Consider the following 57,287-nt stretch of genomic DNA (forward strand, 5'->3'; position numbering starts at 1 on the left):
GCCCACCACCGTTCGGTGGTGGGCGGCGCTGCGTTCTCTGTAACAATTTTCCCATCAGTCACAGCGCGGCACCCCCGCGACCGGCTCTCCTACGTGTACAAACAAGGTTCGGGACGGGGGACATCCGGCACAGCAGCGCCCGTGTGTGGGCGCCCGGTAACGCAGGAAGCGAGCGATGCAGATGCGAACCCAGCTTGGCGGTCACCGGAGCAGATCGGGCGGCAGCGCACGATCCGAGAGCAGCGGCACACGTTCGGTGGGACGCGGGAAGCGGCGTGCACTCGGGCTGCTCGCAGCCGCGCTCGTGGCACCGCTCGCAGCCGGGATGACCACGGTGCCGGTCGCTTCCGCGCAACCTCTCGCGACCCAAGCCGACCCTGTCGGCCAGAACCAGTCGGGTGCGACGGTGCGTGCGGTCGACTGGCTCACGGACCGCCGCGTGGCGCTGTGGATCGACTCCCCGTCGATGGGAACGCCCATCCAGGTGCAGATGCTCCTCGCCCGCGACTGGAACATCGCGCCGGAGAAGCGCTTTCCGTCCGTGTTCATGCTCGACGGGATGCGCGCCCGCGACGACCAGAGCGGCTGGACGCTCGAAACGGACGCCGAGGCGTTCTTCGCCGACAAGAACGTCAACGTCGTCCTTCCGGTCGGTGGCCAGTCCAGCTTCTACTCGGACTGGGTGGACCAGAACAACGGCCAGAACTACAAGTGGGAGACGTTCCTGACGAAGGAACTCCCACCGATCCTCGAGAAGGACTGGCGCAGCACGGACAAGCGCGGTGTCGTCGGCCTCTCGATGGGCGGCACGGCCGCGATGTTCCTCCCGGCGCGCAACCCCGGTTTCGCGCAGTTCGCCGCATCGCTGTCGGGCATCCTCACCACCACGACCCTCGGCATGCCCGAGGCCATCCACTACGCGATGCAGGATGCGGGTGGGTTCGACTCGGAGGCGATGTGGGGTGAACCCGGCGGCGAGGGCTGGGAGGCGCACGACCCGTATCTCCTCGCCGACAAGCTGCGAGGCGTGAGCCTGTACGTGTCGAGCGGAAGCGGCAGTGCCGGTCCGTACGACGACCCGTCGAGCGTTCCCGGCGTCAGTACCAACTACGCGGGCATGGGCCTCGAAATCTTGTCGCGCCTGACGTCCCAGGCGTTCGCGACGAAGCTGAAGAAGACCGGTATCCCGGCGCAGATCGTGTACCGGCCCTCCGGCACCCACACGTGGAAGTACTGGGAATTCGAGCTGCACCAGTTGTGGCCGCAGCTCGCGAACACACTCGGTGTCGAGGTGGAGAAGCCGGCGTGCGCGCCTGCCGGAGCCATCGCAGACGTTGCCGGTGCCGGCCCGTGGCTGGGCGACTGCCTCACCGCCGAATACCCGGTTGCCGGTGGCACCGTGCAGGACTTCCGCTTCGGGCGGGTCTTCTCGTCCGACGGAGTGACCGTCCCGGTCGCCGGCGCGATCGGCGGGCTCTACCAGGGCAGCGGCGGACCCGCGGGAGCGCTCGGCTACCCGGTCACCGAGGAACGCGGCACCGCGGACGGGCGCGGCCGGTACAACCACTTCCGCAACGGCGCGATCTACTGGACTCCCGAACACGGCGCGCGCCCGGTGCGGGGCGCGATCTTCGAAGAGTGGAAGCGCCAGGGCTGGGAAGGTGGCCCTCTCGGTTACCCGGTCCTCGACGAGGCGCGAACCCCGGACGGTCGCGGCGTCGTGCAGGGCTTCGAGATCGGGGCGATGTACTGGTCGGAGCAGACCGGCGCGCACGCGGTCCAGGGCATGATCATGGACAAGTACGGTCAGCTCGGCTACGAGGGCGGAGTGCTCGGGTTCCCGATCTCGAGCGAGCAGGTCGTCAAGGACAACGGCCGCGTCGCCGACTTCGAGAACGGCCGCATCTACTGGAGCCAGCCCACCGGCGCGTGGCCCGTGCGCGGCAAGGTCCTCGACGCGTGGTCCGCGGAGGGTGCCGAGAACGGCCGCCTGGGCTATCCCGTCGGCGACGAGTTCCCGGCCGAGGGTGGACGCGGTGTCCAGCAGAACTTCCAGAACGGCTTCGTCACCGTCGACGGCGACGCGGTTACGCTGCACCCGTAACCCGCCCGGGGACTGTTACTCCCGCACGCGCGGCCGTACGGAGCGAGGCGCTCCGTGCGGCCGCGCGTGCGCTATGTAGCCTGGGGCACACCCTGTTCCAGTTCTGCTCGATACCGGATGTGAGGACACCACCACATGCCTGCACGGACCCGCTCGCGCTCCACCCGCGTCTTCGGCGCACTCGCCGCGGCAATCGCCGCCACCGCAGTTCTGTCCGCCTGCGGAAGCGACGACTCCACCGCTACGAGCACACCGACGACGACCGGTGTGACGACGTCGACCAGTACGGTGTCTCCCACCGACGAGGCGGACGAGACCGGCGCGGGCGAGACCTCGAGCACCACCGCGAGTGGTGACGAGTCCGCACCGCCCGCCGCGACGCCGGCCCCCGGTGGCGGGGCACCCGGTGGGGCGCCCGCTCCCACCGCGGAAGGCGACGAGTTCCTCGCCGCGCTGCGTGCCGAGGGTGTCGAGCCGTCCGACGAGGCCGGCGCGATCAGCATCGCGGACTACATCTGCAGCGCTCAGGCGCAGGGTGGCTCCCCGTCCGAGGTGAAGACGTTCGTCACCGCCTTGGTCGGCAGCGAGTCGGTCACCTCCGGAGGCGAGATCACCGAGGAACAGGCCGCTGCTACCGCGGACACTTACATCGCCGTCGCGGGCGACACGTACTGCAGCTAGGAAGGTCGGCACGATGGTCAGGACGAAGCAGCGCCGTAGTGGGCGCACAATCGTGGTTCTGGGGGCGCTGCTCCTCCTGGCCGTCGTGCTGGTGCTCTGGTACCTGCTTGCGGGACGGCTCGATGTGCCGGGCCCGACCCCACCGCAGGGTCCCGACGACACGCAGTCGCAGCCGGCGTCGTGCCCGGATGTGCAGGTCGTCAGCGTGCCGGGGACGTGGGAGTCGGCGATCGGGGACGATCCCTACAACCCGACCGCAAATCCCATGTCGTTGATGCTCAACGTGACGCGCCCGCTCCAGGAGCGGTTCGATCCGCAGCGGGCGGACGTGTACACCGTCCCGTACGTCGCTCAGTTCTCGAACCCGATCGCCATTCCCCCGGACGGTCAGCAGTCGTACAACAACAGCCGCGGCGCGGGTACGGCGGCGACCACAGATTTCCTGTCGCAGCGCTTCGCCGAGTGCCCGCTCACGAGCTATGTGCTCACCGGCTTTTCGCAGGGTGCGGTGATCGTGGGTGACGTAGCGGCGCAGATCGGTGCCGGCAACGGTCCGGTTCCGGCGGATCGTGTCCTCGGGGTCGCGCTGATCGCGGACGGCCGGCGCGACGGCGTGTCGGGAACCGACATCGGAGCCCCGGTCGCGGGAGTGGGCGCGGAACTGTCGCTCGCCGGACTGCGACTGCCGGGCATCACCATGACGGGCGAACGTCCGGGCGGTTTCGGAGCGCTCGACGACCGCACCGTGCAGATCTGCGCGCCGACCGACAGCATCTGCGACGCCCCTGCGAACGCGTTCAATCCGTCGAACTGGGCGACTGCTGCGCCGCGCATCCTCGAGTACGTGAACAACCCGATCCATGCGCAGTACAACTGGTATGTCGTCGACGAGAACGGGACCACCGCACCGCAGTGGATCACGTCGTGGGCGACCGATTTGATCGAATCCGCCCCGCATCCTGCCGAGGAGTGAGGTTCCTCGAGGGTTACTCGCCAGTAGTGTCGGTCGTCACCACCGGGTGCAACGGTCCTGCCGTCGGCCTCTAGACTCATCCCTCGGCCGACACGCCCGGCCGATCCGGGGCGCGCGGTTCGCGATGACTGCCACAGGAGAAGAGGTCCGATGGGTGCCAGCGACGGAGCGGCGAATACCCGCCCGGCGATGGGGCGTACCCGCACCGGCGACCTCGGCCTCCGCTGCGTTCCGATGATCCACGTCACTACCACGTCGTCCGCGCGTCTGCGCGTCGATATCGGTCCGGTGCGCCGCGCGCACGTTTCGGGCGGGCCGAGGCGGGTACTGCGCAGGTCGGGGGATGACACCGGCACGCATACCGGGCCCGGGACCCCTGCGGAAAGGGCGCCGAATGTGCACAGCGGGTCGGCGATGTCGTATGTTGGTGGCTTCCCGAAGGGGACGGAAGTGCCTGTCCCGTCGATTCCGGTATTCGTGGGGTGGGTAAGCGATGCCGATCTGTAACATATCCGTGACCTCGGACCGATGAACACCTTCAGTGAGTCGTACACAGACGCTGTTCGCGGTGTTCGAGGAGATGATCTGGCAGCGCAAGAAAGAGTTAGGGGCGCAACCATGTCGAGTGGTTGTGGGATCGCTTCGACAGGGAGAAGGAATTGAGCGTCGGGTTCGAAGAGTTCATCGATGAAAACGGCCGGATCAACTTGCCGGAGGGGAACACGCTGCTCGATCACCTCGAGCAGAACGTGGCCTCCAACGGTGACGAGACGGCTTACCGCTACATCGACTACTCGCGGGAACGGGACGGTGAGGTCCACGAACTGACGTGGAACCAATTCGGCGTCCGGCTCAAGGCCATCGCCGCGCGATTGCAGCAGGTCACCGATCCCGGCGACCGGGTAGCGATCCTCGCCCCTCAGGGCCTCGACTACGTGGTCTCCTTCTTCGCCGCGATCTACGCGGGCGTCATCGCCGTACCGCTGTTCGATCCCGACGAGCCCGGCCACACGGACCGGTTGCACGCCGTTCTGGGCGACTGCACTCCGAGCGCGATCCTCACCGCCACCTCGTCTGCCGCAGGTGTCCGGCAGTTCTTCCGCCCCCTCCCCGCCGCGCAGCGTCCCCGGGTAATCGCCGTCGACGCGATCCCCGACACGCTCGCGGACTCGTGGACCAGCCCCGCGGTCTCCACCGACGACATCGCGTACCTGCAGTACACGTCGGGCTCGACCCGCGTCCCGGCCGGCGTGGAGATCACCCACCGCTCGGTGCTCACCAACGTCATCCAGATGGCCGATTCGATCGAGCTCAACGAGACCTCGCGTGGCGTGACCTGGTTGCCGCTGTTCCACGACATGGGCCTGCTGACGGTGATCCTGCCCGCGATCGGCGGAAAGTACATCACCATCATGAGCCCGCGTGCGTTCGTCGCACGTCCCGGTCGCTGGATCCGCGAACTCGCCGCCGTCTCCGACGGTGCCGGCACGTTCGCCGCCGCGCCCAACTTCGCCTTCGAGCACGCCGCCGCGCGCGGCCTGCCCAAGGACGGCGAAACCCTCGACCTGAGCAACGTCATCGGCCTGATCAACGGCAGCGAGCCGGTGACCACGTCGTCGATGCGCAAGTTCAACGAGGCGTTCGCGCCGTACGGCCTGCCCAAGACCGCGATCAAGCCGTCGTACGGGATGGCCGAGGCGACGCTGTTCGTCTCGTCCACCAAGCACAGCGACGAAGCGAAGGTCCTCTACGTCGACCGCGACGAACTCAACCGTGGCCGGGTCGTGCGCGTCGACCGCGACGCCGAGAACGCGATCCCGCAGGTGTCCTGTGGTTTCGTGTCGATCAGCCAGTGGGCCGCGATCGTCGACGCCGAGACCGGCGCCGAGGTTCCGGACGAGCACGTCGGCGAGATCTGGCTGCGCGGCGACAACGTCGGCATCGGCTATTGGGGTCGTAAGAAGGAAACCGACGAGACCTTCCACAACAAGATCACGCAGCGGCTTCCCGAGGGCAGCCACGCCGAGGGCACCCCCGACGACGCCAAGTGGCTCCGCACGGGCGACTACGGCGTGTACATCGACGGTGAGCTGTACATCACCGGACGCGTCAAGGACCTCGTCATCGTCGACGGCCGCAATCACTACCCGCAGGACCTCGAGTACTCGGCTCAGGAGGCCAGCCCCGCGCTGCGCCCCGGGTTCGTGGCCGCGTTCGCGGTTCCTGCCAACCAGCTCCCGCAGGTGGTGTTCGAGAACGCCGCCTCGGGCCTCGAGTTCGACGCGGACGATTCGTCCGAGCAACTCGTCGTGGTCGCCGAGCGCGCACCGGGTGCGGGCAAGGTCGACCCGCAGCCGGTCGCGGATGCCGTGCGCGCCGCGATCTCGGCACGCCACGGCGTGACGGCGCGCGACGTGCTGCTCGTTCCCGCGGGTTCCATCCCGCGTACTTCCAGCGGAAAGATCGCACGGCGCGCCTGCAAGGCCGCCTACATCGAGGGAACGCTGCGCGGTGGTCACCAGCAGCAGGCGTTCCCCGACAGCGTGTGAAGAAATGTTCTTGTTCCCGGGTAGCGTGGTGGGTTGATGGCTGACATGGAAATGACCGTTGCGGAACTGCGTGACTGGCTGCGGAACTGGATCGCAAACACGACCGGCCAGCCGGTCTCGCAGATCACGGATGATCGTCCGCTCGAGGAGTTCGGACTGTCGTCCCGCGACGCGGTGGCCTTGAGCGGTGAGATCGAGGATCTTCTCGACGTCACCCTGAACGCGACGATCGCGTACCAGCATCCGACCATCGCGTCGCTGGCAACGCGCATCATCGAGGGCGAACCGGAACGTCCCGAAGACGACGACGACGCGTCCCTCTACGCGGCGCGACCGTCGGGGGCGTCGAAGGACATCGCGATCGTCGGTGTGTCGACGCGCTTCCCGGGTCATATCGAGACGCCGGAGCAGATGTGGGATCTGCTCTCGTCCGGGCGGGACGCCATCGGCGATCTTCCCGAGGGCCGCTGGTCGGAGTTCGAAGGCGACCCGGCCGTCCGCGAGTCGATCCGCAAGGCCAACACCCGTGGTGGCTACCTCGACGACGTCAAGGGCTTCGACGCCGAGTTCTTCGCGATGTCGCCGCGCGAGGTCGAGATGGTCGACCCGCAGCAGCGTCTCGCGCTCGAACTGACGTGGGAGGCGCTCGAGCACGCGCACATTCCTCCGAGCGACCTCAAGGGTGGTTCGGTCGGTGTCTTCATCGGCAGTTCGGCGAGCGACTACATGCTGCTGGCCTCGGTCGACCCGTCCGTTGCGCACCCGTACGCGCTGACGGGTACGTCGTCCGCGGTCATCGCCAACCGCGTCTCGTACTTCTACGACTTCCACGGCCCCTCGGTCACCCTCGACACGGCGTGCTCGTCGTCGCTCGTCGCGGTGCATCAGGCGGTGCGTGCGCTGCGCGGCGGTGAAGCCGATGTCGCGCTGGCCGGTGGCGTCAACATGCTGCTCGCGCCGGCCGGAACCCTCGGTTTCGACGAACTCGGTGTCATGGCTCCCGACGGCCGCATCAAGGCTTTCTCCGCCGACGCCGACGGCATGATCCGTGCCGAGGGCGGCGGTCTCGTCGTGCTCAAGCGTCTCGAGGACGCCGAGCGCGACGGCGACAACATTCTCGCCGTCATCGCCGGCACGGCCGTCAACCAGGACGGCCGTTCGAACGGTCTGGCCGCTCCCAACCCGGAAGCACAGGTCGACGTGCTGCGCCGGGCCTACCGGGACGCGCAGATCCTGCCGTCGGGTGTCGACTACATCGAGGCACACGGCACCGGCACGGTGCTCGGTGACCCGATCGAAGCCGATGCCCTCGGGCGGGTCGTCGGACGCGGCCGCGATGCCGACAAGCCGGTGCTCCTCGGTTCGGCGAAGACCAACTTCGGCCACCTCGAGTCGGCTGCCGGTGCTGCGGGCCTGATCAAGGTCGTGCTCGCGATGCAGGAGGACGCGCTTCCTCCGACGCTGAACTACACCGCGCCCAACCCGTACATTCCGTTCGACAAGGCGCATCTCCAGGTCATTCCCGACGGTGCGAAGTGGCCCCGGTACACGGGACGCGCGGTCGCGGGCATTTCCGGTTTCGGATTCGGCGGCACCAACGCGCATGTCGTGGTGCACGAATACACCGGCCCCGACGGGCAGGAAGCAGCCGAGGCCGAGGCCGAGGTCGAGATCGTGTCCGACGCCGTCTCCGAGATCGCCGAGACCCCCGCGGAACCGGCTCGTGAGATGCCGGTCGTGCTCGCGGTGTCCGCTCCGATGCCGTCCCGCCGTCGCCGCGCCGCTGCCGACCTCGCCGACTGGCTCGAGACCGAGCAGGGCAGCACGACTCCGCTCGCCGACGTCGCCCGCACGCTCGCGCGTCGCAATCACGGTCGCTCCCGCGCGGTCGTGGTCGCCGCCGACCGTGCCGAGGCCATCGCCGGTCTGCGCGCCGTCGCCGCCGGCAAGCCGGCCCAGGGTGTCTTCACCGCCGACTCTCCCGCGTCCGCGGGACCGGTGTGGGTGCTGTCCGGTTTCGGTGCCCAGCACCGGAAGATGGCAAAGCAGCTGTATCTCGAGAACCCGGTGTTCGCGCGGGCCGTGGACGAGGTCGACGAGCTGATCGTCGATGAGTCCGGTTACTCCATGACGGAGAAGTTCCTCGACGACAGCCAGGACTACGACGTCGAGACCGCGCAGGTCGGGATCTTCACGATCCAGATCGGCCTCGCGGCGGTACTGCGCCACCACGGTGCCGAGCCCGCCGCGATCGTCGGGCACTCGATGGGTGAGGCTGCCGGCGCGTACATCTCCGGTGGACTCGCGCTCGAGGACGCCGTGCGCGTCATCTGCGCCCGCTCGCGGCTGATGGGTGAGGCGGAAGGCCAGCTCGAGGGCGACGACATCCGTCTCATGGCGCTCGTCGAATACAGCGCCGACGAGATCACCTCGGTGCTCCCGGACTTCCCGCACCTCGAGGTGTGCGTCTACGCCGCGCCCACCCACACGGTCATCGGTGGCCCGCAGGGCGAGGTCAACGAGATCGTCGCCCGCGCCGAGGCCGAGGAGAAATTCGCTCGTGTCCTGCAGACGAAGGGCGCGAGCCACACCTCGCAGGTCGACCCGATTCTCGGTGAGCTCGCTGCCGAACTCGCCGGAATCGAGCCGCACCCGCTGAAGGTCGCCGTGTACTCGTCGGTGGACCAGGAAACCCTGTACCGGCCGGGACACGAAGGCATTCACGGGGTCGAGTACTGGACCAAGGGCATGCGCCACAGCGTGTACTTCACGCAGGCCGTGCGCCAGGCGCTGTCCGACGGCCACACCACCTTCGTGGAGCTCAACGCCAATCCCGCGACGCTCATGTCGGTCGCGTCGACCGCTTTCGACGCGGGCGTGCAGGACGGACAGTTCATCCAGACGCTCAAGCGCAAGGAAGACGAGTCGCTCGGCGTGCTCCTCGCCCTCGCGCAGCTGTATGTGCACGGGCATCCCGTGGACTTGGGCAGCCTGCTCCCCGAGGGGGACTACGCCGAGATCCCGCGGACCGCGTTCCTGCGGAAGCCGTACTGGGTCGAGGCCCGCATCGGCTCCGCGGGCAACAGCCGGGTTCCCGGTGCGCACGTCGCACTCCCCGACGGCCGGCACGTGTGGGAGGTGCAGGCTTCGGCCGTCGCCGATCCCGCCGCGCTGCTCGTGGCCGCGGCCTCGCAGGTGCTCGCGGACGTGACGCTCACCGCGTCGATGCCGCATGCACCGGTGCCCGCAGCCGGGACGCTCACCACCACGCTCACCCGCCATCCCGGTGGTGCGTCGCTGCAGGTACACGCTCTCGACGACGGCGGGTTCACGCTCGTCCACGAGGGTGTCGTCACCTCCGGTGAGGTGCTGTCCGCACCTGTTGCCGCCACCGCGGCGTCGACCCGTACGGACGAGGACACCGCCGAGGTGGCCGAGAGCGCCGGCGACCGATGGGATCCGGCCGGCTCGCAGACCCTCGAGGATCGGCTCGCGCTGATCGTCGCGGAGTCGATGGGATACGCGCCCGAGGACCTGCCGGTCGAGATTCCGCTGATCGAACTGGGCCTCGATTCGCTCATGGCGGTCCGGATCAAGAACCGGGTGGAGTACGAGTTCGACATTCCGCAACTCCAGATCTCCGCGGTGAAGGATGCGAGCCTGCGCGACGTCGCGAAGTACCTGCGGTACGCCGTCGAGAACCGCGAGGAAGTCGCGGCACTCGCCGAGCAGCAGGCCGCGGACAAGGCTGCCGAGCGCGCGGCGGACGCCGCAGAAGACGCAGCGGCCGACGAGCAGGCACCGACCTCGGTGGAGGACACCACGGTCGTCGCCGAAGCCGAGCAGATCCTGGAGGACGCGGCGCCTGCCGCTCCGGCCGAGACCGCGTCGCTGGACACCACCGATGACGGTGGCGTCGACGTGCCTCCGCGCGACGCCGCCGAACGCCTGACGTTCGCGTCGTGGGCGGTGGTCACCGGGCGGTCGGCGAAGAGCATCTTCAACACGCTTCCCACGCTGGACGACGAGAAAGCCGGCAAGCTCGCGGCCCGTCTGACGGAGCGTTCCGGAGGCAGCATCACCGTCGAGGATGTGCGGGGTGCTGCGACGATCGAGAAACTCGCGGATGTCGTCCGCGGATACCTCGAATCCTCCGACCGGATCGACGGATTGGTGCGCGCCCTGCGACCGCGGCCCGAGGGCTCGGATGCGGTGCCGGTGTTCGTCTTCCACCCGGCAGGTGGCTCCACCGTGGCGTACGAACCGCTGCTCAGGCGTCTTCCCGCCGATACGCCGATGTACGGCTTCGAACGCACCGAGGGACCGATCGAAGAGCGCGCCGCGGTCTATCTGCCGCTCATCGAGGAGATCCAGGGCGACGGCCCGTACGTGCTCTACGGCTGGTCGCTCGGAGGTGTGCTCGCCTACGCGGTGGCGCGCCTGTTGCGCGAACGCGGCAAGGACGTGCGTGTCGTCGGACTGATCGACACCGTCATGGCGGGCGAGAAGGTCGAGAACACGCCCGAGGAGATCAGGAAGCGCTGGCAGCGCTACGCGCGGTTCGCGAAGAAGACCTACGGCATCGAAGCACCGCTGCCGTACGACCTTCTGGCCGAGGCCGAGTCCGACGAGGACCAGATCGGAATCCTCATGGGCCTGCTCGAGATGAGCGGTGTCGAGATCCCCGGCGGCATCATCGAGCACCAGCGCACGTCGTGGCTCGACAACCGGGCGATCCAGACCGCGGAACTCGAAACCTACGACGGCGATGTCGTTCTCTACATGGCGGATCGCTACCACGACGACGCGATCGACCTGGAGCCGGCGTTCGGCACCCGGCAGCCCGACGGTGGCTGGGGAGACGTCGTCGCGAATCTGGAAGTCGTGTCGGTGGGTGGCGATCACCTGCAGATCGTCGACGAGCCGTACATCGCCAAGGTGGGGGCAGACCTGACCCGTAAGCTGGCCGCCATCGAGGCCTCGAGGAGCTGAACGAGTAGTGACCACCACCACGGCAGAAAAGCTGGCCGAGCTGCGCCAGAAACTGGAGATCGCGCAGGAACCTGCGGGCGAGATCGCAGTCGCCAAGCGCGCGAAGAAGGGCATTCCGAGTGCGCGTGAGCGCATCGACATGCTCCTCGACAAGGGGAGCTTCGTCGAGATCGGCGCGTTGATGAAGACGCCCGGCCGCGAGGACGCCTTCTACGGCGACGCCGTCGTCGTCGGGCACGGCACGGTCGAGGGCAGGCCGGTCGCGGTCTTCTCCCACGACCAGACGGTTCTCGGCGGCAGCGTCGGAGAGATGTTCGGCCGCAAGGTTTCCGCGGTCCTGGACTACGCCCTCAAAATCGGCTGCCCCGTCGTGGGCATCAACGATTCCGGTGGCGCGCGCGTGCAGGACGCCGTCACGTCGCTCGCCTGGTACGGCGAGATCGGGAAGCGCACCGAGCCGCTGTCGGGCCTGTGCCCGCAGATCTCGGTCATCGTCGGCAAGTGTGCCGGCGGTGCCGTGTACGCCCCGATCAACACCGATGTCGTGGTCGCGACCGAAGACGCCCACATGTTCGTCACCGGACCGGACGTCATCAAGGCCGTCACCGGTGAGGACGTCAGCCTTCATGAACTGGGAAGCGCGCGTAAGCAAGCCGAATACGGCAACGTGCACCACGTCGCGCCCGACGAGAAGGCCGCGTTCGAGTGGGTGCGCCAGTACCTGAGCTACATGCCGTCGAACGCGCAGGAGAAGCCGCCGGTCGTCAATCCCGGTCTGGAACCGGAAATCACGCCCGACGACCTCGAACTCGATTCGTTCATGCCGGACGCCGACAACTCCGGCTACGACATGCACGACATCCTGCTGAAGATTTTCGACGACGGCGACTTCTTCGAGGTCCGTTCGCAGACCGCGCACAACATCATCACCGGATACGCCCGCGTCGACGGCCGCCCGGTGGGTGTCGTCGCGAACCAGCCGCTCCATCTGTCCGGTGCGCTCGACGCGGCCGCAGCCGACAAGGCCGCGCACTTCGTCCGGGTCTGCGACGCCTACAGCATCCCGCTGGTCTTCGTCGTCGACACTCCGGGCTTCCTGCCCGGTGTGGAGCAGGAGAAGATCGGCGTCATCAAGCGTGGCGGCAGGTTCCTGTTCTCGTACGTCGAGGCGTCCGTGCCGAAGGTGACCGTGGTGGTGCGCAAGTCGTACGGCGGCGGTTACGCGGTGATGGGTTCCAAGCAACTCGGCGCCGACATCAACTTCGCGTGGCCGACGGCCCGCATCGCCGTGATGGGTGCCGAGTCCGCGGTTGCGGTCATCGGCCGCAAGCAGATTGCCGACGCGGGCGACAACGCTCCCGCCGTGCGTCAGCAGCTCATCAACTTCTACAACGAGCATGTGGCGACGCCGTACATCGCTGCCGAGCGCGGCTACATCGACGCCGTCATCGACCCGGCTTCGACGCGGCTCGAGATCCGGCGCGCGCTGAATCTGTTGCGCGACAAGACCGTGTTCAAGAACCCGCGCAAGCACCACCTGTTGCCGCTCTGACGGCCACCGTGTGACAACGATGCCGTAGCGGGCTGCACGCGCACTGTGCAGCCCACTACGGCATTCGTCTGTGCCGGTTAGACGGACAGGGCGCGGCGCACGTAGCCGACGATGTGCTCGACCTCTGCGTCGGCATCGAAGCTGGTGGTGTCTCGCCAGAGCAGGTGTTCCATCGAGGCGAGCAACAGGATCGACGTTGCGCGCGAATCCCGTTCGGGGTCGGTCGAGCCCAGCTCGCGGATCGGTCCGGCGAGCACCTCCGCGAGCGCGAACTCGAGATCCTCGCGCACCTTCGGCGCATGAGGACGACCGCCTCCCGCCGCGACGACATTGCGGGTCGCGGCTCCGATGCTCGGGTCGACCGCCTGACTGAGGACCGCGGCGACGCCCGCCCGGAGAGCGCCCTCGGGGCTTCCTGCCGCGTCCATCTTCCGGCGCAGGTAGTTCAAAAGCCGCTGGCTGCCCTCCTCGACCACGGCGTCGACGAAATCGCTCTTGCTCCGGAAGTACCGGTAGAAGGCGTCGTTCGACAGTCCGGCAGCGGTGACGATGTCCGCGACGCGTGCGGGAGCACCCTGCGTCAGCAGTTCTCGGCCGGCGCGGATGAGCCGGTCCACATCGCGACTCGCAGCCTCCTGCCGCGGGGTCAGACTCCGCCTGACCGCTTGGGTGGCTCGCGGGGAGAGCGACGAGGCGTCCGCGCTGTTCTCGATGGTCACTCCCGCATTCTAGGGATACGCGACATGGTTACCCGTGCGGCAGCCTCGGACGCTACTCGTACACGCGCATCGACGCAGGCTTCCAGAGTCCCGAGCGGTTCACCTCGCTGGTCGCGATCTCCGCGGGAACCGCGTCCGGGTAGTTCGGGACGTACCGCTCCAGCGAGCCCCAGTCGCGGGCCCAGTCGTTCTTCAGATACGTCGGAATCTGTTCGGCACGGGCGAGGACCTCGGTGAATCCGAGCGGACCACCGTTGTCCGCCGACTGCCACGTGTCGGTCGACGACACCGCGAGCGGACGGTCGGGGAGGATGCGGTAGTTCGGCATCTCGGCGACACCGGCCCAGTGATCGAACGGCCGCTGGCACGGGAACTGCAGACCCACGGCCCAGTCCAGCAGGACGGGCTGCTCCGAGCCGATCACGCTGTCGAGGGTGTCGAGGACGGGCACCCGCGGCGGCGTGAACGCGAGCCACTGGTCTCCGGTGAGGTTGGGATCGTTCGCGACGATCCGCACCGCGTCGGTGTCCTCCGGCAGATCTGCGATCGGCACACGCAGGTTCCGCCACGACGGTGCCGGACCGATGTCCCGCGGCAGGTAGGTGCCCTTCGCCTCGACGGTTCCGTCGGGCAGCCGTGTGCCGTACTCGACGAGCAGCGACTGTCCGTAGTTCAGGGCACCGGTGTCGTCGTAGGACCAGACGCGGCCGGCGGCCGAGAGCACGATCAGCGGCGACTCGTCGGCACGCTCGGGCAGCTGGTACCAGCTCGAGGTGAGGCTTGCCGGTTCCTGCACGCCCTGCTGGTAGCTACCGAGGACCGGGGTGACGGCCGGGTCGAGTCCGAACGGCAGGCGCGCGGTACTGCCGTTGACGGTCTGTGCACCTCGTCCACCGGTGGTGCCGCCGCCGGAGCCGGTCTCGAACGTGGGGCCGACACTCTGGTTGTCGGTGTTGCCCTGTCCGGGTTTGACCTCGACGTAGTCGGCGGTGAGGTCGGACGGAACGCCGTCCGGGCTGAATCCACGGGGAGAGGATCCGGCGAGCGGATCTCCGCCGGCCGGAGGATTCGCGGGGTCGGTGATCGGTTCGAGACGGCCCTGGTTGGGGTCGATCTCGACGAGCACGTCGTTCGCGAGGCCGCAGGTGTCACCTGCGAGGGCACCGATGTTGGACCGGGCGAGCGAGTAGGCGGGGTATTGCGCCACAGCGCCCTTGAGGAGTGAGAGCACCTCGAACAGAACCATGACCGCGGCGACGACGGTGAGCGGCGCGGCCGCAAAGGTCCGGATACGGCGGCCCTTGCGCGTCGTCGGTTTCTCCGGTGGCGCCGCATAGCCTTCGCGCAGGTACTGCCAGGCGACGAGGAGCAGCGCCGCACCGAAGAGGATGAGGAACACCGAGCTCGACTGGGTGCCCTGGAACGAGACGGTCTTGTCGAACCACGGAACGCCGTAGCTCGAGACGTACCACCAACCGTTGATGCCGGCGAACGACACCGCGAGGACGAAGAGCAGACCTGCCAGGAAGATCGTGCGGTTTCGCCGCGATCGCAGAGCACTGGCGGAGACGAGCACGGCGGTCAGTGCGGCGAGCGATCCGGCGATGCCCGCGTACGCCCCGAAGTGGTGGGTCCACTTCGTGGGGTTGAACATCATGAAGAACATCGTTCCGAAGACGATGCCGAGCAGGCGCCACGACGGGCTCATGGCGATGCCGGGGATCTTCCGGCGACGCAGCAGCACGAGCATCGTCGTGAACAGGCACAGCAGCATGACCAGGAACGCGAAACGGCGTGCCAGCGACCCGTCGACGGTCTGCACCATCAGGTAGTAGTAGCGGAGGAAGTCGTTCCACCACTCCTCGTTGGGGCCGATGATCGTGCGCACACGGGTGGCCTCGAGGACCGCCGCGAGGGTCTGGTCCGAGAAGACCACCACGAGGACGAGCACACCGGCTGCGCCGATCGGAGCGAGCAACGGCAGCGTGCCGACCTCACGGTGACGGCGGACCACGATGCGCGTCATGGGCCGCAGGCCCGCGATCAGCGCGGCGATACACATCAGGCCGGTCGGGGCGGCCGCCAGCGTGAAGGCGCCGATGATGACGGCTGTCGCGGCCGGCAACAGACGGCCGGTGGCGATCGCGCGCTCGATCGAGCACCACGTCAGCAACGCGCCGAGGGCGACGATCGGTTCGGGACGCAGGCCGTTGTTGTAGGGGAGCCAGAAGGCGAGGAACACCAGTCCGCCGGTCCACAGCGCGATCCGGTTCTCCCGGACGGCGCGCCCGAGCCGGGGCACGACCTCCCGGCTGATGACCATCCAGCAGACGATGGCGGCGAGCAGTGCCGGCAGTCGCATCCACGGGCTCGCCGTGGAGATCTTCGCGAACGCCGCCAGCACGTCGTAGTACCAGCCGAACGGCGCTTCGGGTACACCGAACCACCGGAAGTAGTTCGCCATGTAGCCGGAGTGCTCCGACGCCCGGGCCATCGACAGGAGGTAACCGTCGTCGGAGGTGTTCGCGCCGAAGAAGTGCCAGCCGATGAGCGTGCCGATCACGACGATGTCGACGCCGCTGAACTTCCACCAGCGTGCGGGCAGGAAACGGCGGTGCCCGCGTCCGTCGGTGCCGTCCAGCTTCGCGAGCGCGGCGAGCGCGAGTGCGGTCGACAGGACCGCGAGGATCATGGCCAGCGACTTGACGAGGGTCGGCGACGACGTGAAGCGCGAATCCACGTCCACGGTCACCTCGAGTCCGGGCACCGCGGTGGTCAGGTCACTGAAGACGCCCACGACCAGCGGCCGCAGGTCTCCACCGAGTTCCCCGGCGCGCGGGAGACCGTTCTCGTCGAAGAGCCCGACGAATTCGGCGGTCGTCCGGTCGGCGTCCGAGAACAAACGGATCTCGGTGCACGAACTCGACTCCACCTCGCTGCGCGGTGCCGTCGCCACCACGACGTTGCGGTCGAGCACATCGACGTTCTCCTCGCCGACACGCACGAACATCGCGTTGAGCGCGGCGTCCTGACCGTTCGCGGGTGCGGTCGCGAGCAGCATCCCGCCCGAGTCGGGAAGCTCACCGACCGCGACGCACGGGATAGTCGCCTCGAAACTGAGCGGTACCTGCGACATCAACGGCAGTTCGATGTCGGTGACCGAGCCGTTCTGGGGCCACGTCACGGTCGCTTCCGTGACGCGCACCGGCAGGAACGGCGTCGCTACGGCAAGGACGATGCCGAGCAGTCCCGCGACAGCGGCGACGAGTCGTGCGGTCCGGTACTGCGTACGAAGATCCTCGCCGACGGACCTGAGCGGGGTCTCGCTGGGAGCGGGGGCGGTCGTCACGTCGTCGGGCACGGGTTCCGATGGTATCGGCAGCCCACGTGTGACGGCACACGCCCTCATTCCAGCAGGACAGGCACCCCGTCACGGACACGTCCCGGATTCCACACACCGGACCGCGTGACCTCCTCGGTGTCGATCACCGCACCCGTCGCGTCGGGGTCGATCGGGCGGTACCGCTCGAGCGAACCCCAGTCGCGATCCCAGTCGTGGTTCAGGTAGGTGGGGATGGTCTCGGCGGCCAGGAGCTGCGGTATCCAGCCGAGCGGGCCGCCGCCGATGTCGTCCTGCCAGCCGTTCGTCGCATCGGCACCCACCCGGTCGGGAAGGATGCGGAACTCCGGGACCTCGGCGATGCCGTTGCGGTGACCGAAGGGCCGCTGGCACGGGAAGGCCAAGCCCACCGACCAGTCGATGAGAACCGGAGCCTGCGAACCGACGACCTCGTTCAGCGTGTCGAGGCGCGGCATGCGCGGCGGTGTGACCGCGACCCACTGGTCCGGAGCCAGGTTGCCGTCGTCGACGACGATCCGGACGACGTCCGCGTCGGCAGGGATGGCGTCGGTGGGCACACGCAGGTTGCGCCACGACGGTGACGGGCCGATGTCGATGGGGGAGACCCGGCCGACCGGCGACACTTCGCCACCCGAGGTGGCACCGAACTCGAGTTGCACGTCCTGTCCGGGGGTGATCACACCGTCAGGGTCGACGTAGTGGACCCGGCCGGCCGCCGTGACGACGAGCAGCGGGGTGTCCTCGGTGCGTTCGGGAAGGACGTACCAGCCGGACTCGAGCGCGGCGGCCTGCTGCACCCCGGTCCGGTAACTGCCCAGGATCGGCGTGGTCGCGGGGTCGAGCCCGAACGGCAGGCGGACGGTGCTGCCGTTGACGCCCTGGTTGCCGGTTCGTCCACCGCCGGTGCCCGCACCCGTCGAGGTGGTGGTGCCACCGACTTCGGAGTCGACGGTGTTCGCGCCACCTGTCGTGGAGGTCTCGGCGTCGGCGGTGAGGTCGAAAGCGACACCGTCGGGTGTGAATCCGGTCGACGTCCCGGCACCGAGTGCGTCGGCGACCGATCCGTCGAGCGGCGAGAGCATCGTCGCGTTCGGGTCGGACTCGACGAGAACGTCGTTGGCCAGGGCGCAACTGTCGCCGCGCAGGGCGGACAGATTGGACTGCGCGATCGAGTACGCCGGATACTGCGCCACCGCGCCCTTGATCAACGACAGGACCTCGAACAGCACCACTCCTGCGGCCACGAGAGTGAGCGGCGCGGAGGCGAGTGCCTTCATTCGTCCGTTGCGTTCGGGTCGTGGCGCGACGAACGGTTCACGCAGGTGGAACCATGCGGCCACGATCAGCGCGACCACGGTGAGGCCGAGCAGTGCGGTGGAGAACGCGTACCCGGAGATCGACGGCGGCTTGTCCCACCAGGGAACACCGAAGCTCGAGACGTACCACCAGCCGTTGGATCCGGTGAACGCCATCGCCAGGACGAACAGCACGCCCGCGGTGAAGAGGGCCCGGTTGCGGGCGGACCGGATGCCCACCGCCCCGACGCCGACTGCGGCGAGCGCGGCGATCGATCCCGCGAGCCCGGCGTAGACACCGAAGTGATGCGTCCACTTGGTCGGGGTGAGCATCATGAGGAGCAGGGACGCGAAGACGATGCCGAGGATGCGCCGGGAGGGTCCGATCGCGGTCCCGGGGATGCGGCCCTTGCGGAGAATCAGCATGACGCACACGACCAGGCACAGCAGCATCACGAACACGCCGAATCGGCGGGCGACCGAGCCGTCCGGCGACACCGTCAGCAGCGCGTCCCAGCGCAGCCGTTCGTCGAACCAGGGCACGTTCGGCCCGACCGCGGAGCGCACGCGGGTGGCTTCGAGCACCGACGCGAGAGTCTGATCGGCGAACACCACGACGAGTACGACGGTGCCCGACGCGAGGAGCGGGGCGAGCGGCGCCCATCCCACGAGGGGGCGGCGCGCCACGAGGGCTTTCACGAGGGGGCGGGCGCCCGCGATGAGTGCCGCGACGCAGATGACGCCGGTGGGTCCGGCCGCGAGCGAGAATGCGGCGATGAGGACCGCGATCGCGGCAGGGAGCATGCGGCCGGTCGCGATCGCGCGTTCGATGGAGCACCACGTCAGCAGGGCGCCGACCGCGATGATCGGTTCGGGACGCAGGCCGTTGTTGTACGGGAGCCAGAACGCGAGGAAGACCAGTCCGGCGGTCCACAGCGCCACCTGGCTGTGCCGGACCGCGGTGCCGAGCCGGGGGATGACTTCCCGGCTGATGACCATCCAGCACAGGATCGCCGCGACGAGCGCGGGCAGCCGCATCCACATACTGGCCGTCGACACCTGCGACATCAGCACCAGGACGTCGTAGAACCACCCGAAGGGCGCTTCGGGGACACCGAACCACCGGAAATAGTTCGACATGTAGCCGGCGTCGCCCGATACCCGGGCCATGTTGAGGATGTAACCGTCGTCCGAGGTGTTGGCACCGATGACGTGCCACAGGAGCAGTGTCCCGACGACCACGCCGTCGGCGATCGTGAATCGCCACCAGTGGGAGGGGAAGAAGCGGCGGGCCCGCCGCCGATCCACGCTGTCGAGGCGATGCAGCGCGACGAGAGAAATCACCGTCGAGAGGACGCACAGGATCATCGCGGCCAACTTGATCAGCGTGGGTGTCGACGTGAACCGGGTGTCGAGGTCGGCGCGCACCGACAGCCTCTCGGTGTCCGCACCGGAGGTCAGTGCCGTGGCAGATCCGTTCAGGTCGCTGAACACGCCGACCATCTGGGGCCGGGAATCGCCCTCCACCTCGACGGCGAGCCGCGGGTCCGCGCCCACGACCTCGGCGGCGGTCAGTTCCGCATTCGATGCGACCGTGACGGCGGTGCACGGTGTGTCGAGCGGAGTGGACACCAGCACCGAGTTGCGCAGCACCGCTTCGATCGCACCGGGGTTGCCGTCCGTGCCCGGGACGGCCCTGATGACGAGCGCGGTGTCGGTCGCGTCGGGCGCGCCGGGGGGAACGGTCGACACGAGCGTCCCGCCGTCTTCCCCGAGCGACTCTGCTGCCGAACACGGAACACTCACGCGCAGCGACAGCGGGGTGTACGAGACCAGCGGCGCCTCGAGGTTGTCGAGCGAGTTGTTCTGGGGCCAGGCGAGGCTGGTCGCTTCCTGCCGGACCGGGAGGAACGGGACACTCAGCGCCAGGACGAAAGCGAGCAGACCCGTCACGATCGCGACTACGCGCGCGGTGCGGAACTGCGTCGTCGGATCGGGTGAAGGGGCGTTTTCGGGCGCTCGGGTTTCGGCAGGCACAAGGCCCGATGCTATGCGAGGGTGCCGCTGTGTTCGCCGCGACACCGGAAGGTGCGGTCGGCGTGGCGGGTTCTTCCGACCCCGTCCGGTGCGCCACCGACCCCCACTAGCATCGGACACCATGGACACAGCGACGCCGATCGGACGCGCGCTGCGGGCGGCCGGGATCGCCGAGGTCTGTGACGACACCGCAGCCCGCGCCATGTATTCGTCCGATGCCTCGCTGTATCGCGTGCCGCCTCAGGCCGTGGTCCGTCCACGATCGGTCGACGAGGTTGCGGCCGTTCTCGACGTGTGCCGCCGGGAGGGCGTGCCCCTCACGTCGCGCGGCGCCGGCACATCGCTTGCGGGCAACGCCGTCGGGCCGGGTGTGGTGCTCGATTTCTCCCGCCATCTCGGGCGGGTGCTCGAGATCGATCCGGACGCGCGTACGGCCCGCGTGCAACCGGGTGTCGTGCAGACCGACGTGCAACGGGCCGCCGCGCCGTACGGACTCCGGTTCGGCCCCGATCCGTCCACCCACAACCGCTGCACCGTCGGCGGGATGATCGGCAACAACGCGTGTGGTGCCCGCGCACTCGGGTACGGCCGAACCTCCGACAATGTGGTGGCGCTCGAGGTCCTCACCGGAAGCGGGCACCCGCTGTCGCTGCCCGGCACCGACGGAATCCTCGAACCTCTGCGCGAGATCGTGGCCCGTGACCTCGCCACGGTCCGCACCGAGTTCGGCCGATTCGGCCGCCAGGTGTCGGGCTATGCGCTCGAATGTCTGCTGCCCGAGAACCGGTTCGACGTGCGCGGCCTGCTGATCGGCAGCGAGGGCACGCTCGGCATCACCACCGAGGCGACGCTCCGCCTGGTCGAGGATCCGCGCGTACGCACGATGGTGGTGCTCGGGTATCCGGACATCGTTGCTGCCGGTAATGCGGCCCACACGTTGCTGTGTTTCCGGCCTACGGCGTGCGAAGGACTCGACTCGCGGATCGTCGACGTCGTCCGTTCCCGTCGTGGACCGCAGGCGGTGCCGCCGTTGCCGCGCGGCGCCGCATGGTTGTTCGTCGAGTTGGCCGGCGACGATCCCGACGAGGTCCGTGAGCGCGCGCGGGGACTGGCGACGGCATCGGGGGCGGTGGACACGCTGCAGGTGGACGATCAGGTGCGGGCGGACGCGCTGTGGCGGATCCGGGAGGACGGATCGGGGTTGTCCGCGCGGAGCCCGCAGGGTCTGCCCGCGCACGCGGGGTGGGAGGACGCCGCCGTACCGCCGGAGCGCATCGGGAGCTATCTGCGCGACTTCCAGGAACTGACGGACAGTTACGGCATCACCGGCTATCCCTACGGGCATTTCGCCGACGGATGCATTCACATCCGCCTCGATGTGCCGCTCGAGGTCCCCGGCCTGTTCCGTGAGTTCCTCTTCGCGGCGGGCCGCCTCGTCGCCGACTACGGCGGGTCGATGTCGGGCGAGCACGGTGACGGCCGGGCCCGCAGCGAACTGCTCCCACTGATGTACTCCCCGGCTGCGATCCGACTGTTCGGCGCCGTGAAGTCGGTGTTCGACCCCGACAACGTCCTCAATCCCGGGGTGCTCGTCGACCCGCGCCCCGTCGACCTCGATCTGCGAGTGCCCGCCGCGCGAAAAGTGGACGTCGACTTGGGTTTCCGGTATTCGGACGACGGCGGGAACTTCACGCAGGCGGTCCACCGCTGTACCGGTGTCGGCAAGTGCCGCGCCGACACCACCGCTGTCGGCGGCGTGATGTGCCCGTCCTACCAGGCAACCCGCGAGGAGAAGGATTCCACCCGCGGACGGGCCAGGGCGCTGCAGGAGATGCTCAACGGCACGCTCGTCACCGACTCGTGGCGGTCGAAGGAAGTGCACGACGCTCTCGATCTGTGCTTGTCGTGCAAGGGCTGTCTGTCGGACTGCCCCACCGGCGTGGACATGGCCACGTGGAAATCCGAAGTGCTGCATCAGACCTACCGGGGCAGGCTCCGTCCTGTCGCGCACTACAGTCTCGGCCGGCTACCGCGCTGGGCGGCCCTCGCATCCCGCGCACCCCGGCTGGTCAACAACCTCACGCGGATACCGGGAGTCGCCGCAACGGGACTCACGCTCGCGGGCATGGACCGGCGCCGCACCGTCCCCGCCTTCGCGCCCCGCACGTTTCGTCGCTGGTTCGCCGACACCGCTGCGCAGCGGTCCCGGAGCGGGCGCCCGGTGGTGCTGTTCGTCGACACCTTCACCGAGTACTTCACCCCCGAAGTCGGCGTGGCCGCGGTGCGGGTACTCGAAGCTGCCGGGCACCGCGTGCTGATCACCGAGGAGCAGCAGTGCTGCGCCTTGACGTGGATCACCACCGGTCAGCTCGGAACTGCTCGAAAAATATTGGGACGCACCATTTCCGAGTTGTTTCGTATCGGAACGCCGATCGTCGGGATCGAACCGTCGTGCACCGCGGTGTTGCGCTCGGATGCAGTCGAGATGCTCGGCTCCGAACCGGCCCGGATCGTCGCCGACAGTACCTCCACGCTCGCCGAATTCCTCGGGGACTGGACGCCGCCGTCACTCGACGGCACCACGGTCGTCGCCCAGCCGCACTGTCACCATCACGCTGTCATGGGGTGGGGCGTCGACGCCGCGCTGCTGCGGACCGCAGGCGCGCAGGTGCAGCGGCTCGGTGGGTGCTGCGGCCTCGCGGGGAACTTCGGCGTCGAACGCGGGCACTACGACGTCTCCGTCGCGGTGGCGGGCGCACAGCTTCTCCCGGCAGTCGAGGCCGCGTCGGCCGACACCGTCGTGCTCGCCGACGGATACTCGTGTCGGACCCAGATCGGCGATCTCACCTCACGCCGCGGCACACATCTCGCGGAACTTCTGGCGTCGCGTCTCCCGTAAACGATGAATTCCCGGCCCGGGGCGGGTCGATGTAGGGACACAACCGATATGTGACACCGCATCGATCCCGGGAGACTCTCATGACCACCACCTCGCAATCAGTTCAGCGCACCGACTACGCCGTTGTGTCGAAGCCCGCTCGCATCGCCGGGCTGGTCGTCACCGCACTGGTAGTGCTTTTCCTGCTCTTCGACTCGGTCATCCATCTGATGAACACGTCGCAGGTGAAGGACGCAATGGCCGAACTCGGCTTCGACCCGAGCCTGAACAGGGTCATCGGGGCCGTCCTGCTCGCAAGCCTGGTGCTGTACGTCGTACCGGTCACGTCGATCCTCGGGGCAGTGCTGATCACCGGGTACCTCGGCGGCGCGGTCGCGACCAACATGCTCACCGAACAGCCGATCCTCAGCACGACCCTGTTCCCGATCTACGCCGGGATCTTCGTCTGGGGAGGCCTGTACCTGCGCGACGCCGGCGTCCGGGCCGTTATGCCCCTGCGGCGCGCGTGACCACCACGAACGGACCGACCTCGGTGACCGCGAAGCGCGGGTCGTCGAACAGTTCCTCGGGGAAGGTCACCGTGTAGCGACGCACGTTCGGGTCGTTCGGATACACGTCCTCGGCCAGGCGCAGTGTGTAGCCCTCGGCGCTCTGCCGGAACACGATGGCGTCGGGGGCTCGCCACGGCAACTCGTCCCACGCAGCGATCAGTTCGTCGGCGGACCCGAGTTCGGCCCAGCTCTCGATCGCGGCGGCGCGAGCCGCGAAGTCCGCCAACGGATTCGCGTAGTGCGACGTCAAAGCCTGGAAGCCGAAATACGGGTAGTAGGCAAGGAACGAGGTGTCGGCGGTGAGAACGACCCAGTCGCTGCGTTCCGGCCCGAGTTGGGAGGTGAGCACGTCGTCGACCTCCCCGAAGTAGGACGCCGCGCCCGGCGGTCGTTGTTCGGCACGCTCGCCGTTGCCGTCGGTGTCGCTGTAGGCGAGGTTGATCTCGTTGGTCAGTACCTGCGGGATGTTCTGCGCGAAGGCCAGCGCACCCAGAGCGCCCACCGCGACCAGGACCGTGCGTACCCGCGGATTGTCGCTGGTGGCCAAGCTGATCCAGCGGGAGAAGTCGACGAACGCGAACGCACCCGCGGCTCCGAGAAGCACCAGCAGGATCACCTCGAGCCGGAACGCCAGCAAGGTGTTGCCCAGGACGGTGAACGCCATCGACGCGAGGTACCAGAGGTAGACGGCGACCACACCGAGCCCGAGGGCCTGCGCCCGACGCGACGACGTGGCTCTGCCGATCAGCCACACGGTGCCGAGCAGGCACAGCAACCCGACCAGGGAGGCGTGGAACATCGGCAGCGGCAGGCGCGCGCCGGCCTCGGGCAGATAGTGCGTCGCGGTGCCCGAACCGGACGGGGAGTTGCCGCCGACGACCTCGGCGAGGAACGGTGCCCACACGATCAACGCGATCAGCATCGCGATGGCGGCGATCGCGGCGAACTTCGTCAACACGGGGAGGGCGGCCCGCCACGACCCTCCGGAGCGGCGCGCCAGGATTGCGGCGGCGACCGCCATCACCGTCACCGCGAACGCCGCGAGCCCCAGATAGAGCGTGTAGAACGTGGCGGCGACACCGAGGAACACGCCTGTTCCGACGGCCGCGCCCCACCCCTGCCGGCCGTGTCCGCGGCGTCCGTCGTCGCCGGGGCCGCGTACCGGCGACAGGGCACCCCACGCGAGCACGAGAGCGGGCGGGAGCAGCAGCGCGATCACCGCGCCGTACGGCTCCGGAGATCCGTAGGCCAGCACGATGGCGGTCGTGGCCGTCGCGGCGAGCACGGCCAGGTCGGAGCGGACGAGTTCGGACCACAGGACCAGAGCGAGCACCGCCGCGACGGCGATCGACGCGATCGCGTACGGCTTGAACGCCTCCCAGCCGTCCATGCCCAGAACGTTCGCCACCCGTCCACCGATCCAGAACCACCCCGCGGGGTAGAACGGCGGCAGGTCTGCGTACGTCATGTCGCGCAGGGCCGGACTGTCGGTCAGGCGCGTCAGGAACTCGGTGCGGAACTCCTGGTCGACGGAGATGCCGTGCAGATAGAGGCGGGTCGCGGCGAGCGGCATGCCGAGCGTGGCGGTGACCAGGCCGGACAGTGCCGCCCAGGACAGGACCCGCGCGCCCCTCACGAACTTGCGGCGACGCAGCAGGAAGATCGACAAGCCCAGTGCTGCCAGAGCCGCGACCTGCATGACGGTCGTCACCGCCTGGGTGACGTTCGACGAGTTGAACGCCGGCCACTGCACCCGGCCGAAGGCGAACAACCCGACGGACGACACGAGCACCGCCACGACCACCGCGGCGACCATGGCGCCTGCGGTGGCCGCGATCCGACGGAACGGAGCGACGGGAAGGGCGGGGGAGCTCACGGGCGCGTCGGTCACGATTGCCGAGCTTAGTGAACGCGCGCGGACATACCGGACGGGTGCAGGCTGCCGGGCTCTCCTGCGACTCCTACATCGGCAGCTTGCGGAAGATCGCGCGCGGGACGTGACGTAGCACCATCATCACGAACCGGAAGGTGCCCGGTGCCCAGACGATCTCCTTGCCCTTGTCGGACGCGGCGACCGCGAGCTTCGCGACGTCCTCCTTGTTCACGGTCAGCGGTGCCTCGTCGACGTGGGCGCTGAACTGGGTGCGCACCTGACCGGGACGCACCACCGTGACGCGGGGCCCGAACTTCGCCAGCGCTTCGCCGAGGCCGAGGTAGAAGCCGTCGAGTCCGGCCTTCGTGGAGCCGTAGACGAAGTTCGCACGCTTGACGCGTTCACCGGCCACCGACGACATCGCGATGATGCGCCCGAAGCCCTGTGCCTTCATCTTCTGGCCGATCAGCACGCCCACCGAGACGGCGGCGGTGTAGTTGACACCCACGACCTGCACGGCTTTGCGCTGGTCCTGCCAGAGCGTCTCGGCGTCCGCGTCAAGGCCGAACGCGACGATCGCCACGTCGACGTCGCCGCCACTCCATGCCCGGTCGATGACCGCGGGATGGCCGGCGGTGTCGAGCGCATCGAAGTCGATGAGCTCGACCGATGTGGCACCGGCGGCCTTCGCCTGGCTCACGGCGTCTTCGCGGCGGGAGTCGCCGGGCAGCGCCGCGAGGATCACGCGGGCGGGAGCCTTGCGCAGGTACTCCTCGACGATCGCCAGGCCGATCTCGGAGGTGCCACCGAGCAGCAGCAGGGTCTGGGGGTTACCCACGGCGTTGATCATCAGTGCAGTTCCAACCTTCTGGACATATCGGAAGCGAAGACATTGGTGGGGTCGACCGAGCGGCGCACCTTGAGCCACTCGTCGATGCGCGGGTACATCGCGTGGAACGTCTCGGCAGACGTGCGCGAATCCTTCGCGGTGTAGAGGCGGCCGCCGAATTCGAGGACCCGCTTGTCGAGTTCGCGAACGAACTCGTTGAGGCCGTCCTTGATCGGGAAGTCCACGCAGACGTTCCACCCCTTCATGGGGAAGCTCAGCGGCGCCTTGTTGCCTTCACCGAACAGCTTGAACACGTTGAGGAACGAGTAGTGCCCCGACCGCTGGATGTCGCGGATGATCTTCTTGAACTCCTCGACGGCCTCGGGCGGCACCACGAACTGGTACTGCAGGAACCCCTTGGATCCGTACGCCCGGTTCCACTCACCGAACAGGTCGAGCGGATGGTAGAACTGCGTCAGATTCTGGATCTGGCCGGTCGCGTTCTTGGTCTTGCGGTAGTACAGCTCGCCGACGATCGAGAAGTCGAACTTGTTCGCCAGACCGTTCGGGAAGACGTCGGGGAACGTCAGCAGCGTCGACCCGGAGAAGCGCAGCGGATCCTTCTGCAACTTCTTCGGCAACTGGTCGAGCGTGGCGAGGGAACCGCGCGACACCGCGGCGCGCCCGAGCTTGGGCGGCGCGGAGATCGCGTCGAACCACGCGCTCGAGTAGTCGTAATTCTCCTCCGAACCGTCGCTGTGCAGCGCGATGGTCTCGTCGAGGCTCTCGGTGCGCGCACTGTCGGCGATGAAGTACGCCGTCTCGGTCGGCGTCATCTCGATGGTCGCGCGAAGGATGATGCCGGTCAGGCCCATGCCGCCGACGGTCGCCCAGAACAACTTGGAGTTGCGGCCGGTGGGGGTGCAGGTGCGGACCTGCCCGTCGGCGGTGAGCAGTTCGAGGGAACGCACATGGTTGCCGAAGCTGCCCGCGCTGTGGTGGTTCTTGCCGTGGATGTCGGAGCCGATGGCGCCACCGACGGTGACCTGGCGCGTTCCCGGCAGGACCGGTACCCACAGGCCGAACGGCAGAGCCGCCCGCATCAGCTGGTCGAGGTCGACACCGCCGTCCACCACGACACGCCGCGAATCGCGGTCGATGCTGTGGATCTTGTTCAGTGCCGTCATGTCGATGACGAGCCCGCCCGCGTTCTGGGCCGGGTCGCCGTACGAGCGGCCGAGACCGCGCGCGATGACGCCACGGCGCAGATGCGCCGGCTTGGACTCGTTGTCTTCCGCGACTCGCGCGACTGCCTGCGCGATCAGTTCGACATCGGGTGTGGTGAGCACCTCTGCGGTGGTCGGCGCGGTGCGCCCCCAGCCGGTCAGGGTGCGGGTCTGGGTGGGGAGAGGCTCACTCGCCTGCTCTGCAGCTGTCGTGGACATCAGGACAAAGGCTACCCGCGTGACCGCACGGCACTGCAAGAGCAGGGTTACCCCCCGTACGGCTTTGTGAGGATCTCCAGGTTGTGACCGTCGGGATCCGACCAGTAGACGCCGCGGCCCCCGTCGCGGGTGTTGATCTCCCCGCTGTGGCGATGCGCGGGATCGGCCCAATACTCCAGGTCACGTGACTTGATCCGGGTGAGGATCTCGTCGAACTCCTGTTCCCCGACAAGGAAGGCGTAGTGCTGCGACCGGACGGGGTGTGCGTCGGCCATGAAGTCCAGGGAGACGTCGTTGTCCACCTGCACAACGAAGAAGGGTCCGTACGGGGTCGGCGATCCGACACCGAGGATCTCCGAGAGGAGGACGGCAGATCCCTTCGGGTCGGTCGCGTGGACGATGGTGTGGTTCAGCGCGATGCTCATGTATCCGAGGGTGCAACCTCGAGCGGACTCGAGGTCAACTGTCGGTTCGGTCGGGGGCGTTACCCTCGTCTGCGTGCCCGAACCCCATGACCACGTGCAGCCGTTGCCGGAACACCACGCACCGCTGGCCCCGGAATTGCCGTTGACCGATTCCACGGCCGACGACGCGCTGTCGCTCAAGACGCAACTCGTGCGGTTCGTGCTGACGGGTGGCCTGTCGGCGGTCGTCGACTACGGCCTGTACGTGTTGCTCATGGCGCTCGGCGTCACCCGCGACGGAGCGAAGGCGCTCTCGTTCGTCGCGGGCACAACCACCGCGTACCTCATCAACCGGCGGTGGACGTTCAAGGCGGAGCCGAGCAAGGTGCGCTTCGCCGCGGTCGTGGCTCTGTACGCCGTGACGTTCGCCGCGCAGGTCGGCATCAACGGCGTGCTCAACGACTCGCTCGGGAACGAGTGGTGGGTCACCCCGTTCGCGTTCGTCGTCGCGCAGGGCACCGCGACCGTCATCAACTTCGCCGTGCAGCGTCTGGTGATCTTCCGCATCCGCTGAACTCGGGTGAGTTGTTGCCCGCTGAGCGGGCACTTTCCGACCAAGCTTTTCAGCGGCGGCGGTCCAGGGCCGCCTGTATCTGCCGGATAACCCCGTCCGGGTCCTCGACCAGCGTGTGCCAGGTGAACCGAAGGACATGCCACCCGGCATTGACCAGAACGTTCTGCCGCTCGGCATCCCGGCGTTGACGATGCGCGTCGCGGTGCCATGCCCACCCGTCCACTTCGACTGCCACCCGGCCCGCCTCGAAGACCACGTCGATCTCGAACCCGCAGCTCCACGCGTGCGCGCGCCAGCCCGTCAGACCCGCGTCGCGCAGGAGCCGATGCAGGATGCGCTCGGCTTCCGAATGCCCGCCGTCGCCTGCCGAGCACAGCAGGCGTGACGCGGCGCGGGCGCCGTGCCGCCCGGAGTTTCTGCGGTGGACCCGCTGGAGAACGTCGAGCGACGTGTGCCGCTGCAACGCGCGATCCATGAGCACCGACCCACTCGGCATCTCGGTTGCGGCTTCGAGCACGGTGAGCGGCAACGCCGTCACCGGCAGGCTCCGGACCACCACGGTGTCCTTCCAGTGCAGGTCCCGTCGTCGCACGCGGGTCGATCGCGTGCACGACCGTATCCGGTGGTGGGGAACGGTCACGTAGTGACGGGCCGGTGGGCGATCGAGCAGTCCGTGCCACCACGCGGCGCTCGGACCCCACGCGACCGCCTCGGCCCCGGCTCCGTACACCGCCGCACGCAGTTCGACGCCCGCGGTGCGCTCGCGGTCGGAACGCAGGTAGACGCCGGGTACGAGGGTGAGCCATTCACCGGTCCCGACGGTCCGGCTCACCGACGTCGAACTCATGCCGCATCGGAGTGCCTGGGTGCGGGTGATCACTCCGTCCTGCTGGGCCATGACGGCGTGGATCTCTGTGCGGTTCATGTCTCGTTCGACGCGGCGTGCCGGTGGGAGGTTCCCGTACTCCCCGTCTTTGGTGGGACAGTGCCCGGCCAGCGGGCACTGTCCCACCCAGGTTTTCAGAACTCGGGGAGCAGGCCGGCAGACTGCGCGTCGGCAAGGGTGGGGGCGGCGCGGTCCTTGGCCGACAATTCGTACTCGAGCGGGGCGCCGTCCCTGCCCACGGCCGGCCAGTCGATACCGATCTCCGGGTCGAGTGGATGCACCTCGTGCTCCCGCTCCGGGGTGTAGGGCGTCGAGCACAGGTACACCACGGTCGAGTTGTCTTCCAGGGCAAGAAAACCATGTCCCAATCCCTCGGACAGGAAGATCGCCCGACGGTCGGTCGTGTCGAGCAGTACCGAATCCCACAGCCCGAATGTCGGCGACCCGACACGCAGGTCCACCACGACATCGAGCACCGAACCCGAGACGCACGTGACGTACTTCGCTTGTCCCGGTGGCACATCCGCGTAGTGGATACCCCGCAGCACCCCGGCCGCCGAGACCGAGCAGTTCGCCTGCGCCAACTCCAGCGACCGCCCGGTCGCCTCACGGAAGGTGGATTGCTTGAACCATTCGAGGAACAGTCCCCGTTCGTCACCGAATGTGGCCGGCGTGATCTCCCACGCCCCGGCGATCTTCAGTTCGCGATACTGCATCCCCTAGAAATCCCTTCCTCGTTCCAGCAGGTCGATCAGATATCTCCCGTACCCGGATTTCGCCAAGGGCTCGGCCAGGGCACGTAATTCGTCGTCGGTGACGAATCCGCGCCGCCACGCCACTTCTTCGGGAGCGCCGATCTTCAGACCCTGCCGTTGTTCGATCGTGCGAACGTAGTTCGACGCATCGAGCAGCGAATCGAACGTGCCGGTGTCGAGCCACGCCGTACCGCGCGGCAGCACCTCGACCTGCAACTTCCCGGCCTCGAGATACGTGCGGTTGACGTCGGTGATCTCGTATTCCCCGCGCGCGGACGGTCTCAGCCCGCGCGCGATCTCGACGACGTCGTTGTCGTAGAAGTACAGTCCCGGCACCGCGTACGGCGACTTCGGGTCGACGGGTTTCTCCTCGAGCGACAGCGCGCGACCCGCGGAATCGAACTCGATCACCCCGTAGGCGGAGGGATCGGACACCCGGTAGGCGAACACCGCGCCTCCGTCGATGTCGGCGAACCGGATGAGCTGGCTGCCCAGGCCCGGGCCGTAGAAAATGTTGTCCCCCAGGACCAATGCCACCGATTCGGTACCGATGTGATCGGCACCGAGCACGAAGGCCTGTGCCAGACCGTCCGGGTGTTCCTGCACGGCGTAGGTCAGCTCGATCCCGAACCGCGACCCGTCGCCGAGCAGTCGCCGGAACTGGTCGAGGTCGTGTGGAGTGGTGATGACGAGGATCTCCCGGATGCCCGCCAGCATCAGCGTCGAGAGGGGGTAGTAGATCATCGGCTTGTCGTAGACGGGCGTGAGCTGCTTGCTGATGCCCAAGGTGATGGGATGCAGTCGCGAACCGGTCCCACCGGCCAGGATGATTCCGCGCATGCGGGCAAGTGTTCCACGTCCGCGGAGATGCCAGGCAGATGTCGGTAGGGTTTGGCGTCATGAGGCTGCTCGTCACCGGCGGCGCCGGATTCATCGGCGCGAACTTCGTGCACCGGACTGTCGCCGACCGCCCGGACGTCGACGTGACGGTCCTGGACAAACTCACCTACGCCGGCAACCGGGCGTCACTCGACCCCGTGGCCGGGAAGATCACCTTCGTGCACGGCGACATCGCCGATCCCGAACTCGTCGACCGTCTCGTCGCGAACGCCGACCTGGTGGTGCACTTCGCCGCCGAGTCGCACAACGACAACTCGCTGGCCGACCCGACCCCGTTCGTGCACACCAACCTCGTCGGCACGTTCACGCTGCTCGAAGCCGTGCGCCGATACGACGTGCGTTATCACCACATCTCCACCGACGAGGTCTACGGCGATCTCGCGCTCGACGACCCGGCGAAGTTCACCGAGGCAACCCCCTACAACCCGTCGAGCCCGTATTCGTCGACCAAGGCCGGCTCCGACCTGCTGGTGCGCGCGTGGGTGCGCTCGTTCGGCTTGCGGGCGACGATCTCGAACTGCTCGAACAACTACGGGCCGTATCAGCATGTGGAGAAGTTCATTCCGCGGCAGATCACCAATGTCCTGACCGGGGTGCGGCCGAAGCTGTACGGCAGCGGTGCCAACGTGCGCGACTGGATTCACGTCGACGACCACAACAGTGCGGTGTGGACGGTCATCGACAAGGGCCGGATCGGGGAGACGTATCTGATCGGGGCGGACGGCGAAACCGACAACCGCACGGTCGTCGAGACCGTGCTCGAACTGTGCGGCATGGACCCAGAGGCGTTCGATTTCGTCACCGACCGGCCGGGGCACGACCTGCGCTATGCGATCGATGCGACGCGGTTGCGCACGGAGTTGGGGTGGGAGCCGCAGTACCGCGATTTCCGCTCGGGCCTGGCGGCGACGATCGAGTGGTACCGCAGCCACGAGACGTGGTGGATGCCACAGAAAACCGCCACCGAAGCCGCGTACGAACGCAGCGAACGAATCCTCGGTGGTTGAGCGACCTGCGGTTCTTGCATATTCCGGCAAACAGTGTGATCACGACGAAACGCGCTACCTCCGCCCGCATGCCGTAGAGACAGCTATTTGCGCTGCTACTGTCGCATCCGTAACAGGATCGACCACAGCGGGGAGTAGCTCGATGGAGCAGGCAACTGCCGGCGACACGACAGCGATCGACAGCAACGCGGACGCACTGGACAGCGCCCTCACCGAACCCGTACGACGGGATCGGTTGATTGCGCAGCGCGGCGTCTTTGCGTCGCTGTCGCCTCGGGTGCCCGGAAAGATGTACGTCGTCACAAAGGGTGACGCCGCGGCCGACCGTTACGGTCTCCAGCTGGCCGACGGCGCGAGCGCCCACACCAACACGTACTTCGGCAGGTTCCCCGCCAGTTTCTGGCAGCGCTGGACCGACGTGAAGACGGTGAACCTGCAACTGACGTACGGCTGCTCGGGTAGCGCACGATTCGTCGTCCACGCCTCCGACGCCAAGGGCCGTGAACGGATCGTCTCGGTCGAGACGGTGTCCGGATCGGGCGAACTCGATCTCGAGGTGCCGATCGAGCGGTTCGTCGACGGCGGCGCGATCTGGTTTGCCGCCGAGGCCAGCAACGGCTCACTGCTCGTCTCCGACGCCCGCTGGACGGTTGCGGCGCCCGAGCACCTGCGTCCGGCCGCGGTCGTGATCTGCACGTTCAATCGCGCGGACGACTGCACCGTGACCGTGGGTACTCTCGCCTCCGACGACGGGGCGATGGCCGACATCGACGCGGTGTGCATCGTCGACCAGGGCACCGACCAGGTGCGGTCGCGTCCCGCGTTCGGTGAGGTCGCCGAGAAACTCGGCGACAAGCTCATCTACCTGACCCAGCCCAATCTCGGCGGCGCCGGCGGTTTCTCCCGGGGCATGTACGAGATCACCGGGTCACCCAACTCGGCGCACGCCAACGTCATCGTCATGGACGACGACATTCTGTGCGAGCCGGAGTCGGTGCTGCGCCTGAACGCGTTCGCGAACATGACGGTGCAGCCGACGATCGTCGGTGCCCAGATGTTGTCCCTGAGCAATCCCCAGGTCCTTCACGTCAGCGCCGAGCGCGAGGTGCTCGACGAGATCAAAGCCGGTGAGCTGACCCCGGGCGCCAAGATGGGCGTCGACCTGATCAAGAAGAAGCAGGATCCGCGGTTCGACGCCGGCTGGAACGGCTGGTGGACGTGTCTGCTGCCCGCCGAGATCATCGCCGACTGCGGGCTGCCGATTCCGCTGTTCTTCCAGTGGGACGACATCGAGTACGGCATCCGCGCGCGTTTCGCCGGGCACCCCACGGTCACGCTGCCGAATGCGGGCGTGTGGCACGCCGACTTCTACCTCAAGGACTACGACGACTGGGCGCGCTACTTCAGCATCCGCAACGGTCTCGTCGTCTCGGCGATCTACGGGCGTTTCGACGGACCCGACATCTCCAAGTACCTCTTCCGCAAGATCGGCGAACTCATCGTTTCGATGCAGTACGGTCTGGCCGCCACGTTCATCAAGGCGGCGGAGGACTTCCTCGCCGGCCCCGATTTCCTGTACGACGGTGGTCAGTCGGTCCTGAAGGAACTGCGCGAACTGCGCGACCGCTACCCGGAGACCAAGCCGCTGCCCGCGTCGCAGGTGGGTAAGGAATCCGATCCTCATACGCAGATGTCGGTGTGGGACTTCGAGCCCGACAAGAAGCGTGAGGGGCTCGTGCTCCTCAAGCGCGCGGTGCAGCAGCTCGCGGGCAAGGTGGACCGTCGTCCCGTCACCGTTCCCGCGGATTACGCGGACTGGTGGCACGTCTCGCTGTTCGACGGCGCCGTGGTCACCGACGCGTCGCAGAACGCGGTGCGGGTGCGTCGCCGCGACAAGGACACGGCGCTGGATCTCACCAAGCGGGCCGCGAAGGTGTGCTGGCAGCTCCGCAAGGAAGCTCCCCGGATGAAGACGGTGTGGCAGGAAGCGATGCCGAAGCTCACGAGCCGCGAGAACTGGGCGCGGCTGTACGGCATCGACGACTGACCGATGAGGGCTTGGCCGCTCCCTCTGCTGTTCGGGGGAGTGACCGTGCTCGTCGGCGCCGCTTTTTCCTGGGTTCCGTCGTTCTGGTGGGACGAGGCAGCAACGATCTCGGCCGCTGATCGGCCCTTCGGCGATCTGCTCGAGCTGCTCGCCGATTGGGACGCCGTCCACGGCCTGTACTACATCCTGATGCACGGTTGGTTCGCGCTCGTGGGCACCGGTGAATTCACCGCGCGGCTGCCCGGCGTGCTTGCCCTCGGTGTCGGGGCCGCAGCCGTCACCGCGACCGCGCAGATGCTGGCGGGACGGCGTGCCGCGGTGGCGGCCGGGGTGCTGTTCGCGATCCTTCCGCGGGTGACGTGGGCGGCCACCGAAGCCCGCTCCTACGCGTTCGCCGTCGGCTGCGCGGCAGTGTTGTCGCTGGTCCTCGTGCTGGCGCTGCGGACCCACCGGGCACGCTGGTGGGTGCTGTACGCGATCGTGGCGGCACTCGCGACGATGTTCTTCGTCTATACCGCTACTCTCCTGGTCGCACACGCGGTGACGATGTGGGCGCTCACCCGCGGCCTCGAATCTCGTCGACGCGACCGGGCCGGTTTCGTGCTCGCCGCCACCGCGGGAGTCGCGCTGTCGCTGCCCTTCCTCGTGCTGGCTTATTCGCAGGTACGGCAGGTGTCGTGGATCCCGGAGCTCGACGAGACGGTCATCAGCACGATCCTCGTCGAGCAGTGGTTCCCGGGGGCGCCGTGGGCGGTGCTGGTGTGCTGGACCGTCGCGCTGGTGGGGACGGTCGTTGCAGCAGTGCGGGGCGTCGAACCGGGCGAGCGGACATTGCTGTGGCTCGCGCTGCCGGGCTTTCTCGTGCCCATGGCGCTGTTGCTGGCGTATTCGGTACTGGCGAGCAACATGTACCTGGACCGGTATCTCGCCTTCACGGTGCCCGCGGTCACGCTGTACCTGGGGTGGGCGGTCAGCCGCGTCGCGACGCGATGGTGGTCGCTGCTCGCAGTGCTCGTCGCGGTGGCGCTCGCGGTGGCACCCGCCTACCTGACGCAACGACAGCCGTTCGGCAAGGCGGGCGGCATGGACTACAGCGTGGTCGCGGATCGGCTGGAGGAGGCGTCCCGGCCGGGCGACTGCGTGGCGTTCGAGCCGAAGGTGTCGTGGCAGCCGACGTCACCGCGGGCGGTCGCCGACGCTCGCCCCGACGCGTTCGAGGATCTCGTGGACGTGGGGCTGGATGAGACCGCTGCCGATCGGGTGAGCTTGTGGTCGAGCGACGTAGCGCCCCCGGTGCTGGCCGAGCGGGCGGCCGCCCAGTGCACGAGGTTGTGGGTGATCGCGGACCGGGACCGCGGCACGGCGTTCACGGTGTGGCATCCGAACGACGTGTGGTGGCGGTTCGACCGCTACCGGTTCACCGACACCGAGACCTACCGGGCGCTGTCCGAAGCCGGGTTCACGATCACCGACCAGGAATTCGTCAACCGGTTACAGCTGATCGAACTCGAGCCGGCTCAGACCCAGTAGGCGACGCGCGACCGGTAGTTGCGCATGGTGACCAGGGCGAGTCCCCACCCGAGCACCGTGATGATCAGCACGATCACCCAGTGGTAGAGCTGCTGGTCGCCGCCGAGGAGAGGCGTCCGCACGATGTCGAGGAAGTGGTACAGCGGGTTGATCTCCGCGATCCGCGCCCGGTCTTCGTTGCCGGTGCCCGCGAGGGATTTCTCCGTCCAGATGATCGGCGTCATGAAGAACAGCAACTGCACGAGGCTGCCGAGCAGTGGTGCGATGTCGCGGTAGCGGGTGGAGAGGATGCCGAAGACGAGCGAGATCCATACCGCGTTGATCGCAATCAGTGCGAGGGCCGGGATGGCCGCAAGCGCGGTCCAGCTCAGGTGCTGCGGGAAGACGATGAAAATCCCGATGTAGATCACGATGTTGTGCGCGAACAAGATCATCTGACGCCACACAAGGCGATAGACGTGCACGCTCAGCGGGGTCGGTAGCTGCTTGATCAGCCCCTCGTTGGACATGAAGACGTCCGCACCCTCGATGATCGACCCCTGGATCAGGTTCCAGATGATGAAGCCGAGCGCGACGTACGGCAGGAACTCCGCGATGTCGAGGTTGAACAGCGTGCCGTACAGCAGACCCATGGCGATCGTCGAGACGCCGGTCGCGATGGTGATCCAGAACGGCCCGAGGACGGACCGGCGGTAGCGCTGCTTGATGTCCTGCCAGCCGAGCAGCAGCCACAACTCGCGATGGTTGAAGCCGTCGCGCAGATCCTGGAACGCGCGCCGGAACGTCCGAGAAGACTTTCCCAGCGGTTCGTCGACATGGGTGGGTGCAGACACAAGGCCCGAGCCTACCCGCGCGGAAATCCGCCCCGACCACGTGTGGGCCGGATTCGTCGTTCGGGTCTCCTGCCGGCGCGAGCATGCCGCGCCTCACGACGTGGGGAACTCGTAGGCTCGACACGGATCGTTTCGTACGAGCAGGAGAATGATGGCAACGAACCCGGCAGCATCGAAAGAGAACTTCGAGGAGCTTCGGCGCGACGAGGACCTGTACGAGATGTCCCTCGACCTGCTCGCCTATTACCTGGACACCGCGTTCGAGGATGCGGCAGCCGGCGAGGTCGAGCGATGGACGGTGAGTTGCCTTCCCGGTTCCGGCGACGCCGCGCCGCTGTTCTCGCTGGCTGTCGGATCGACCGAAGTCCTCCGGCTCGACAAACCCACAGCGGGCGCCGACGGATCGGTGACCTGCCTCGCGTCCGTCGCCGTCTCACGTTCGGCACTCGAGGATGAAGCAGGTACGTCGCTCGGCGCGGTGAAAAAGGCTCTTCCCGCGGTGCGCTTCCTTCCCGACGAGTCCGACGCATCGGACGCCGTCGTCGTGGTGGTGAACCTGTTCGACGACTCGTCTCTCGGTGCATTCGAAGAACTCTCCGGAAGTGGCCGCCCGATTCGCCGGCTGGCGGACCAACTCGAGGGGATGGAATCTGACGACCACCACAACACGTGGCTCGCCCGGGCCGCCCTCGACCGCATCGCGAGTGCCCCGGCCGACGAGGCAGTCTGACCTTCAGTTGGAACCCACGCGCTGAACGGGGATCAGCGCGCGAAACTACACGCGTCGATCCCCGTCCACCGCGCCGATCACGTCACGCGGTCACGTACAACGCGTCGATCTCCTCCGCATACTTGGCGTCGATCGGCTTGCGCTTGAGCTTCATCGTGGGCGTCAGTTCGTCGCCCGACGGCTCCCACACCGTCGACAGCACGGTGTACTTCTTGATCTGCTCGACACGCGACAGTTTGGTGTTCGCCTCCTTCACCGACTGCTCGATCTCGGCGAGGACGGCGGGGTGCTGCGCGAGTTCTTCGTGCGACCCGCTGAGCCCGTGCTGCTCCGCAAAGAGGGGGAGTGCGTCGGGATCGAGGGCGAGCAGCGCGACGATGTACGGGCGATCGTTGCCGATGACGACGGCGCCGCCGAGCATCGGGCACGCGGCCCGCAGCGCGCCTTCGATATTGGTGGGGGACATGTTCTTGCCCGCCGCGTTGACGATGAGTTCCTTCTTGCGGTCGATGAGCGTCACGTAACCGTCTTCGTCGATCCGAGCGATGTCGCCGGTGTGCAGCCAGCCGTCGGGATCGACGGCTTCCGCGGTCTTGACCGGGTCGTTGCGGTATCCACGCATGATGAGCGGGCCGCGGACAAGGAGCTCCCCGTCGTCGGCGGTCTTGATCTCGACGCCGGGCACGGCCTGGCCGACGGTGCCGATCCGGATCTTTCCGGGCCGGTTCATGGTCACCACGCAGGATGTCTCCGACATACCCCACACTTCGGAACACGGGATGCCGAGCGCCAGCACGAACTCGAGTACTTCGGGTGAGATCGCGGCGGCGCCCGTCACAGCAGCGCGTACCTGGTCGAGACCGAGTTTCTTGCGTACGGCCGACAAGACCAGTTTGTCGGCGAGCGCGTGCTGCAACTCGAGGGCCTTCGGCACGGGCTTGCCCTCGGACTGCAATCGAGCGACCTTCCGCCCCACCTCGATCGCCCAGAACGCGAGTCTCTTCTTCACCGGGCTGGATTCTTCGGCGAGGGTCTTGTCGATCGCTGCCTTCACCTTGTACCAGACCTGCGGGACCGCACCGAACAGCGTCGGTCGCACGCTCGGCAACACCGCGATGGCCTTCTTGAGGTCGTCGAGCGTGGTGATCTGCATGCCGCTGTAGATGCTCGAGTAGTGCGAGCCCCAGCGGTTCGCGATGTGCGCGTCGGGCAGGTACGACACGATGCGGTCGTCGGGTCCGGTGGGCAGGAAAGTCGTGGTGGCAGCGAGTTCGGCGAGAAGGTTGGCGTGGGTGAGTTCCACGCCCTTCGGCGGCCCGGTGGTGCCCGAGGTGTAGATGAGCGTGAGCAGGTCGGAGGGCTGAACGGCCTTCCATGCGGCCTCGAAGTCGAACGACTCGTCGGCGGCGGCCTCGACGTCCTCGAGAGAGAGGGTGCCGTCGGGCTTCGCGTCTATACACACCAGGTGCTCGACCTTCGTCTCGCCGATCGCCTGTTGCAGCACGGGAACGAACTGCTCCTCGCAGATCATCACCCGGTTGCCGGCGTTGCCGAGCACGTAGGTGATCTGCTCGGCGGTCAGCGAGTTGTAGATCGAGAACGGTACCGCGCCGAGATGGAAGGCAGCGGTGTCGACGAGATGGAATTCCGGGCGGTTCGTCAGCATGATGCCGACGGTGTCGCCGTGCCGGACGCCGAGACCGGCGAGACCGGCGGCCAGGGCGCGGACCTTCTCCGAGTACTCCCGCCACGCGTAGTGAACGGAATCGTCCGGAGTTCGCAGCGCGACGTGGTCGGGATACGCGGCGGCGGTGGATTGAAAAGCTTCGCAGAGTGTTGACGGTGAGTCGAGACGAGATGTCATCGCAGGCTCCCAGAGACGGTGGCGGCAAGTGTAGGTCTTGCTGCCACCGTCTGTGAGCGGAATTGCGGGATACCTTGCGGGGGAGGATTACTGGTGGGGGCGCTCGAACTTCTCTTCGCGCCCGAGCTTGCGCAGCCGTACCCACTCGCGCAGGCCCGCCGGGTCGCGGCGCGTCACCAGGAAGTACCACCCGAAACGAATCCACTCCTGCGGCAACAGCTTCCGGAGCCCGGGCTGTGACAGCAGGTAACCCCTGTTGCGGTAGGTGAAGTACCGCTTGGTCTCGTTGTCGGGATACTGGGTGTGCATCCGGCCACCGAGGATCGGCTTGAATTCGTCGGCTCCGTCGGGATGCAGGTACGCGGTCTGCAGGCAGGTGCCGAACGGCAGGCCCGAGCGCACGAGACGCCGGTGCACCTCCACCTCGTCGCCGCGTACGAACAGCCGGAGATCGGGAACGCCCACGGCGTCGATCGCGGCGGCGGTGAACAGCGCGCCGTTGAACAGCGACGCGATACCGGGAAGCAGATCTTCGTCGCCGAGTTCGTGACGCCAGCGCCGCCATACGACCCCGCGACGCAACGGGAACGCCAGGCGGTCGGGTTCGGCGATGTCGCACACCACCGGCGACACTTCGGCCAGGCCGTTGCGTTGCGCGCACTCGAGGAGTGTCGCGAGCACCTCGGGTCCTTCGGGGCGACCGTCGTCGTCCGCGAGCCAGACCCGGTCGGCCCCGAGCGACAGTGCGTACAGAATCCCCAGCGCAAAACCGCCCGCACCGCCGAGGTTGTGTTGGGAGCCCAGATAGGTCGTGGGCACGTCGGCGCCTTCGACGAGTTCGCGCACGGCGTCCTCATCGGCGTTGTCGACCACGACGAGATGGTCGAGCGGTCGGGTCTGGGTGGACAGCACCTTCAGCGACTCGGCGAGCAGTTCCCGCCGCCGATGGGTGACGACGACCCCGATGATGCGTTCGTCAGACACTCTTGGTGCCTGACGTGGCCGTCGCGTCGGCGCCGTTGCGCAGGGCGCTGCGTTCACGTTCGAGTGCGAGATCGTGCAGAACCGTGCGAACGTGGTCGCCGGCCTCGTCGCCTTCGTACGCCCGCACGACGTGCTCGATGTCGCCGCGCTCACGGATCTGCCCGTGATCGATCCACATCGCCTGGTCGCACAGTTGCGCCAGGAACTCGTTCGAGTGGCTCGCGAAGACGAGGATGCCCGACCGCGCGACGAGGTCCTGCAACCGGACCCGGGCCTTCTTCATGAATTCCGCGTCGACTGCGCCGATGCCTTCGTCGAGCAGCAGGATCTCCGGATCGATGCTGGTGACCACGCCGAGTGCGACGCGCACGCGCATACCCGTCGAGTACGTGCGCAGGGGCATGTTGAGGTAGTCGCCGAGCTCGGTGAAGTCGGCGATCTCGTCGACCTTCTGGAGCATCTTCTTGCGGCTCATGCCCAGGAACATGCCGCGGATGATGATGTTCTCGTAGCCGGAGATCTCCGGGTCCATACCGACACCGAGGTCGAACACGGGCGCCACCCGGCCGTTGACCTGCGCGAATCCGCGGGTCGGCTCGTAGATGCCGGACAGGAGGCGCAACAGCGTGGACTTGCCGGCGCCGTTGTGGCCGACGAGTCCGACGCGGTCGCCTTCCTTCAGCGACATCGTGATGTCGCGCAAGGCCTCGACCACCACGACGTCCGAATTGTTCCGGCCGATCGAACCGCCCGCTTTACCGAGGAACGCCTTCTTCAGCGACCGCGTCTTGGCGTCGAAGATCGGGAAGTCGACGCACGCGTCGCGCGTTTCGATGCTGACACGGGTCACGATGTGGCTCCAGAGGCTGACACGGGTACCGAGGGTACCCCGCGCACCTACAGGTACTGCCCGGTGCCGGGGTGCCCGGGGCCGTGACCCGGCTGCTCGCCGCCGCGGGAGACCGTTCCGCCCAGCCCGGGTGGAAGCGCGCCCTGCCGCATCTGCTCGAGTTGTGCGCGGGCAGCCATCTGCTGGGCGAACAACGCCGTCTGGATGCCGTGGAACAACCCTTCCAGCCAGCCCACCAGCTGGGCCTGGGCGATGCGGAGCTCGGCATCGGAGGGCACGGAGTCATCGGTGAAGGGCAACGCGAGGCGTTCGAGTTCGTCACGCAGTTCCGGCGCGAGCCCCTGTTCGAGCTCGCTGATCGAGGACCGGTGGATCTCCTTGAGCCGGGTACGGCTGGCGTCGTCGAGAGGTGCCGCCCTGACCTCTTCCAGAAGCTGCTTGATCATCGTGCCGATCCGCATGACCTTGGCCGGCTGTTCGACCATGTCGGCGAGGCTCTCGCCGTTTCCTTCCGCGTCGTTCCCGCGGTCCTTCTCTGCGCCGGTCGCCGCCCGGTCGGCTTCCCGCCGAGGGACGCGGACGGGCTGGCCGTCGGGGCCGATCACAAGAACCTGGTCGCTGTCCGGATTCGTCATGGCTCCATTCTGTCCCCTCACGCCGACAACCGTCGCGGGCACGCCCTTTCCCGGCGGGAAAAGTTCGCGGCCGCGAGGGAGCGCTCCGGTGAGCCGGGGCAGGATTCCGGGCGCGCGAGTCCGCTATACCCCGGCGCCGACGACCACAATTGACACAGGGTTTTAGAGTGTCAGCCATGGCTTACGACGTTGCCCGGATCCGGGGGCTCATCCCCTCGCTCGGCGACGGCTGGGTTCACCTCGATCCGCGCGCGGGAATGCAGATCCCGGACGCGGTGTCGCGCATGGTGTCGACGGCCTTCCGGAACGCGTCGTCCTCGGCTGTCGGGCGGCACTCGTCGTCCCGCCGCAGCGCCGCGATCCTCGAGGCCGCACGCGTGGCCGTTGCCGACCTCGTGGGCGGCGATCCCGCAGGTGTGGTGCTGGGCCCGAGCCATTCGGTGCTCTTGGCGTGGCTCGCGGAAGCGCTCAGCTCCCGGCTCGGCCTGGGCACCGGAATGGTGCTCTCCCGCCTCGACGACGAAGCCAACATCGCACCGTGGTTGCGTGTCGCGAGCCGGTACGGCGCCCAGGTGCGCTGGGCCGAGATCGAGATCGACACCTGCGATCTGCCCACCTGGCAGTACGAGGAACTCATCACGCCCACGACCCGGCTGGTCGCACTGACGGCGGCGTCGTCGATCGTCGGCTCGGCACCCGATGTGCGCGTCGTCGCGGACCTTATCCACGATGTCGGCGGGCTCATGGTCGTCGACGCGGCCGCGGCTGCCCCGTACGCCCACATCGACATGGAGGATCTGGGAGCGGACATTCTCAGCATCGATGCCGCGGCATGGGGCGGACCACAAATCGGTGCTCTCGTCTTCCGCGATCCCTCTCACCTCGACCGCGTGCCCGCGATGTCGCTCGATCCGCATGCCCGCGGGCCCGAGCGACTCGAGGTCGGCGGACACCAGTTCGGCCTGCTGGCCGGGCTGCCCGCGTCCATCGACTTCCTCGCCTCGCTGGACGACTCGGCATCCGGCAGCCGCCGGAACCGCCTGGAGACGTCGATCAGCTCGATGCAGGACTATCAGGACGGCTTGTTCGACCGGCTGCTCCGGCAGCTCGACAGTCTCACCGGTGTCATGGTGCTGGGCAAGGCGCCCAGCCGGGTGCCTACCTTGAGCTTCACCGTGGAAGGCATACCTGCGGAGAAGGTCGCCGCACACCTGGCCGACCGGCGAATCGAGACGGTGGCGAGCACCCGCGGAACGAGCCGGCTGCTCGACTCCCTGGGAGTGAGCGACGAAGGCGGTGCCGTGAGCATCGGTCTCGCCCCGTACACCACCAGCTTCGACATCGACCAGCTCGTCCGCGAGCTACGCAACCTCTGACCGGTCAGGTCCGGGCGACCCGCAGCACCACCTTGCCGACAGTGTCGGGACTGTCGAGCATCTCGTGCGCCCGCGCGGCTTCCGTGATGGGCAACTCGGCGTGCACCACCGGCTGCACCTTCGCCTCCTCGATCAGCGGCCACAGGTGTTCACGCACCGCCGCGACGATCGCACTCTTACCCGATTTGCCGGTGTCCGGACGGCCGCGCAGGCCCGTCGCGATCACGTGTCCGCGCTTGGCGAGGAGCTTGCCGAAGTTCATCTCGCCCTTGGTGCCACCCTGCATGCCGATGACGACGAGTCGTCCGTCCGGCGCGAGCACGTCGATGTTGCGGGACAGATAGGCCGCACCCATGTTGTCGAGCACCACGTCCGCGCCACCGAACGCGTTGCGCACTTCGGCCACGAAATCCTGGCTGCGGTAGTCGATTGCCAGATCGGCGCCGAGTTCCCGGCACCGCTCGAGCTTGCCGGCCGACGCGGTGACCGCGACCTTGGCGCCGAGCGCCTTACCCACCTGGATCGCGTGCGTGCCGATACCCCCGCCGCCACCGTGGACTAGCAGCACGTCGCCGCGTTCGAGTCCCGCGGTCATCACCACGTTCGACCACACCGTGCAGGCGATCTCCGGGAGCGACGCAGCCACGGCGATGTCCATTCCTTCCGGCACGGGCAACAACTGGGCGGAGGGCACCACGACCTGCTCGGCGTAACCACCGCCGGTCAGGAGCGCACACACACGATCACCGATGTTCCAGCCACTGACGCCTTCACCGAGTTCGGCGATGACGCCGGAACATTCGAGTCCGAGGATTTCGCTGGCTCCGGGCGGCGGGGGGTAGAGCCCGCGGCGCTGCAGAAGGTCCGCGCGATTGACGGCGGTCGCTGCGACATCGAGGAGGACCTGTCCGGGGCCGACCGTGGGATCGGGACACTTTGCCCACCGGAGAACTTCGGGACCACCGGGTTCGGTAACGACGATTGCGTGCATGACCCCGACGCTAGCGTGTGCGGCCCGCGGTGTGGTTATCCCATCTCGGCGCGCATGTCGCTTCGCCGGGAGAACCTTCGCGCCCGAGTCCGCCTTAGACTTTCCGGGTGACGAGCGAACAGGACGAGCCGAACTGGTTGACCGCGGAAGAGCAGACCGCCTGGCGCAACTATGTGGACGGCAACGCCCGCCTGATGGATGTGCTCAACCGAAACCTGCAGGAGCGACACGGATTGTCGCTGGCGGAGTACCGAATCCTGGTCCTGCTGTCCGAGTCGGAGCACGGCTCGCTGCGTATGAGCGAACTCGCCGACGGTGTCCTTTCGTCGCGCAGCCGTCTCACCCATCAGATCCGCCGCATGGAGGAACAGAACCTGGTCGTGCGCGGGTCGTGCCCCGAGGACGGTCGCGGGGTTCTCGCATCGGTCACCGATGAAGGACGTCGGCGGCTCGCCGAAGCGGCCCCCACCCACGTCCGCGCCGTCCGCAACAACCTCATCGACCGGCTCTCCAAGAGCCAGGTCAAAGCACTCGCGCAGATCTTCGGCCGGATCGACGAAGCCCTCGCCGACCACTAGGGCGCGGATGCGGTTAGGATTTGCGACGGAAGCGTGGCAGAGCGGCCGAATGCACTCGCCTTGAAAGCGAGCTTGGGTAAAACCAACGGGGGTTCAAATCCCTCCGCTTCCGCCACAGTCCCCTTACCTGTTCGCGCAGGTGAGGGGATTTTTGCTGTGGTGGAGGACGTCACCGGACGTGCCCATCGGGACGGGCGTGCGGGGTTGCAGACGAACGGAAAGGGTTCATGACCGACACGGATGTAGGTGCGCGCAGAAGCACCGTCGATCTGGTTGCGCGTGTACTGACCGAGGTGGGTGCACCGTGGGTGATCAACATCGTTACGTCTGTGATTCTCGGCGCAGCGGTCGGTGCACTCGGCTGGGGCGTGTTCGTCGCCGTGTGTGCGGGAGTGATCCCGATGGGTGCGATTCTCCTGGGCATGCGCCGATCGCGTATCGGTGACCACCATGTCACCACGCTCGACGAACGTCACGCGCTGATCGTCGTGATCTTGCTGGCGACGACAGGTGGGTTGGTGACCCTGGTCGTCGCCGATGCTCCGCAGGAGATGGTCGGGTTCACGGCCGCCGGTTTGATCACCTTGGTGGCAGCGGCTGTCGTCACCAGCATCTTCCGATGGAAGATCAGCTTTCATACGGGAGTCGCGGCCGGGGTGAGTGTCGTTCTGGCCCTCGCTCTGTCGCCCTGGTGGCTCGCGGGTCTGGTCCTCACCGTTCTCAGTGGCTGGTCCCGCGTGCATCTCGACCATCACACGATCGGACAGGTGACGGTCGGCGCCGTTCTCGGCGCGATCACAGCGGGAGTGAGCTACGTGCTCATCGTCTGAGGGACTTGCCGTCCCGGAGACATGTCAGCTGTTTCCTTCGAGTTCGTCCGCGATGAGCGACGTCCACGTCATGACTTCGTCGGTGTCGGAAGTCGGAAAATACTTGTGGTCGCGCGCGGCGAGAGCCGCCAGGAGTTCGGGCACTTCCACCTCGCCGCGGATGGCGCTGTTCTCCTCCACGGGCGCGGAGAACAACCACACCTGCTGCTGAATCAAGGCGTCCGCGTAACGGCGGCACAGATCTCCGGTGGCAGCGGGCCATTTCCCGCTCTCGGCTTCGCTGCCGATGATGATCGCCTCGAACTCCGCCACGCGGTCGAGATCGCTGCTCCCGCCCAACGTGACCTCGATATCGCGTGTACCGAGCGACTCGGCGATCACTTGCGCGACCTGGTGAGTCACTCCTCGGTTGCTCCCGGCTACGACGAGTACGGTCATGTTCCAGGGGTTTCCCCGCACGCGATCCGGGGAAACATGGATGCACCAGCCGGCGCCGCCGGCGCTGCGCGCTGCCCGGGACCGGTCACGATCTCGGTGAAGGGGACTAGGGCCGCTACCAGTGAGCTTGACCGCGCATGCGCGGCCGAGTTGGGATCAGGATCCATGTCGTCGGGGGACGGGGAGCTCGATGCTGAAAAGGTTCATCACCGCGCTCGGTGTGGTCGCGATGTCGATAGTAGGAATTCCGTCGCTCTCGCACGCCCAGCCGGCGCCTGTCGCGGCGATCGAGCGCACGGCGACGGTCATCACCGAACAGCGGACGGACGTCGAAGTGTTCTCGCCCGCGATGCAGCGCGTGGTCCGCGTGCAGGTGCTCCATCCCGCCGGGGACGGCCCTCGACCGACGTTGTACCTGCTCGACGGGGTCAGCGCGGGCGAGGAGTCCGAGTTCAGGGAGAGCACGTGGACTCAGCGCACCGACATCGAGGAGTTCGTCGCCGACAAGAACGTCAACGTCGTGCTCCCGATCGGCGGCACGGCTAGTTATTACACGGATTGGCGGAATCCCGACCCGGTGCTCGGCGTCAACAAGTGGGAGACGTTTCTGACGCAGGAACTGCCGCAGCTCATCGATGCACGGTTCCACGGCAACGGGGTCAACGCGGTCGCCGGATTGTCGATGGGGGCGACCGGGGCGATGAGCCTGATCACGCGACACCCCGATCTGTATCGAGGCGTTGCGGCGCTGAGCGGATGTTTCGATACCTCGCGTGAGTCGTCCCGCGACTCGGTGCGCGGAACCGTCGCCTACAAGGGCGGGAACCCGGACAACATGTGGGGCCCTCCCGGTGACCCCGTCTGGGAGGAACACGATTCGTACCTGCTCGCCGAGCGGTTGCGTGGCAAGGAAATCTTCCTCAGTACGGGCAACGGTCTCGTAGGCCCCTACGACTTCGGTTCGGGTGAGGAAGTGTTGACCGGCGGTACGCCGCTCGAAGTCGGCACGTTGGCGTGCACGGTGACCTTCGACCGTCGCCTGCGGCAGCTCGATATTCCGGCGCAGGTCGTATACCGGCCGTGGGGTACCCACTCGTGGGCATACTGGCAGGACGACATCAAGACCGCGTGGCCGACGCTGAAAGCCGCTCTCCAACTGTAGGTTCGCGGCTCAGTGCATGTGGATGCGGTCTGTTGTGGGCGGGACGACGGGATCGTGGGCCGCGAAATAGGCGTTGAGAGCGTCGAGTTCCTCTCCGGCGCCGGTTCGGTGCCGGGCGTGGGTGAAGACGTCGAAGCCGTCACCACCTTCCGCGAGGAAGTCGTTGACCACCACGCGGTAGTGCTGTTCGGGATCGACCGGCTCCCCGTCGATCGTGAGGTCCCGGATTCGATCGCCCGGAGGAGCGATCCGGTCGAGCGTGTATCGAAAGTTGTGTGACGGCGCGAGAATCCATTCGAGGGCGTTGCCGTTCGCCGTCTTCTGGAATTGTTGCTCGAGAAGTTCGTCGAGTTGGGAGCCGGAGAGTTCGAGCACTTGGAGGCGATTGCCGAAAGGCTGTGCTGCATACGTTTGCCCGTACGTGACGACTCCGTTTTCTCCGCAGATGAGGTCGTTGCGAAGGCCGCCTGGATTCGTCAGTGCCACTTGCGCTCCCACTGATCGGGCTGCTGCGAGCTGGGCATCGGCAACGAGGTTGCCGAGGGCGGATTCGCCGCTGGGACCCGCTTCTCGGGTGATGTCCGCCGAGGCGGAACCCACGCGGCGACCGGCGACCGCGTCGGACATTTCGCTTGCGCGTTCGACGAACTGCTGGGTCTGTGGGTCGGGTTCGATGTCGTGGGTGATGACCTGGGTGAAAGCCAGCGTGTGATCCCGCAGTACGTCGCGGGTTTCGCGGTCGATCATGAGGTCTGCGACGGAGATGATGCGCCCGTGCGAGGCGCCCTGCACGACGGTCCGTGGCCGGCCGAGCGGATCGGGATATGTGCAGTTGAAGTGCTTGTCACCATCCGAGGTGACGATCAGATCGACTTTCGGGGACACAGCGGTGGCGACGACGTTCGCCGGCCCGTCGACGGGATTGCAGGGGTCGTTCTGCCCACCGGCGCCGATATCGCCCTTGTAGAGCAGCACGACGGCGCGGACCCCCAGCGAATCGAGTAGGTCGGCAGTTCGGTCCACCGCTTCGATCTCGTCGCCGAATCGAAGGCCCGCGATGGAGTCGGACCGGATGAAGTCCGGCGTGTTGCTGGGAAGCACGCCGATGGTGCCGACCGGGATTCCGTCGACATAGCTGATGCTGAACGGCAGCGCGGCAGGCGTCCCGTCGTCGGTCGTGAGATTTGCGGCGAGCAAGGGGAAGCGGGCACCCTCGAACGTCTCGCCGTAACGGCACCCGTCGTCGGGGTGACAGCCTCCGTCACGCAGACGGGTCAGCTCAGCGTATCCCTGGTCGAGTTCGTGATTGCCCAGTGCGGCGGCCGTGACGTCGAGATCGTTCAGCAACTCGATGGTGGGCTCGTCGTGGAACATCGCCGATTCGAGCGGGGACGACCCCCACGTGTCGCCTACGGCGTACAGCATCGAATGGTCTGCTTGTGCCCGTAGCTGACGCACGTAGGCCGCGAGATGCGCCACCCCACCTGCGGCGACGGAGGTTCCGTCGGACCTGACGACCTCACTGCGCGGTCCCTGCGGCGGCAGAAGGTTGCCGTGGAGATCGCCGAAGGCGATCAGGCGCACCGGCACCACGTTCGGGGGTTCCGCAGCAGCGGGTGCGACACCGGTACCTGCACACACGACTGCCGCGAGTGCGCAGGCGGACAGGGCACGGCGTGCCATGCCTCCAACCATGCAGCGCCTCCGAGTCGGGTCCGTATCAACCGCCCGAGTGTGTCAGCGCAGGGTCACGTCACCGATACCTAGGGATAACGGTTGGGTCTCGTCACAGGTCAGGCGAGCCCTGCGAGTGCCCGCCCCGGTCCTGTCGCGAAGGCGAGGAACCGATCGTTCTCGTGCGGGTCGCCGATCGTCACGCGCGTGCCGTCACCGGTGAAGTTCCGCAGGATCACGCCTGCCTCTGCCGCCGCCTCGGCGAAGGCCGCAGACCGGTCGCCGAGAGGCAGCCAGAGGAAGTTCGCACCGCTCTCGGGCACGTCGTAGCCGGCGTCGAGCAGCGCATCGCGCACGCGGTGACGCTCGGCGACGACATGTTCGGTGCGCGCGAGCAGTTCGTCGGCGGCCTCGAGCGACGCGATGGCAGCCTTCTGCGCGATCGTGTTGACCGAGAACGGGGTGTGCACCTTGCTCATGGCCGCGGTGAGTTCGGGGCCGGCGACCGCGTACCCGACCCGAAGGCCCGCAAGTCCGTACGCCTTGGAGAACGTCCGCAGTACAACCACGTTGTGGCGGTTCTTCGCCAGGTCGAGACCGTCTGCGAAGTCGTCGTCCGAGGCGGGCCGCACATACTCGAAGTACGCCTCGTCGAGTGCGACGACGACGTCGGACGGGACTTCGTCGAGGAACTGCTCGAGTTCCTTCTTCCCGAGGAGCGAGCCGGTCGGATTGTTGGGATTGCAGATGAAGATCAGGCGGGTCCGGTCGGTGATGGCCGCGAGCATCGCTTTCAGCTCGTGGCCGTGCTCCGGGGTGTTCGCCACGGGGACCGCGGTTGCGGCCGCGACCGCCACGACCACCGGGTACGCCTCGAACGATCGCCACGGGAAGATCACCTCGTCGCCGGGCTCGCAGGTGACCTGCACGAGTTCCTGGCACAGGCTCACCGATCCGCAGCCGACCGAGATGTTCTCGACGGGGACCTGCAGCCGCTCCGACAGCGCTGCGAGCAACGCCGTGGCGCCGTTGTCCGGATACCGGTTCACATCGGCGGCGGCTTCGAGAATGGCGTCGCGCACGGAGGGCAACGGGCCGGCGGTCGTCTCGTTGCTGGCGAGCTTCACAGCGCCGGGAAACGTCCGTCCGGGAACGTAGGCCGGGATCGAGGCGAGGTCGGGTCGGGTCCGAGGGGTCACCAGCCGATTATGCTCCCGACGATTCCGTGCGGGTACCCGGTGGGCGTGTCATCGTGGACACCATGCCGGAAACCAGCAATGATGCTGCGCCACGGATCGGTGGTACGGGGGACGTACCGCTGACAGTGGTACGTCCGGATTCGGGGCCGCGCGGGAGCATCGTGGTGTTGCACCGCTCCCACGGACTCCCGCGGGCCCTCCGCGACTTCATCGAGACGCTCGCCGACGATCGGTGGCTCGTCGTCGCGCCCGAGCCGACACAGGATGCTCGTGGTGCGGAGAACGCCGAGCAGTTCGGGGACGAGTTCTACGCGAACGTGGACGCGACCTTCCGGTGGATCGCCGGGCAAGGGATCAGCCCCGACATGATCGGGGTGCTCGGGTTCGACGATGCGGGCACCGCCGCGCTCTATGTCGCCGCGGAGCGGGCCGTCGGTGCCGTCGTGAGCGTGGCCTCGCCCGGCATCGTCCAGGCCACGCAGCACGGTGCGCGATCGCTCGTCGACATCGTCGGGTCGCTCCGGGCGCCGTGGCTCGGCCTGTACGGCGACGACGACCCGAAGACTCCGCCCTCGGAGGTCGCAGCCTTGCGTGAGGCTGCGGGCCGGTCGGATGCACCGGCGCTTGTGGTCAGTTACGAAGGGCTCGCCCACCGGCCGGATGAGCCGCCGGTCGTGCACGACTCCCTCGATCCCGAGACCGATCACGCGGAAGCGGCGATCGTCGACGCGCGACGCCGCATCTACGATTGGTTCGACGCTCACCTGCGTTGACCAGCCGTTTTGCGTTTCGGTGCGGTGCATGTGTAATCTTTCGTCCCGGCGGTTCGAGAGCTTCGAATCCCCGAGGAGGCGTGCCAGAGCGGCCGAATGGGACTCACTGCTAATGAGTTGTCCCCCTTACCGGGGACCGGAGGTTCAAATCCTCTCGCCTCCGCCAGTTGGTGTACCGTCACTGACGACAATTGAATACCTTGCGCCCGTAGCTCAACGGATAGAGCATCTGACTACGGATCAGAAGGTTAGGGGTTCGAATCCCTTCGGGCGCACGCAGAAGAACACCCCGCCGGCATTGCCGGCGGGGTGTTCTCGCATTGCGGGCCGTGTCACACCAGCTTCGCGATGATCTCCTCCGCGAACCTCTCGATGGGCTCGCGGTAGCGCTCCGCGGTCCCGAGGAGGTGATCGTGGTCGCCGGAATGGGTGGCTTCCCAGTTGGCCCACGGCGAGCACATCACGCCCGTGATCCCGATCTTCTCGGCCCGCTTGTACAGCTCGGTGGACGGCTGGTCGCGCAGACCGAGGATGATGTCGAACGGTTCGTTCTCACGTCCGAATTCGCGCCGGTAACCGTTGATCCGCTCGATCCACTTCTCGGCGTCGTCGATGGTGTACGCCGTGCCGACCCAGCCGTCGCAGTAGCGGGCGGCTCGCTTGAGTGCGGCAGTGGATTCTCCACCGCACAGGATCGGTACGGGTGCAGGCGGGTGCGGCTCGATCGTCATCTCGGGGATGTCGTAGTACTCGCCCTTGAAGGACACCCATCCGCCCTTCCACAGTGCGCGCAACGCCTCGATCATCTCGTTGAGGCGCGGGCCACGGTTGTCGAAGTCCTGGCCCAGCAACTCGAATTCCTCGCGCATCCACCCGGCGGAGAGGCCGATGGACACGCGGCCGTGTGAGATAGCCGCTGCGGTGCCCACCTGTTTCACGACCTCGAGAAGTGGGCGCGACGGCGCGATGTAGACGTTGTTGCCGAAGTGCAGGTTCTGGGTGACGGCTGCCATGGCTCCGATGAGGACCCACGCGTCGGGCCAGTCCGTCTCCGGATGCCAGAACATCTTTCCGCTCTCGTGCCCGGGGTAGACGGTCTTCATCTCTTTCGGATAGATCAGGTGGTCCGAGACGAGCACGCCGTGGAACCCTGCCTGGTCGAGCATGGTCGCCACCGCCGGCATTTCGGTCGTCTTCATGAATGCGGTCCCGGTCCAGAACTTCAACTGACTACCTCCGTGCGCCGGCACTCTGCAAGAGTCATGATCATCCAATCGGAGAGTGCAGTTATTCCATTGTCAGAAGACTGTTCTACCGGATGTTGTGACCGCAGTCACCACTGGTCACGTGCGGTGCGGCGCCGACAGGCCCGCGAGTGAATCCGGCATCTCACCCCTGGCGGACTTCCCGCCCGGAGCTGGTCGGGTTCGGTGGGGGAGCAAAACGACGCCGGTACCGGCCCAAAGGATGTATTGACGAGGCCGTGCGAACGACAGTAGATTCCGGGACGGTGCCTAGAAGTTAACGACGATTCGCACGATCAGCCGGCGGCTGGCGGTCGCGCTCTGCGGGGGAGAAGACATGGAACTTGCGTGGTCCGACGCCGACGCCGCCTTCCGAGACGAGGTCCGTGCCTTTCTCGACGAGAAGCTCACCCCCGACCTGAGACGTGCCGGCAGGCTGGCCACCAGCGTGTACTCCGACCACGAGGCGAGCATGGAGTGGCAGCGCATCCTCCACGAGCGGGGATGGGCGGCGCCGGCCTGGCCGGTGGAGTACGGAGGATGCGACTGGACGCAGACGCAGCATTACATCTTCGGTCGCGAATCGATCCTCGCCGGTGCCCCGTCGTTGTCGCCGATGGGTATCCGGATGGTTGCGCATGCGATCGTCGCGTACGGCACTCAGGCACAGAAGGACTACTTCCTGCCCGGAATCCTCACCGGTGACGTCTTCTTCTGCCAGGGCTACTCGGAACCCGAAGCCGGTTCCGACCTCGCCTCCCTGAGCATGGCGGCTGTGCACGACGGTGACGATCTCGTCGTGACCGGAAGCAAGATCTGGACCACCCACGCGACGGAGGCGAACTGGATGTTCGCGCTCGTGCGGACCACCAGAACCGAACGGAAGCAGCAGGGCATCACCTTCCTGCTCATCGATATGACCTCGCCGGGCATCGAGATCCGACCCCTGGTGATGACCTCCGGCGAAGAGGTCCAGAACCAGGTGTTCTTCGACGGCGTGCGTGTCCCCAAGAAGAACGTCCTGGGCGAGATCGACCACGGCTGGTCCGTCGCGAAGTACTTGCTGGTGTTCGAGCGAGGCGGAGCAGCTGCTGCGCCCGCACTCCAGGTCCTCGCAGAGCGCATCGCGGTCGCGGCAGCCGGGCAACCCGGCCCCGGCGGTCGCGCGCTCGTCGACGATCCCGCGTTCGCCGCCAGACTCGCGGACGCCCGTATCCGTACCGACGTACTGGAGATCCTCGAATACCGCACCCTCGCAGCGCTGTCCGCAGGTAAGGACCCGGGCCCGGCGTCATCCATGCTCAAAGTGCTCGGCACCGAGCTCAGCCAGACGCTGACGCAATTGGCTCTCGAGGCAGCCGGCCCACGGGGGCGCGTGTACCAACCGCACGTCACTGCGCCCGGCGGCCCGATCGCCGACTACGAACCGCCCGCCGACGGTTACCTCAGTGGCGAAGACTGGCAAGCGGTAGCGCCCCTGCGCTATTTCAACGACCGCGCCGGCTCGATCTATGCCGGTAGCAACGAGATTCAGCGAAATATCCTCGCCAAAGCAGCATTGGGGCTCTGATGGACTTCGGTTTGAGCAAAGAGCAAGAGCTTCTCCGCGATTCGGTCACCGGGTTTCTCGCACACCGGTACGACCTGGCCCGGAGTCGCACGGCAGCGACCACCGGCGCGGGGTGGCAACCCGACGTGTGGCGCGCGCTGTCCGAAGAACTCGGCATCCTCGGCGCCACACTTCCGGAAGACGTCGGAGGAATGAACGGCGGCCCGGTGGAATTGATGGTCGTGGCCGAAGCTCTGGGGCACGCCCTTGTCGTCGAGCCCTATGTCGACACCGTTGTCCTCGGGGGCGGGATGCTCCATCGCGCCGGCGGACCCCGGGCACACGAGGTGCTCGAAGCGATCGCCTCGGGAGAGGCGGTCACCGCCTTCGCGGCAACGGAACCGACGAGCGGCTACGACTTCCACGACGTGACGACCACCGCGCGCCGGGACGGCGGCGAGTGGGTGATCGACGGAGCCAAGATCGTCGTCACCAGCGCTCCGCTGGCAACACATCTACTCGTGACCGCCCGCACAGCAGGTGACCGCCGCGACACCGCAGGGGTGTCGCTCTTCCTCGTCGAGTTCGATCCTGCGAACCCTCCGGCCGGCGTGGAGACGCACTCGTATCGAACCATCGACGATCGCCGCGCCTCGGATCTCACCTTCTCCGGTTTTCGCGTCCCCGCGGACGCTCTGCTCGGTGACGAGGGCGGCGCGTGGCCGTCGGTGTCCCAAGGGATCGACGAAGCCACCACCGCGGTGGCGGCAGAAGCGGTCGGCATCATGCGGAAGGTACTCGCCGACACCGTCGAGTACACGAAACAACGCCGGCAGTTCGGTCACCCGATCGGCAGCTTCCAGGCATTGCAACACCGCATGGTCGACATGTACATGGAACTCGAGCAGGCGATATCGGCCGTGTACCTGGCCGTCATGCACCTCGAGGCGGACGATCTCGTCCGCGCGCGGTCCGTCTCGGCCACGAAGGCGACCATCAGCCGTGCCGCGCGCTTCATCGGGCAGAACGCCGTCCAGCTGCACGGGGGAATGGGCATGACCGAGGAACTCGCGGTCGGGCACTACTTCAAGCGGTTGACGGCGATCGAGTACGAGTTCGGTACCGCGGACCACCACATCGCGCGGTACGCGGAACTCACCAAGGCCTGACCCGGACGGTGTCGGCGCACGAGTTCAGAACAGGAGCCACCACGTCGTCGCAGCGAGCGCAGCGAAGGCGATGACCAGAACGAAGTCCGACTTGCCGGTCATCGAATCGTTGAACAGTGGCCGGGTGCCTCGCTGGATCCGTCGTTTCTGCTCGGCCATGACTCCAGTGAAGCGCGGTCGTGCCCGCGCGCGCATCCGAATTACTGCTCAATCTGTGCCGGAGTCGTCCAGAGGAGAACCGGCGGGTGATTCCGGCGGGGGTGTGAGCGCCTCCGCGACTCGCGTGGCGGCCGTGATCGGGTCTTCGTGCTCCCACACCCGGATCACCGTCCACCCCGCAGCGGCCAGGCGAGAATCCGTGTCGCGGTCACGCTTGACGTTGCCTGCGAGTTTGTCGGCCCACCACTCGGCGTTGTTCTTCGGATCGGTCGCGTGCAGTGGGCACCGATGCCAGAAGCAGCCGTCGACGTACACCGCGACACGTCGGCGAGGAAACACCAGGTCGGCTCGGCGTCGCACGCCGGGCAATGGCGCCCGGTCCACATAGAAGCGCAGACCGCGGCGATGCAGTTCGCGTCGCAACGCCACTTCCGGAGCGGTGTCCCGACGGCGTTGCCTGCTCATCCGTGCGCTGGTACGCGCGTCCGTCTGCGGTCGTGCGGGCCGGAGTTCGTCGGACGGAGGCATCGCGACCTCCTACGCGGCGGCCTGCGGGAAGCCGCCCATGCGGTCGAGGTGGTTCTCCACGTCGTCGAGAAATCCCGGGAGAAAGCGGAGGCTGCCCGACCGTGCCCGCCGGAGGAAGCCGGCGGTCGCGCGAGCGGACAGCAGACGCGAATCGTCGAGGAATCCGCCGAGGTCCTCGTAGGGGTCGTGGACGGGCCACTGCGATTCGTGCACGCGGAATGCTTTGCGGTGAGAACCCCATGCCGCGGTGGGCCATGGATCGCCGGGTTCGAGGGGAGTTTCGTGATCGGCGGTGTAGTCGATCTGATTGTTCACGCGATGTCCCACCCAGGTCGCCATCCGGACACTGACGGCGTTGCCGACGAGGCGCCAGCGGTGTCCGGTCCGGACACCCACCGCCTGCGTGGCAGGCGCGGTCCAGTCGGGGTCGAATCCTTGGAGTCGTTCGGCATCGGTCAGCCCGGGGGTCACGATCTCGCCGGACGGCAGTCGCACGGCCGGTGGACTCGCGATACCGAGAGTCGAACCGCCCTTGAGCGTGGGCACGGCATTGACCGCCCAACCCAAACCGCGCACACCTTCCGTCCAGTAGAAGCCGCACGGGAACAGGTCGGGGTTCCCGTCGACCGGCATGCCGGCATCCTGCCCGAACAGGACGGCGCGCGGATCGTCGGTGCGGGAGGCCACCATGAGCACTCGCTGCCGGCGCTGGGGGAGGCCGAAGGCGCGAGCGTCAACCACCCGGTAGGCCCACGTGTACCCGAGGTCTTCGAGCGCATCCGTGATGTGGCGCATCGCAGCACCGCGGCTGAGTTGGAGCATGAACGGAACATTCTCGATGACGAGCCAGCGCGGCCCGTTCTTGCGCCGGACGAGACGGAACACCTCGTCCACGAGGCTCGACTTCGTTCCGGTGATGCCGGCGGTACGGCCGGCCTGGGACAGGTCCTGGCAGGGAAAGCCCGCCGCAACCAGTTCGGTCCCCTGCGGCAAGGAACGCAGTTGGGTGACATCCGGATGGAGGGGAACGTCAGGGAAGCGGGCACGCAGCACCGCTTGTGCACCGGGGTCGACCTCACACAGGAGTTCGGTATTCCACCCGTTCTCCCCGAGCCCAAGCTCGAGGCCGCCGATTCCGGCGAACAGCCCCACCATGTTCCCCGACGACGTCACGGCACCCTTCCTCGCTCAACTCAAGCGAGAACGTTACTCGAGTAGTAGGGGCATCCGTGACCCGACGCAGGATCACGCCCCGGAGCTCGGCATCTTGCTGATGTCTCCCGGAATCCGGGGGAGGTGCTGTACCTGTCTCCCTATAGATGGACACCTTCTCTACAGATCGCCCTCTCTATAGGGGGCCACGGTGGGCCGCCGGCACATCGACTGGCGGGTTCTTCCCAGCAAATCGGCGTTGACCTGGCGATTTGGTGTTTGTGGGGGTGCTCGCGTAACTTAATCCAGGTCAGAGCGACACGGACACCGACCCGGACCTACAGGGACTGGGAAAACGAGGTTGGACGAGAGCGCCTGAATATCTGGTTCGAAATCTTCTGGTAAGGTTTCGTACTGCCCCTGGGTTCGGAAGCGACACGGATTTGCGTCTGTGTGGTGCGGGATCTAGGCTGGAACAGTTGCCCCGGAACGAGCGAGTTGTGAAATTCGTGAGTGATGGTGTGTGCGTGTTCTTTGAGAACTCAACAGTGTGCCGATGAATGTCAGTGCCAATTATTTGGTGCGATCATCCGCTTTTGTGGATGG

The 57,287-nt window shown here is 67.2% G+C and carries 43 protein-coding genes and 3 tRNA genes; 23 read left to right on the top strand and 23 right to left on the bottom strand.

The genetic code is table 11. The features are described from left to right. The first annotated feature begins 175 nt into the window (after positions 1-175). The 6 genes from ACFWBU_RS14825 (at position 176) to ACFWBU_RS14850 (ending at position 12,851) form a co-directional block, all read left to right on the top strand. Positions 176-2,104: an alpha/beta hydrolase-fold protein gene (locus ACFWBU_RS14825; RefSeq protein ID WP_169620777.1), complete on the top strand. Its 1,929-nt coding sequence runs from the start codon at positions 176-178 to the stop codon at positions 2,102-2,104. Between the two features lie 135 nt (positions 2,105-2,239). Beyond that, positions 2,240-2,785 carry a DUF732 domain-containing protein gene (locus ACFWBU_RS14830; RefSeq protein ID WP_169620776.1) on the top strand — a complete coding sequence of 182 codons (546 nt, stop codon included), beginning with the start codon at positions 2,240-2,242 and terminating at the stop codon, positions 2,783-2,785. Positions 2,786-2,798: 13 nt separating this feature from the next. Further along, positions 2,799-3,758 carry a cutinase family protein gene (locus ACFWBU_RS14835; RefSeq protein WP_169620775.1) on the top strand — a complete coding sequence of 320 codons (960 nt, stop codon included), beginning with the start codon at positions 2,799-2,801 and terminating at the stop codon, positions 3,756-3,758. Between the two features lie 659 nt (positions 3,759-4,417). Continuing rightward, positions 4,418-6,307, top strand: a complete 1,890-nt coding sequence (gene fadD32, locus ACFWBU_RS14840) for a long-chain-fatty-acid--AMP ligase FadD32 (protein ID WP_169620774.1) — start codon at positions 4,418-4,420, stop codon at positions 6,305-6,307. Between the two features lie 51 nt (positions 6,308-6,358). Then, a complete protein-coding gene (gene pks13, locus ACFWBU_RS14845; protein WP_378528629.1) occupies positions 6,359-11,299 on the top strand; it encodes a polyketide synthase Pks13 in 4,941 nt (1,646 codons plus the stop codon). A gap of 7 nt (positions 11,300-11,306) precedes the next feature. Then, entirely contained in the window at positions 11,307-12,851 is a 1,545-nt protein-coding gene (locus ACFWBU_RS14850) for an acyl-CoA carboxylase subunit beta (protein WP_378528610.1), read from the top strand. Between the two features lie 77 nt (positions 12,852-12,928). Here ACFWBU_RS14850 and ACFWBU_RS14855 read toward each other — a convergent pair whose 3' ends face one another. The 3 genes from ACFWBU_RS14855 to ACFWBU_RS14865 are packed head-to-tail and all read right to left on the bottom strand — an operon-like array spanning position 12,929 to position 20,263. Beyond that, positions 12,929-13,570, bottom strand: coding sequence for a TetR/AcrR family transcriptional regulator (locus ACFWBU_RS14855; RefSeq protein WP_169620772.1), 642 nt, complete (start codon positions 13,568-13,570; stop codon positions 12,929-12,931). 52 nt (positions 13,571-13,622) lie between these two features. Then, a complete protein-coding gene (locus tag ACFWBU_RS14860; protein WP_378528611.1) occupies positions 13,623-16,931 on the bottom strand; it encodes an arabinosyltransferase domain-containing protein in 3,309 nt (1,102 codons plus the stop codon). A 44-nt stretch (positions 16,932-16,975) separates the two neighbouring features. Then, positions 16,976-20,263: an arabinosyltransferase domain-containing protein gene (locus ACFWBU_RS14865; protein ID WP_378528612.1), complete on the bottom strand. Its 3,288-nt coding sequence runs from the start codon at positions 20,261-20,263 to the stop codon at positions 16,976-16,978. Positions 20,264-20,384: 121 nt separating this feature from the next. On the opposite strand from ACFWBU_RS14865, the gene ACFWBU_RS14870 reads away from it, so the two are divergent. Then, positions 20,385-23,162 (top strand): FAD-binding and (Fe-S)-binding domain-containing protein, encoded by a 2,778-nt coding sequence (locus tag ACFWBU_RS14870; protein ID WP_378528613.1) that lies wholly within the window; start codon positions 20,385-20,387, stop codon positions 23,160-23,162. Between the two features lie 80 nt (positions 23,163-23,242). After that, on the top strand, positions 23,243-23,671 hold the full coding sequence (locus tag ACFWBU_RS14875) for a DoxX family protein (RefSeq protein ID WP_378528614.1): 429 nt from the start codon (positions 23,243-23,245) through the stop codon (positions 23,669-23,671). On the opposite strand, the gene ACFWBU_RS14880 is transcribed toward ACFWBU_RS14875, so the two are convergent. The 4 genes from ACFWBU_RS14880 to ACFWBU_RS14895 all read right to left on the bottom strand — a co-directional run bounded on the left by ACFWBU_RS14880 (position 23,649) and on the right by ACFWBU_RS14895 (position 28,285). Continuing rightward, positions 23,649-25,529 carry an arabinofuranosyltransferase gene (locus tag ACFWBU_RS14880; protein ID WP_378528630.1) on the bottom strand — a complete coding sequence of 627 codons (1,881 nt, stop codon included), beginning with the start codon at positions 25,527-25,529 and terminating at the stop codon, positions 23,649-23,651. The two genes, ACFWBU_RS14875 and ACFWBU_RS14880, sit on opposite strands and share 23 nt — an antisense overlap. A gap of 145 nt (positions 25,530-25,674) precedes the next feature. After that, positions 25,675-26,436, bottom strand: a complete 762-nt coding sequence (locus tag ACFWBU_RS14885) for a decaprenylphospho-beta-D-erythro-pentofuranosid-2-ulose 2-reductase (RefSeq protein WP_169620767.1) — start codon at positions 26,434-26,436, stop codon at positions 25,675-25,677. Next, positions 26,436-27,860, bottom strand: coding sequence for an FAD-binding protein (locus ACFWBU_RS14890; RefSeq protein ID WP_378528615.1), 1,425 nt, complete (start codon positions 27,858-27,860; stop codon positions 26,436-26,438). The genes ACFWBU_RS14885 and ACFWBU_RS14890 overlap by 1 nt, the downstream gene beginning before the upstream one ends. 47 nt (positions 27,861-27,907) lie before the next feature. Beyond that, on the bottom strand, positions 27,908-28,285 hold the full coding sequence (locus ACFWBU_RS14895; RefSeq protein WP_169620765.1) for a VOC family protein: 378 nt from the start codon (positions 28,283-28,285) through the stop codon (positions 27,908-27,910). Here ACFWBU_RS14895 and ACFWBU_RS14900 point away from each other — a divergent pair. Continuing rightward, the gene (locus ACFWBU_RS14900) at positions 28,284-28,838 is read left to right on the top strand and encodes a GtrA family protein (RefSeq protein WP_378528631.1); all 555 of its coding nucleotides are present in this window, start codon (positions 28,284-28,286) and stop codon (positions 28,836-28,838) included. The two genes, ACFWBU_RS14895 and ACFWBU_RS14900, sit on opposite strands and share 2 nt — an antisense overlap. A gap of 49 nt (positions 28,839-28,887) precedes the next feature. Here the strand turns inward: ACFWBU_RS14900 and ACFWBU_RS14905 are convergent, their stop codons facing one another. From ACFWBU_RS14905 to rfbA, 3 genes are all read right to left on the bottom strand, one after another. After that, a complete protein-coding gene (locus tag ACFWBU_RS14905) occupies positions 28,888-29,763 on the bottom strand; it encodes a type IV toxin-antitoxin system AbiEi family antitoxin domain-containing protein (protein WP_169652228.1) in 876 nt (291 codons plus the stop codon). Positions 29,764-29,858: 95 nt separating this feature from the next. Continuing rightward, complete coding sequence (rfbC, locus tag ACFWBU_RS14910) at positions 29,859-30,440, bottom strand: dTDP-4-dehydrorhamnose 3,5-epimerase (RefSeq protein WP_378528616.1); 582 nt, start codon at positions 30,438-30,440, stop codon at positions 29,859-29,861. 3 nt (positions 30,441-30,443) lie between these two features. Continuing rightward, entirely contained in the window at positions 30,444-31,319 is an 876-nt protein-coding gene (gene rfbA, locus ACFWBU_RS14915) for a glucose-1-phosphate thymidylyltransferase RfbA (protein ID WP_169620762.1), read from the bottom strand. 59 nt (positions 31,320-31,378) lie between these two features. Between rfbA and rfbB the strand changes: the two genes are divergently transcribed. The 3 genes from rfbB (at position 31,379) to ACFWBU_RS14930 (ending at position 35,963) form a co-directional block, all read left to right on the top strand. Continuing rightward, complete coding sequence (gene rfbB, locus ACFWBU_RS14920; RefSeq protein WP_169620761.1) at positions 31,379-32,386, top strand: dTDP-glucose 4,6-dehydratase; 1,008 nt, start codon at positions 31,379-31,381, stop codon at positions 32,384-32,386. A 142-nt stretch (positions 32,387-32,528) separates the two neighbouring features. Then, positions 32,529-34,433: a glycosyltransferase gene (locus ACFWBU_RS14925; RefSeq protein WP_296550616.1), complete on the top strand. Its 1,905-nt coding sequence runs from the start codon at positions 32,529-32,531 to the stop codon at positions 34,431-34,433. Positions 34,434-34,436: 3 nt separating this feature from the next. After that, positions 34,437-35,963 carry a glycosyltransferase family 39 protein gene (locus tag ACFWBU_RS14930; protein WP_378528617.1) on the top strand — a complete coding sequence of 509 codons (1,527 nt, stop codon included), beginning with the start codon at positions 34,437-34,439 and terminating at the stop codon, positions 35,961-35,963. On the opposite strand, the gene ACFWBU_RS14935 is transcribed toward ACFWBU_RS14930, so the two are convergent. Next, entirely contained in the window at positions 35,951-36,796 is an 846-nt protein-coding gene (locus ACFWBU_RS14935; protein WP_169620758.1) for an ABC transporter permease, read from the bottom strand. The two genes, ACFWBU_RS14930 and ACFWBU_RS14935, sit on opposite strands and share 13 nt — an antisense overlap. 151 nt (positions 36,797-36,947) lie before the next feature. Between ACFWBU_RS14935 and ACFWBU_RS14940 the strand changes: the two genes are divergently transcribed. Continuing rightward, a complete protein-coding gene (locus ACFWBU_RS14940) occupies positions 36,948-37,526 on the top strand; it encodes a hypothetical protein (protein WP_378528618.1) in 579 nt (192 codons plus the stop codon). A gap of 82 nt (positions 37,527-37,608) precedes the next feature. Here ACFWBU_RS14940 and ACFWBU_RS14945 read toward each other — a convergent pair whose 3' ends face one another. From ACFWBU_RS14945 to ACFWBU_RS14960, 4 genes are all read right to left on the bottom strand, one after another. After that, positions 37,609-39,390: an AMP-dependent synthetase/ligase gene (locus ACFWBU_RS14945; RefSeq protein WP_378528619.1), complete on the bottom strand. Its 1,782-nt coding sequence runs from the start codon at positions 39,388-39,390 to the stop codon at positions 37,609-37,611. An 87-nt stretch (positions 39,391-39,477) separates the two neighbouring features. Beyond that, positions 39,478-40,374: a glycosyltransferase family 2 protein gene (locus ACFWBU_RS14950; protein ID WP_169620755.1), complete on the bottom strand. Its 897-nt coding sequence runs from the start codon at positions 40,372-40,374 to the stop codon at positions 39,478-39,480. After that, positions 40,367-41,227: an ABC transporter ATP-binding protein gene (locus tag ACFWBU_RS14955; RefSeq protein WP_169621053.1), complete on the bottom strand. Its 861-nt coding sequence runs from the start codon at positions 41,225-41,227 to the stop codon at positions 40,367-40,369. Before ACFWBU_RS14955 ends, ACFWBU_RS14950 begins: the two co-directional genes overlap by 8 nt. 44 nt (positions 41,228-41,271) lie before the next feature. Further along, positions 41,272-41,859 (bottom strand): bacterial proteasome activator family protein, encoded by a 588-nt coding sequence (locus ACFWBU_RS14960; protein WP_169620754.1) that lies wholly within the window; start codon positions 41,857-41,859, stop codon positions 41,272-41,274. Between the two features lie 176 nt (positions 41,860-42,035). Here ACFWBU_RS14960 and ACFWBU_RS14965 point away from each other — a divergent pair, with 176 nt between their 5' ends. Beyond that, positions 42,036-43,235, top strand: a complete 1,200-nt coding sequence (locus tag ACFWBU_RS14965; protein ID WP_169620753.1) for a cysteine desulfurase-like protein — start codon at positions 42,036-42,038, stop codon at positions 43,233-43,235. A 4-nt stretch (positions 43,236-43,239) separates the two neighbouring features. Here the strand turns inward: ACFWBU_RS14965 and ACFWBU_RS14970 are convergent, their stop codons facing one another. Continuing rightward, complete coding sequence (locus tag ACFWBU_RS14970; protein ID WP_378528620.1) at positions 43,240-44,226, bottom strand: NAD(P)H-quinone oxidoreductase; 987 nt, start codon at positions 44,224-44,226, stop codon at positions 43,240-43,242. Between the two features lie 107 nt (positions 44,227-44,333). Here ACFWBU_RS14970 and ACFWBU_RS14975 point away from each other — a divergent pair, with 107 nt between their 5' ends. From ACFWBU_RS14975 to ACFWBU_RS14985, 3 genes are all read left to right on the top strand, one after another. Beyond that, the gene (locus ACFWBU_RS14975) at positions 44,334-44,804 is read left to right on the top strand and encodes a MarR family winged helix-turn-helix transcriptional regulator (RefSeq protein ID WP_296550030.1); all 471 of its coding nucleotides are present in this window, start codon (positions 44,334-44,336) and stop codon (positions 44,802-44,804) included. A gap of 27 nt (positions 44,805-44,831) precedes the next feature. Further along, a tRNA-Ser gene (locus ACFWBU_RS14980) sits at positions 44,832-44,919 on the top strand. A 112-nt stretch (positions 44,920-45,031) separates the two neighbouring features. After that, positions 45,032-45,634 carry a hypothetical protein gene (locus tag ACFWBU_RS14985; protein ID WP_169620751.1) on the top strand — a complete coding sequence of 201 codons (603 nt, stop codon included), beginning with the start codon at positions 45,032-45,034 and terminating at the stop codon, positions 45,632-45,634. 24 nt (positions 45,635-45,658) lie between these two features. Here the strand turns inward: ACFWBU_RS14985 and ACFWBU_RS14990 are convergent, their stop codons facing one another. Continuing rightward, entirely contained in the window at positions 45,659-46,072 is a 414-nt protein-coding gene (locus tag ACFWBU_RS14990; RefSeq protein WP_378528621.1) for a flavodoxin domain-containing protein, read from the bottom strand. Between the two features lie 190 nt (positions 46,073-46,262). Here ACFWBU_RS14990 and ACFWBU_RS14995 point away from each other — a divergent pair, with 190 nt between their 5' ends. After that, a complete protein-coding gene (locus tag ACFWBU_RS14995; protein ID WP_378528622.1) occupies positions 46,263-47,234 on the top strand; it encodes an alpha/beta hydrolase in 972 nt (323 codons plus the stop codon). A 9-nt stretch (positions 47,235-47,243) separates the two neighbouring features. Here the strand turns inward: ACFWBU_RS14995 and ACFWBU_RS15000 are convergent, their stop codons facing one another. Beyond that, the gene (locus ACFWBU_RS15000) at positions 47,244-48,917 is read right to left on the bottom strand and encodes a bifunctional metallophosphatase/5'-nucleotidase (protein WP_378528623.1); all 1,674 of its coding nucleotides are present in this window, start codon (positions 48,915-48,917) and stop codon (positions 47,244-47,246) included. A 110-nt stretch (positions 48,918-49,027) separates the two neighbouring features. Continuing rightward, the gene (gene hisC / locus ACFWBU_RS15005; RefSeq protein WP_378528624.1) at positions 49,028-50,107 is read right to left on the bottom strand and encodes a histidinol-phosphate transaminase; all 1,080 of its coding nucleotides are present in this window, start codon (positions 50,105-50,107) and stop codon (positions 49,028-49,030) included. A gap of 62 nt (positions 50,108-50,169) precedes the next feature. Here hisC and ACFWBU_RS15010 point away from each other — a divergent pair, with 62 nt between their 5' ends. From ACFWBU_RS15010 to ACFWBU_RS15020, 3 genes are all read left to right on the top strand, one after another. Beyond that, positions 50,170-50,880 (top strand): dienelactone hydrolase family protein, encoded by a 711-nt coding sequence (locus ACFWBU_RS15010; protein ID WP_378528625.1) that lies wholly within the window; start codon positions 50,170-50,172, stop codon positions 50,878-50,880. Positions 50,881-50,954: 74 nt separating this feature from the next. After that, positions 50,955-51,046 (top strand) — tRNA-Ser (locus ACFWBU_RS15015). A gap of 36 nt (positions 51,047-51,082) precedes the next feature. Further along, a tRNA-Arg gene (locus ACFWBU_RS15020) sits at positions 51,083-51,155 on the top strand. 57 nt (positions 51,156-51,212) lie between these two features. Here the strand turns inward: ACFWBU_RS15020 and ACFWBU_RS15025 are convergent. Continuing rightward, the gene (locus ACFWBU_RS15025) at positions 51,213-52,106 is read right to left on the bottom strand and encodes a TIGR03619 family F420-dependent LLM class oxidoreductase (protein WP_169620745.1); all 894 of its coding nucleotides are present in this window, start codon (positions 52,104-52,106) and stop codon (positions 51,213-51,215) included. 355 nt (positions 52,107-52,461) lie between these two features. On the opposite strand from ACFWBU_RS15025, the gene ACFWBU_RS15030 reads away from it, so the two are divergent. Further along, a complete protein-coding gene (locus ACFWBU_RS15030; protein ID WP_378528626.1) occupies positions 52,462-53,694 on the top strand; it encodes an acyl-CoA dehydrogenase family protein in 1,233 nt (410 codons plus the stop codon). Next, positions 53,694-54,842 (top strand): acyl-CoA dehydrogenase family protein, encoded by a 1,149-nt coding sequence (locus tag ACFWBU_RS15035; RefSeq protein WP_378528627.1) that lies wholly within the window; start codon positions 53,694-53,696, stop codon positions 54,840-54,842. The genes ACFWBU_RS15030 and ACFWBU_RS15035 overlap by 1 nt, the downstream gene beginning before the upstream one ends. A gap of 24 nt (positions 54,843-54,866) precedes the next feature. Here the strand turns inward: ACFWBU_RS15035 and ACFWBU_RS15040 are convergent, their stop codons facing one another. From ACFWBU_RS15040 to ACFWBU_RS15050, 3 genes are read right to left on the bottom strand one after another with little or no spacing between them, the layout of a single operon-like run. After that, positions 54,867-55,001 carry a hypothetical protein gene (locus ACFWBU_RS15040; protein WP_277350459.1) on the bottom strand — a complete coding sequence of 45 codons (135 nt, stop codon included), beginning with the start codon at positions 54,999-55,001 and terminating at the stop codon, positions 54,867-54,869. 48 nt (positions 55,002-55,049) lie between these two features. Further along, complete coding sequence (locus ACFWBU_RS15045; protein WP_378528628.1) at positions 55,050-55,529, bottom strand: very short patch repair endonuclease; 480 nt, start codon at positions 55,527-55,529, stop codon at positions 55,050-55,052. 9 nt (positions 55,530-55,538) lie between these two features. Continuing rightward, the gene (locus tag ACFWBU_RS15050; RefSeq protein ID WP_169621050.1) at positions 55,539-56,684 is read right to left on the bottom strand and encodes a DNA cytosine methyltransferase; all 1,146 of its coding nucleotides are present in this window, start codon (positions 56,682-56,684) and stop codon (positions 55,539-55,541) included. Positions 56,685-57,287: the final 603 nt, after the last annotated feature.

Source organism: Rhodococcus sp. NPDC060084 (assembly GCF_042730335.1).
GTDB lineage: Bacteria > Actinomycetota > Actinomycetes > Mycobacteriales > Mycobacteriaceae > Rhodococcus.

Coding starts and splice junctions, on each gene's coding strand:
- ACFWBU_RS14825 (WP_169620777.1), top strand. CDS start 176: ATGCAGATGCGAACCCAGCTTGGCGGTCACCGGAGCAGATCGGGCGGC.
- ACFWBU_RS14830 (WP_169620776.1), top strand. CDS start 2,240: ATGCCTGCACGGACCCGCTCGCGCTCCACCCGCGTCTTCGGCGCACTC.
- ACFWBU_RS14835 (WP_169620775.1), top strand. CDS start 2,799: ATGGTCAGGACGAAGCAGCGCCGTAGTGGGCGCACAATCGTGGTTCTG.
- pks13 (WP_378528629.1), top strand. CDS start 6,359: ATGACCGTTGCGGAACTGCGTGACTGGCTGCGGAACTGGATCGCAAAC.
- ACFWBU_RS14870 (WP_378528613.1), top strand. CDS start 20,385: ATGGACACAGCGACGCCGATCGGACGCGCGCTGCGGGCGGCCGGGATC.
- ACFWBU_RS14875 (WP_378528614.1), top strand. CDS start 23,243: ATGACCACCACCTCGCAATCAGTTCAGCGCACCGACTACGCCGTTGTG.
- ACFWBU_RS14880 (WP_378528630.1), bottom strand. CDS start 25,529: ATGGTCGCCGCGGTGGTCGTGGCGGTGCTCGTGTCGTCCGTCGGGTTG.
- ACFWBU_RS14885 (WP_169620767.1), bottom strand. CDS start 26,436: ATGATCAACGCCGTGGGTAACCCCCAGACCCTGCTGCTGCTCGGTGGC.
- ACFWBU_RS14890 (WP_378528615.1), bottom strand. CDS start 27,860: ATGTCCACGACAGCTGCAGAGCAGGCGAGTGAGCCTCTCCCCACCCAG.
- ACFWBU_RS14900 (WP_378528631.1), top strand. CDS start 28,284: ATGTATCCGAGGGTGCAACCTCGAGCGGACTCGAGGTCAACTGTCGGT.
- ACFWBU_RS14895 (WP_169620765.1), bottom strand. CDS start 28,285: ATGAGCATCGCGCTGAACCACACCATCGTCCACGCGACCGACCCGAAG.
- ACFWBU_RS14905 (WP_169652228.1), bottom strand. CDS start 29,763: ATGAACCGCACAGAGATCCACGCCGTCATGGCCCAGCAGGACGGAGTG.
- rfbC (WP_378528616.1), bottom strand. CDS start 30,440: ATGCAGTATCGCGAACTGAAGATCGCCGGGGCGTGGGAGATCACGCCG.
- rfbA (WP_169620762.1), bottom strand. CDS start 31,319: ATGCGCGGAATCATCCTGGCCGGTGGGACCGGTTCGCGACTGCATCCC.
- rfbB (WP_169620761.1), top strand. CDS start 31,379: ATGAGGCTGCTCGTCACCGGCGGCGCCGGATTCATCGGCGCGAACTTC.
- ACFWBU_RS14925 (WP_296550616.1), top strand. CDS start 32,529: ATGGAGCAGGCAACTGCCGGCGACACGACAGCGATCGACAGCAACGCG.
- ACFWBU_RS14930 (WP_378528617.1), top strand. CDS start 34,437: ATGAGGGCTTGGCCGCTCCCTCTGCTGTTCGGGGGAGTGACCGTGCTC.
- ACFWBU_RS14940 (WP_378528618.1), top strand. CDS start 36,948: ATGGCAACGAACCCGGCAGCATCGAAAGAGAACTTCGAGGAGCTTCGG.
- ACFWBU_RS14945 (WP_378528619.1), bottom strand. CDS start 39,390: ATGACATCTCGTCTCGACTCACCGTCAACACTCTGCGAAGCTTTTCAA.
- ACFWBU_RS14960 (WP_169620754.1), bottom strand. CDS start 41,859: ATGACGAATCCGGACAGCGACCAGGTTCTTGTGATCGGCCCCGACGGC.
- ACFWBU_RS14965 (WP_169620753.1), top strand. CDS start 42,036: ATGGCTTACGACGTTGCCCGGATCCGGGGGCTCATCCCCTCGCTCGGC.
- ACFWBU_RS14970 (WP_378528620.1), bottom strand. CDS start 44,226: ATGCACGCAATCGTCGTTACCGAACCCGGTGGTCCCGAAGTTCTCCGG.
- ACFWBU_RS14985 (WP_169620751.1), top strand. CDS start 45,032: ATGACCGACACGGATGTAGGTGCGCGCAGAAGCACCGTCGATCTGGTT.
- ACFWBU_RS14990 (WP_378528621.1), bottom strand. CDS start 46,072: ATGACCGTACTCGTCGTAGCCGGGAGCAACCGAGGAGTGACTCACCAG.
- ACFWBU_RS14995 (WP_378528622.1), top strand. CDS start 46,263: ATGCTGAAAAGGTTCATCACCGCGCTCGGTGTGGTCGCGATGTCGATA.
- ACFWBU_RS15000 (WP_378528623.1), bottom strand. CDS start 48,917: ATGGCACGCCGTGCCCTGTCCGCCTGCGCACTCGCGGCAGTCGTGTGT.
- ACFWBU_RS15010 (WP_378528625.1), top strand. CDS start 50,170: ATGCCGGAAACCAGCAATGATGCTGCGCCACGGATCGGTGGTACGGGG.
- ACFWBU_RS15030 (WP_378528626.1), top strand. CDS start 52,462: ATGGAACTTGCGTGGTCCGACGCCGACGCCGCCTTCCGAGACGAGGTC.
- ACFWBU_RS15035 (WP_378528627.1), top strand. CDS start 53,694: ATGGACTTCGGTTTGAGCAAAGAGCAAGAGCTTCTCCGCGATTCGGTC.
- ACFWBU_RS15040 (WP_277350459.1), bottom strand. CDS start 55,001: ATGGCCGAGCAGAAACGACGGATCCAGCGAGGCACCCGGCCACTGTTC.
- ACFWBU_RS15045 (WP_378528628.1), bottom strand. CDS start 55,529: ATGCCTCCGTCCGACGAACTCCGGCCCGCACGACCGCAGACGGACGCG.
- ACFWBU_RS15050 (WP_169621050.1), bottom strand. CDS start 56,684: ATGGTGGGGCTGTTCGCCGGAATCGGCGGCCTCGAGCTTGGGCTCGGG.